The 54795-nt window shown below is 49.9% G+C and carries 58 protein-coding genes and 1 tRNA gene (2 of these 59 running past the window's edge); 34 read left to right on the top strand and 25 right to left on the bottom strand.

The features are described from left to right. The 3 genes from ACNQKP_RS17195 to ACNQKP_RS17185 all read right to left on the bottom strand — a co-directional run. Nucleotides 1-228, bottom strand: partial view of a DUF4105 domain-containing protein gene (locus ACNQKP_RS17195; protein ID WP_417866373.1) — the 5' portion only. It extends 1659 nt beyond the left edge of the window; the window shows 228 of its 1887 coding nt (coding positions 1-228); the start codon lies at nt 226-228; the stop codon falls past the left edge of the window. 29 nt (nt 229-257) lie between these two features. Further along, nucleotides 258-707, bottom strand: coding sequence for a DUF3015 family protein (locus ACNQKP_RS17190; RefSeq protein WP_417866371.1), 450 nt, complete (start codon nt 705-707; stop codon nt 258-260). 181 nt (nt 708-888) lie between these two features. Continuing rightward, nucleotides 889-1788: a LysR substrate-binding domain-containing protein gene (locus tag ACNQKP_RS17185; RefSeq protein ID WP_417866369.1), complete on the bottom strand. Its 900-nt coding sequence runs from the start codon at nt 1786-1788 to the stop codon at nt 889-891. Between the two features lie 85 nt (nt 1789-1873). On the opposite strand from ACNQKP_RS17185, the gene ACNQKP_RS17180 reads away from it, so the two are divergent. The 3 genes from ACNQKP_RS17180 to ACNQKP_RS17170 all read left to right on the top strand — a co-directional run bounded on the left by ACNQKP_RS17180 (nt 1874) and on the right by ACNQKP_RS17170 (nt 5122). Further along, nucleotides 1874-2983 (top strand): S-(hydroxymethyl)glutathione dehydrogenase/class III alcohol dehydrogenase, encoded by a 1110-nt coding sequence (locus tag ACNQKP_RS17180; protein WP_417866367.1) that lies wholly within the window; start codon nt 1874-1876, stop codon nt 2981-2983. 16 nt (nt 2984-2999) lie between these two features. Beyond that, a complete protein-coding gene (gene fghA, locus ACNQKP_RS17175) occupies nt 3000-3830 on the top strand; it encodes an S-formylglutathione hydrolase (RefSeq protein ID WP_417866365.1) in 831 nt (276 codons plus the stop codon). Between the two features lie 422 nt (nt 3831-4252). Then, nucleotides 4253-5122 carry a LysR family transcriptional regulator gene (locus tag ACNQKP_RS17170; protein ID WP_417866363.1) on the top strand — a complete coding sequence of 290 codons (870 nt, stop codon included), beginning with the start codon at nt 4253-4255 and terminating at the stop codon, nt 5120-5122. Nucleotides 5123-5126: 4 nt separating this feature from the next. Here ACNQKP_RS17170 and ACNQKP_RS17165 read toward each other — a convergent pair whose 3' ends face one another. Further along, nucleotides 5127-6185: a cytochrome-c peroxidase gene (locus tag ACNQKP_RS17165; protein ID WP_417866361.1), complete on the bottom strand. Its 1059-nt coding sequence runs from the start codon at nt 6183-6185 to the stop codon at nt 5127-5129. 10 nt (nt 6186-6195) lie between these two features. Beyond that, a complete protein-coding gene (locus tag ACNQKP_RS17160; RefSeq protein ID WP_417866359.1) occupies nt 6196-7497 on the bottom strand; it encodes an ABC1 kinase family protein in 1302 nt (433 codons plus the stop codon). Between the two features lie 70 nt (nt 7498-7567). Between ACNQKP_RS17160 and ACNQKP_RS17155 the strand changes: the two genes are divergently transcribed. Together ACNQKP_RS17155 and ACNQKP_RS17150 are read left to right on the top strand one after the other, a co-directional pair. Continuing rightward, entirely contained in the window at nt 7568-7972 is a 405-nt protein-coding gene (locus ACNQKP_RS17155; protein WP_417866357.1) for a thiol-disulfide oxidoreductase DCC family protein, read from the top strand. A 28-nt stretch (nt 7973-8000) separates the two neighbouring features. Further along, the gene (locus ACNQKP_RS17150; protein ID WP_417866355.1) at nt 8001-8306 is read left to right on the top strand and encodes a TIGR03643 family protein; all 306 of its coding nucleotides are present in this window, start codon (nt 8001-8003) and stop codon (nt 8304-8306) included. A 2-nt stretch (nt 8307-8308) separates the two neighbouring features. On the opposite strand, the gene ACNQKP_RS17145 is transcribed toward ACNQKP_RS17150, so the two are convergent. Beyond that, a complete protein-coding gene (locus ACNQKP_RS17145; protein ID WP_417866352.1) occupies nt 8309-8863 on the bottom strand; it encodes a GbsR/MarR family transcriptional regulator in 555 nt (184 codons plus the stop codon). 56 nt (nt 8864-8919) lie between these two features. On the opposite strand from ACNQKP_RS17145, the gene ACNQKP_RS17140 reads away from it, so the two are divergent. Beyond that, nucleotides 8920-9354, top strand: coding sequence for an OsmC family protein (locus ACNQKP_RS17140; RefSeq protein ID WP_417866350.1), 435 nt, complete (start codon nt 8920-8922; stop codon nt 9352-9354). 15 nt (nt 9355-9369) lie between these two features. On the opposite strand, the gene ACNQKP_RS17135 is transcribed toward ACNQKP_RS17140, so the two are convergent. Next, a complete protein-coding gene (locus ACNQKP_RS17135; protein WP_417866348.1) occupies nt 9370-10278 on the bottom strand; it encodes a LysR family transcriptional regulator in 909 nt (302 codons plus the stop codon). Between the two features lie 99 nt (nt 10279-10377). Here ACNQKP_RS17135 and ACNQKP_RS17130 point away from each other — a divergent pair, with 99 nt between their 5' ends. From ACNQKP_RS17130 to ACNQKP_RS17115, 4 genes are all read left to right on the top strand, one after another. Beyond that, nucleotides 10378-11136 carry a type 1 glutamine amidotransferase domain-containing protein gene (locus tag ACNQKP_RS17130; protein ID WP_417866346.1) on the top strand — a complete coding sequence of 253 codons (759 nt, stop codon included), beginning with the start codon at nt 10378-10380 and terminating at the stop codon, nt 11134-11136. A 34-nt stretch (nt 11137-11170) separates the two neighbouring features. Further along, entirely contained in the window at nt 11171-11872 is a 702-nt protein-coding gene (locus ACNQKP_RS17125; protein ID WP_417866344.1) for an alpha/beta fold hydrolase, read from the top strand. 3 nt (nt 11873-11875) lie between these two features. Further along, on the top strand, nt 11876-12592 hold the full coding sequence (locus ACNQKP_RS17120) for an SDR family oxidoreductase (RefSeq protein WP_417866342.1): 717 nt from the start codon (nt 11876-11878) through the stop codon (nt 12590-12592). A gap of 90 nt (nt 12593-12682) precedes the next feature. Beyond that, nucleotides 12683-13900, top strand: coding sequence for a hypothetical protein (locus ACNQKP_RS17115; protein WP_417866340.1), 1218 nt, complete (start codon nt 12683-12685; stop codon nt 13898-13900). A 15-nt stretch (nt 13901-13915) separates the two neighbouring features. On the opposite strand, the gene ACNQKP_RS17110 is transcribed toward ACNQKP_RS17115, so the two are convergent. Together ACNQKP_RS17110 and ACNQKP_RS17105 are read right to left on the bottom strand one after the other, a co-directional pair. Further along, nucleotides 13916-16420, bottom strand: coding sequence for a hypothetical protein (locus tag ACNQKP_RS17110; RefSeq protein ID WP_417866338.1), 2505 nt, complete (start codon nt 16418-16420; stop codon nt 13916-13918). An 8-nt stretch (nt 16421-16428) separates the two neighbouring features. Continuing rightward, complete coding sequence (locus tag ACNQKP_RS17105) at nt 16429-16575, bottom strand: hypothetical protein (protein WP_417866336.1); 147 nt, start codon at nt 16573-16575, stop codon at nt 16429-16431. Between the two features lie 237 nt (nt 16576-16812). Between ACNQKP_RS17105 and ACNQKP_RS17100 the strand changes: the two genes are divergently transcribed. Further along, complete coding sequence (locus ACNQKP_RS17100; RefSeq protein WP_417866334.1) at nt 16813-19371, top strand: DUF3656 domain-containing U32 family peptidase; 2559 nt, start codon at nt 16813-16815, stop codon at nt 19369-19371. Nucleotides 19372-19401: 30 nt separating this feature from the next. Here ACNQKP_RS17100 and ACNQKP_RS17095 read toward each other — a convergent pair whose 3' ends face one another. Continuing rightward, entirely contained in the window at nt 19402-19683 is a 282-nt protein-coding gene (locus ACNQKP_RS17095; RefSeq protein WP_011163468.1) for a chorismate mutase, read from the bottom strand. Between the two features lie 19 nt (nt 19684-19702). After that, nucleotides 19703-20920 (bottom strand): class I SAM-dependent rRNA methyltransferase, encoded by a 1218-nt coding sequence (locus tag ACNQKP_RS17090; protein WP_417866331.1) that lies wholly within the window; start codon nt 20918-20920, stop codon nt 19703-19705. A gap of 188 nt (nt 20921-21108) precedes the next feature. On the opposite strand from ACNQKP_RS17090, the gene ACNQKP_RS17085 reads away from it, so the two are divergent. Both ACNQKP_RS17085 and ACNQKP_RS17080 read left to right on the top strand, forming a co-directional pair. Further along, nucleotides 21109-22368: a JmjC domain-containing protein gene (locus tag ACNQKP_RS17085; protein ID WP_417866329.1), complete on the top strand. Its 1260-nt coding sequence runs from the start codon at nt 21109-21111 to the stop codon at nt 22366-22368. A 140-nt stretch (nt 22369-22508) separates the two neighbouring features. After that, nucleotides 22509-23516: a malate dehydrogenase gene (locus ACNQKP_RS17080; protein ID WP_011163471.1), complete on the top strand. Its 1008-nt coding sequence runs from the start codon at nt 22509-22511 to the stop codon at nt 23514-23516. A 51-nt stretch (nt 23517-23567) separates the two neighbouring features. Here the strand turns inward: ACNQKP_RS17080 and ACNQKP_RS17075 are convergent, their stop codons facing one another. Then, nucleotides 23568-24128, bottom strand: coding sequence for a pentapeptide repeat-containing protein (locus ACNQKP_RS17075; RefSeq protein ID WP_416480809.1), 561 nt, complete (start codon nt 24126-24128; stop codon nt 23568-23570). A 370-nt stretch (nt 24129-24498) separates the two neighbouring features. Further along, the gene (locus ACNQKP_RS17070; RefSeq protein ID WP_417866326.1) at nt 24499-25263 is read right to left on the bottom strand and encodes a type 1 glutamine amidotransferase domain-containing protein; all 765 of its coding nucleotides are present in this window, start codon (nt 25261-25263) and stop codon (nt 24499-24501) included. A gap of 179 nt (nt 25264-25442) precedes the next feature. Here ACNQKP_RS17070 and ACNQKP_RS17065 point away from each other — a divergent pair, with 179 nt between their 5' ends. Together ACNQKP_RS17065 and ACNQKP_RS17060 are read left to right on the top strand one after the other, a co-directional pair. Beyond that, nucleotides 25443-26363 (top strand): MerR family transcriptional regulator, encoded by a 921-nt coding sequence (locus tag ACNQKP_RS17065; protein WP_374028016.1) that lies wholly within the window; start codon nt 25443-25445, stop codon nt 26361-26363. 48 nt (nt 26364-26411) lie between these two features. Continuing rightward, nucleotides 26412-27947 carry a methyl-accepting chemotaxis protein gene (locus ACNQKP_RS17060; protein ID WP_417866324.1) on the top strand — a complete coding sequence of 512 codons (1536 nt, stop codon included), beginning with the start codon at nt 26412-26414 and terminating at the stop codon, nt 27945-27947. A gap of 65 nt (nt 27948-28012) precedes the next feature. Here ACNQKP_RS17060 and ACNQKP_RS17055 read toward each other — a convergent pair whose 3' ends face one another. The 5 genes from ACNQKP_RS17055 to ACNQKP_RS17035 all read right to left on the bottom strand — a co-directional run bounded on the left by ACNQKP_RS17055 (nt 28013) and on the right by ACNQKP_RS17035 (nt 31282). Next, nucleotides 28013-28756, bottom strand: a complete 744-nt coding sequence (locus tag ACNQKP_RS17055; RefSeq protein ID WP_417866322.1) for a hypothetical protein — start codon at nt 28754-28756, stop codon at nt 28013-28015. 79 nt (nt 28757-28835) lie between these two features. Beyond that, a complete protein-coding gene (locus tag ACNQKP_RS17050) occupies nt 28836-29879 on the bottom strand; it encodes a hypothetical protein (RefSeq protein WP_417866320.1) in 1044 nt (347 codons plus the stop codon). Between the two features lie 149 nt (nt 29880-30028). Then, complete coding sequence (locus ACNQKP_RS17045) at nt 30029-30751, bottom strand: endonuclease I family protein (protein ID WP_417866318.1); 723 nt, start codon at nt 30749-30751, stop codon at nt 30029-30031. 131 nt (nt 30752-30882) lie between these two features. Further along, nucleotides 30883-31074 (bottom strand): hypothetical protein, encoded by a 192-nt coding sequence (locus tag ACNQKP_RS17040; protein WP_417866316.1) that lies wholly within the window; start codon nt 31072-31074, stop codon nt 30883-30885. A 131-nt stretch (nt 31075-31205) separates the two neighbouring features. Next, nucleotides 31206-31282: transfer RNA gene (locus tag ACNQKP_RS17035), tRNA-Pro, on the bottom strand. An 82-nt stretch (nt 31283-31364) separates the two neighbouring features. Here ACNQKP_RS17035 and ACNQKP_RS17030 point away from each other — a divergent pair. Next, on the top strand, nt 31365-32027 hold the full coding sequence (locus ACNQKP_RS17030; protein WP_011163479.1) for a hypothetical protein: 663 nt from the start codon (nt 31365-31367) through the stop codon (nt 32025-32027). Here the strand turns inward: ACNQKP_RS17030 and ACNQKP_RS17025 are convergent. Beyond that, entirely contained in the window at nt 32024-32230 is a 207-nt protein-coding gene (locus tag ACNQKP_RS17025) for a hypothetical protein (protein WP_417866314.1), read from the bottom strand. The genes ACNQKP_RS17030 and ACNQKP_RS17025 overlap by 4 nt on opposite strands. Before the next feature lie 145 nt (nt 32231-32375). On the opposite strand from ACNQKP_RS17025, the gene ACNQKP_RS17020 reads away from it, so the two are divergent. Continuing rightward, the gene (locus tag ACNQKP_RS17020) at nt 32376-32768 is read left to right on the top strand and encodes a hypothetical protein (RefSeq protein WP_417866312.1); all 393 of its coding nucleotides are present in this window, start codon (nt 32376-32378) and stop codon (nt 32766-32768) included. Nucleotides 32769-32844: 76 nt separating this feature from the next. Here the strand turns inward: ACNQKP_RS17020 and rpsR are convergent, their stop codons facing one another. Then, nucleotides 32845-33114, bottom strand: coding sequence for a 30S ribosomal protein S18 (gene rpsR, locus ACNQKP_RS17015; protein ID WP_011163482.1), 270 nt, complete (start codon nt 33112-33114; stop codon nt 32845-32847). Nucleotides 33115-33308: 194 nt separating this feature from the next. Here rpsR and rpmB point away from each other — a divergent pair, with 194 nt between their 5' ends. The 9 genes from rpmB (at nt 33309) to ACNQKP_RS16970 (ending at nt 39439) form a co-directional block, all read left to right on the top strand. After that, nucleotides 33309-33596 carry a 50S ribosomal protein L28 gene (gene rpmB / locus ACNQKP_RS17010; RefSeq protein WP_374035048.1) on the top strand — a complete coding sequence of 96 codons (288 nt, stop codon included), beginning with the start codon at nt 33309-33311 and terminating at the stop codon, nt 33594-33596. A gap of 15 nt (nt 33597-33611) precedes the next feature. Beyond that, entirely contained in the window at nt 33612-33872 is a 261-nt protein-coding gene (locus ACNQKP_RS17005) for a 50S ribosomal protein L24 (protein ID WP_011163483.1), read from the top strand. 193 nt (nt 33873-34065) lie between these two features. Beyond that, nucleotides 34066-34419, top strand: coding sequence for a hypothetical protein (locus ACNQKP_RS17000; RefSeq protein ID WP_417866310.1), 354 nt, complete (start codon nt 34066-34068; stop codon nt 34417-34419). A 10-nt stretch (nt 34420-34429) separates the two neighbouring features. Further along, on the top strand, nt 34430-35260 hold the full coding sequence (locus tag ACNQKP_RS16995; protein ID WP_417866308.1) for a carbon-nitrogen hydrolase family protein: 831 nt from the start codon (nt 34430-34432) through the stop codon (nt 35258-35260). 139 nt (nt 35261-35399) lie between these two features. Beyond that, on the top strand, nt 35400-35645 hold the full coding sequence (locus ACNQKP_RS16990) for a hypothetical protein (protein WP_417866306.1): 246 nt from the start codon (nt 35400-35402) through the stop codon (nt 35643-35645). 51 nt (nt 35646-35696) lie between these two features. Next, complete coding sequence (locus ACNQKP_RS16985; protein ID WP_417866304.1) at nt 35697-37433, top strand: 4Fe-4S dicluster domain-containing protein; 1737 nt, start codon at nt 35697-35699, stop codon at nt 37431-37433. 51 nt (nt 37434-37484) lie between these two features. Beyond that, the gene (locus tag ACNQKP_RS16980; RefSeq protein WP_417866302.1) at nt 37485-38609 is read left to right on the top strand and encodes a THUMP domain-containing class I SAM-dependent RNA methyltransferase; all 1125 of its coding nucleotides are present in this window, start codon (nt 37485-37487) and stop codon (nt 38607-38609) included. An 18-nt stretch (nt 38610-38627) separates the two neighbouring features. Continuing rightward, on the top strand, nt 38628-39023 hold the full coding sequence (locus tag ACNQKP_RS16975; protein ID WP_417866300.1) for a branched-chain amino acid aminotransferase: 396 nt from the start codon (nt 38628-38630) through the stop codon (nt 39021-39023). A 41-nt stretch (nt 39024-39064) separates the two neighbouring features. Next, the gene (locus ACNQKP_RS16970; RefSeq protein ID WP_417866299.1) at nt 39065-39439 is read left to right on the top strand and encodes a polyketide synthase; all 375 of its coding nucleotides are present in this window, start codon (nt 39065-39067) and stop codon (nt 39437-39439) included. Between the two features lie 59 nt (nt 39440-39498). Here the strand turns inward: ACNQKP_RS16970 and ACNQKP_RS16965 are convergent, their stop codons facing one another. After that, nucleotides 39499-39864 (bottom strand): hypothetical protein, encoded by a 366-nt coding sequence (locus tag ACNQKP_RS16965; protein WP_417866297.1) that lies wholly within the window; start codon nt 39862-39864, stop codon nt 39499-39501. A 15-nt stretch (nt 39865-39879) separates the two neighbouring features. Then, complete coding sequence (gene lpxD / locus ACNQKP_RS16960; RefSeq protein WP_417866295.1) at nt 39880-40926, bottom strand: UDP-3-O-(3-hydroxymyristoyl)glucosamine N-acyltransferase; 1047 nt, start codon at nt 40924-40926, stop codon at nt 39880-39882. A 126-nt stretch (nt 40927-41052) separates the two neighbouring features. On the opposite strand from lpxD, the gene ACNQKP_RS16955 reads away from it, so the two are divergent. From ACNQKP_RS16955 to ACNQKP_RS16945, 3 genes are all read left to right on the top strand, one after another. Further along, entirely contained in the window at nt 41053-41679 is a 627-nt protein-coding gene (locus ACNQKP_RS16955; RefSeq protein ID WP_417866293.1) for a hypothetical protein, read from the top strand. Between the two features lie 83 nt (nt 41680-41762). Next, on the top strand, nt 41763-41981 hold the full coding sequence (infA, locus tag ACNQKP_RS16950) for a translation initiation factor IF-1 (RefSeq protein ID WP_011163494.1): 219 nt from the start codon (nt 41763-41765) through the stop codon (nt 41979-41981). 47 nt (nt 41982-42028) lie between these two features. Next, complete coding sequence (locus ACNQKP_RS16945; protein WP_417866291.1) at nt 42029-44383, top strand: helix-hairpin-helix domain-containing protein; 2355 nt, start codon at nt 42029-42031, stop codon at nt 44381-44383. A gap of 190 nt (nt 44384-44573) precedes the next feature. On the opposite strand, the gene ACNQKP_RS16940 is transcribed toward ACNQKP_RS16945, so the two are convergent. Together ACNQKP_RS16940 and ACNQKP_RS16935 are read right to left on the bottom strand one after the other, a co-directional pair. Continuing rightward, nucleotides 44574-45935 (bottom strand): hypothetical protein, encoded by a 1362-nt coding sequence (locus tag ACNQKP_RS16940; protein WP_417866289.1) that lies wholly within the window; start codon nt 45933-45935, stop codon nt 44574-44576. A gap of 3 nt (nt 45936-45938) precedes the next feature. After that, entirely contained in the window at nt 45939-47495 is a 1557-nt protein-coding gene (locus tag ACNQKP_RS16935) for a hypothetical protein (RefSeq protein ID WP_417866287.1), read from the bottom strand. 174 nt (nt 47496-47669) lie between these two features. Here ACNQKP_RS16935 and ACNQKP_RS16930 point away from each other — a divergent pair, with 174 nt between their 5' ends. The 4 genes from ACNQKP_RS16930 to ACNQKP_RS16915 are packed head-to-tail and all read left to right on the top strand — an operon-like array spanning nt 47670 to nt 51708. Beyond that, nucleotides 47670-49058 carry a TldD/PmbA family protein gene (locus tag ACNQKP_RS16930; protein WP_417866285.1) on the top strand — a complete coding sequence of 463 codons (1389 nt, stop codon included), beginning with the start codon at nt 47670-47672 and terminating at the stop codon, nt 49056-49058. Then, entirely contained in the window at nt 49058-50401 is a 1344-nt protein-coding gene (locus ACNQKP_RS16925) for a TldD/PmbA family protein (protein ID WP_417866283.1), read from the top strand. The genes ACNQKP_RS16930 and ACNQKP_RS16925 overlap by 1 nt, the downstream gene beginning before the upstream one ends. A 1-nt stretch (nt 50402) precedes the next feature. After that, nucleotides 50403-50849 (top strand): LEA type 2 family protein, encoded by a 447-nt coding sequence (locus ACNQKP_RS16920; protein WP_417866281.1) that lies wholly within the window; start codon nt 50403-50405, stop codon nt 50847-50849. A gap of 58 nt (nt 50850-50907) precedes the next feature. Further along, nucleotides 50908-51708, top strand: coding sequence for a hypothetical protein (locus ACNQKP_RS16915; RefSeq protein ID WP_417866279.1), 801 nt, complete (start codon nt 50908-50910; stop codon nt 51706-51708). Here the strand turns inward: ACNQKP_RS16915 and ACNQKP_RS16910 are convergent. Further along, the gene (locus ACNQKP_RS16910) at nt 51685-52470 is read right to left on the bottom strand and encodes an HAD family hydrolase (RefSeq protein WP_417866277.1); all 786 of its coding nucleotides are present in this window, start codon (nt 52468-52470) and stop codon (nt 51685-51687) included. The two genes, ACNQKP_RS16915 and ACNQKP_RS16910, sit on opposite strands and share 24 nt — an antisense overlap. 158 nt (nt 52471-52628) lie before the next feature. Here ACNQKP_RS16910 and topA point away from each other — a divergent pair, with 158 nt between their 5' ends. After that, nucleotides 52629-54795, top strand: partial view of a type I DNA topoisomerase gene (gene topA, locus ACNQKP_RS16905; RefSeq protein ID WP_011163504.1) — the 5' portion only. It continues 563 nt past the right edge of the window; 2167 of the gene's 2730 nt are visible here — the first part of the coding sequence; it begins with the start codon at nt 52629-52631; its stop codon lies beyond the right edge, outside the window.

The raw sequence follows: 54795 nt of genomic DNA, 5'->3' as shown, positions 1-54795 counted from the left end.
GGCCTGGAGTTCCAAAGCAGGACTGTTTTTTCCCTCAGGGTGCAGGAAAAAGGCCGGGTTCTCAGCCGGGCTGGTATAGCCGCCAAAGAGGTTCTTATCATATTGCAGAAGGCGCAACCATTGGATGTTGTCGGCCCACTTTTCTGTGGAGGCACGGGAAGTCAGATCGTTGGATGCAAGAGCCAGTGAAGAGACTGTCAGTGATAAAAGCAAAAGCCCCATTTTCATGAGGCTTTTGTTGCAGAAACTCAAAGTCATTAGCCTTGGCAAGATTCAGCCAAAGTAACGATTTTTTCAGAAGAGTTCGCGCCTGGAGCGTAGATCTCTTTGTAGTTCTGTTGAAGAGTGCTGTTGAATTTGGAATCACAGCCCAACATGTTGTTCAAAGTGGACAGAGTCTCACCTTGGCCACGAGCGATGTCGTTTTCCAAAGCTACAGAGTTGGATTCGATGAAGGAGTTAACTTCAGCTTTGGCAAAAAGACCTTTGCCGCAGTTAGAAGTACCGGAAGTGATACCGAAAGTTTGAACACCAGTACCGTTCAAAGTTGCAGCGATAACCTGCATCGCGCCTTCTTCGTTACCGAATACCAAGGAACCCAAACCACAACCTGCAACGCCATAAACGCCAGTGCCTTTAAGACCGGAAGCAGCTTGCACAGATACAGCAGAACCCAAAACAGCCAATGCTACGATGAATGATTTCACGTAATCCCCTTTATTAGTCGATCCGACTTTATTGTCGAAGTCCTGAAAATTATGAAAAACGAAGTGAGACTTGGCAAGAACTCATAGTGTGCAGCCAGATAAACTTGCCTTTATTGACCCTGAAGTCTGGATTTTCTGTCGAGCAGCAGAACCCGAGAAATCTTTTTGCTCAAAAAACAGGCTAAAACAGGACATCCGCATAGTCGTCGGACAGATGCTTTTTAACTTCCTGAATAAAAATTTTCACATTGATGTTCTGTTTGTGGCGCAGCGGGGTGACTGCCCAGATGTCTTTGCGTCCTTCGCTGAAGTTTTCAAGCAAAGAAATCAGACGGCCTTTTTTGATGTCTTCAAATGCATAGGACCCCGGAAGTCTGGCGACGCCCAGGCCCGACAGTGCCGCTTTTTGTAAAACGCGCGGGTTGTTGCATTTGAAGTTCCCTTTTACAGGAACTTGAAAAGACTTTCCCCGTTTGCGGAAGCTCCACGAGGACCTTTCGCCGATGCAGTTGTGTTTTGCAAGATCCTCGGGATCTTTCAGTGCCGGGGACGCACTAAGGTAAGCTTTGGAGGCGACAACGTATTCAACTCGTGAAGCAATTTTAGTGGCCAGCAACGAGGAGTTTTCCAGATGCCCGATGCGAATGGCCACATCGAATTTTTCCTCAATCAGATCGACCACGCGGCTTGAAAAATCCAATTCGATTTTCAGATCAGGATAGCGCTTGGCCATGTCAATCACCACCGGGGCGATGTACTCTTCCCCAAAGATCCCGGCCAGGGTGACGCGCAGGACGCCACGGGGAGTGTCTGACAGATCCAGGATTTCTTTTTTCGCCGAATCCAGATTCAGCAGTGATTGGCGACAGGTTTCCAGAAAGCGCTCACCGACGCTGGTCAGCTGAACCTTGCGGGTGGAGCGGACAAACAGAGCCACCCCTAGGTCGGACTCCAGTTGGCTGATGGTTTTGCTGATATGGGATTTGGAAACCCCCAAGGACTGAGCGGCCGCAGAAAAGCTTCCGGAGTCGGCGATTTTGACGAAAGCTATGATTCCCTGCAACGATCTTATTGTTTCCATGTGGAAACAGTATTGTTCCTTTCGTTGCCTAGTCAAGCGGGGCTTGGGAATTTATAATTCCTTCTTATTCACTAAGGAGAATTACATGAAAATCAAAGCCGCAGTTGCCTGGAAAGCCGGAGCCCCATTGTCTATCGAAGAAGTGGATCTGGAAGGGCCCAAAAAAGGTGAAGTCCTGATCAAGGTTGTTGCCACGGGAGTATGCCATACGGACGCTTTCACTTTGTCCGGAGCGGATCCTGAAGGTTTGTTCCCGGTAATTCTGGGCCACGAGGGCGGCGGTATCGTTGAGGAGGTCGGCGAGGGTGTGACCACTTTGAAAAAAGGCGATCATGTGATTCCTCTGTACACTCCAGAGTGCAAAGAGTGCAAATTCTGTCTTTCGGGAAAAACCAATCTGTGTGTTCGTATCCGTGCGACTCAAGGCAAAGGCCTGATGCCGGATGGGACATCCCGTTTCTCTAAAGATGGCAAAATGATTCATCACTATATGGGTTGCTCCACTTTCGCGGAATACACGGTTGTTCCGGAAATCGCACTGGCAAAGGTCAACCCTGCCGCAGCTTTGGATAAAGTGTGTCTGCTGGGTTGTGGAGTCACCACCGGGATCGGCGCTGTTTTGAACACGGCAAAGGTGGAAAAAGGTGCGACGGTTGCAGTCTTTGGCTTAGGCGGCATCGGTCTGTCCGTGATCCAAGGTGCAAAAATGGCCGGAGCTTCCCGTATCATCGCGATCGATATTAACGATGCTAAATGGGAGATGGCGCAAAAATTCGGCGCTACGGACTTTGTAAATCCTAAGAAGCATGACAAGCCTATTCAGCAGGTGATCGTGGAAATGACCGAGTGGGGCGTGGACTATTCTTTCGAGTGCGTGGGTAATACTCAGTTGATGCGTGCAGCTTTGGAATGTGCGCACCGCGGCTGGGGTCAGTCCATCGTGATTGGTGTGGCTGGTGCCGGGCAGGAGATTTCAACTCGTCCGTTCCAACTGGTGACGGGTCGTGTATGGAAGGGCTCTGCGTTTGGTGGCGTTAAAGGCCGTACGGAGCTTCCTGGCTATGTCGAGCAATACATGTCCGGTGAAATCAACATTGATGACATGGTGACCTTCACAATGCCACTTGAAGATATCAACAAAGCCTTTGATTATATGCATGAAGGAAAAAGCATCCGTTCTGTCATCAAGATGTAGAACGGGCGGGGGATCCATGAATCTGACACCTTTAAAAACGCATAAAACTTTCCAAGGACTGACTCAGTTCTGGGAGCACGATTCTGTTGTGACTAAAACCAAGATGAAATTTTCAACCTTCATCCCCGAGGGCAAAGTCAAAGGCTGCGTGATCTGGCTTTCAGGGCTGACCTGCACGGATGAAAACTTCATCACCAAAGCAGGAGCGCAAAAATATCTGGCAGAGCATCAGCTGATGGTGATCTGTCCGGATACTTCGCCGCGGGGCTTGCAGCTTCCCGGCGAACATGACAGCTATGACTTTGGTTCTGGCGCGGGCTTTTACGTGGATGCGACAGTGGATGGCTATAAAGACCACTACAAGATGTTCAGCTACGTGAATGAAGAACTTTATTCCCTGATTCAGAGGCAATTTGAAGTTTCTGCTGAGCACATTTCCATCATGGGGCATTCCATGGGAGGGCATGGCGCTTTGGTTTTGGGACTGCGCAATCCAGGCAAGTATCGCTCTGTTTCTGCGTTTTCACCGATTGTGAATCCGGTACAGTGTCCTTGGGGGGAAAAAGCCTTTGCAGGATATCTGGGGAACGACGCCAGTGTGTGGTCCCAGTACGATGCCACAGAATTAGTAAATAGTGGTGCCCGCCATCCGGCGAAAATCCTGATTGATCAGGGAACGCAGGATGAATTCCTGCAAAAAGGCCAGCTGCTGACTCAGAACTTTGAAGGTGCCTGCAAAACTGCGGGGCAGCCTTACGAAGTGAACTACCGGGAGCAGTACGACCACAGCTATTACTTCATTGCAACTTTCATTGAAAGTCACATCAAGTTCCACGCAAGTGTGTAAAGCAAAGAGGCCGGTTTCCCGGCCTCTTTTTTTTGCTGAAGCTGCTTACCAGCATCGATGGTGGCAGGTTGACGGAGCGCCTCCCGCATTAACACATTCTTCAATGCACTCTTTGATGAAGTCTCTGCCTCTGAAGCTTCGGGGAGTCTGCTTTGAGCTGACATCCTTTGGGGAGCAGAAAATGTAGTCTCCGGCCCATCCGTCACCGGTGGAACAGATATAGTGATTATCGTATTCGTCGCACGCGCTTTCTGTGTAACTACATACATATTTTGCAGCCTGGGCGGGCAGGGCTGACATTAATAACAGTCCAAATACTAAGACATATTTCATGGTTATTTCCTTTACTGACGGGTTCTGCCGCTAAATTAGTCATATTTATTGTTGAATAAAAGTTCATTAAAGTTATATACAGTTAACTTATGGATATAGGACGAGTTCGTTACTTTCAGGTGTTTGCAGAGACTGGCTCATTAGTAAAGGCGTCAGAGGTGTTGCACGTGTCGCAACCGGCCCTGTCCAAAGCTTTACGTCTGTTGGAGCAGGAAGTAGGCGCAAAGCTGCTGGAGCCGGAAGGACGAGGATTGCGCCTGACCCCAGCGGGCCAACGCTTTAAAAATGAAACAGCAGGTCTGCTGGATCAATGGTTGAAAATCCCGGAAAATCTGCTTCGCTCTGACGCGGAAAAAGCTTCTTATCGCCTGGGTTCTTTCGAGGTTTTCACGACCTATTTCCTGGGTCACTTGATGAAGTCTGTCGATTTAGGCCCTTTGGAGCTGCATGAGTATCGTCCCGGTCGCCTGGAGCAGGCGATCGCGGATGGCGTCGTGGATATTGGTATTACCTATGCTCCCATTCCGAAAGCCGGAGTTGACTTTACCGAGGTCACAAAAATTAAAATGGGAATCTTTGGTCTGAAGAAGTTCAAAGGCCTGAATTGGAGTGAGCTTCCGTTTGTTGTGCCATTGCTACCGACACAAGGGACGCCATCCAAGGTGCAGGGTTTGGATGGCTGGCCCGATCATGAACACACTCGCCAAATTCTTTACCGCGTCACCATGATGGAGTCGGCCATGGAGCTATGCCGTCAAGGCCTGTGCGTGGCCTATTTGCCGGAGTTCGTGGTCAACCTGCACAATAAAACAATGCTTCCGGATTATCGTTTGATCGAGCTGGAGTCTCCGCTTTCCCAGAAAGAGCGAAAGCAGAGTGTGTTTTTAATTCAGCGGAAAAACAATCCGGAAAGCGCATTGTACCGGCATATTGCCAAGAGCCTGCGTAACTTGGGATAAGGGATCACAGTGGCTCTGGTCCTGCATAGGGCTGTGGCGAAAGCGTCGGAGCAATCCGGAAATCTTTTGGCAGTTCACCGGTCAGACTTTGCAGGAAGGCTTTGATCAGGCTGACTTGGTCATCCGTCAGGTCTTTATTGAGCTGAAGCTTGCCCATCCAGCGAATTGCAGTTTCCAGATCCTGTGCCGAGGCATCGTGGAAGTAGGGGGCTGTTTCGTTGATGTTACGAAGTGACGGCACTTTGAAGACATAAAGGTCTTCATCTTTCTTGCTGATCTCCTGGCGTCCCTTGTCCGGAGTTTTTGATTTGGTCACATTCCAGTAGTTCTGAAAGACTCCGAACTTTTGCATGGTTCGGCCACCTATGGCTGTGCCATTGTGGCAGGAGGCGCACCCTACAGTTATAAACTCCCGTAGGCCTTTTTTGGCCTCAGCGGAGATGGCCATGATGTCGCCCTCCAGGAACTGATCAAAAGGCGCCCGGGTGGTCAGTGACCGCTGATAGATTCCCAGCGCCGCGGCGGCATTCTCAAGCGTCAACGGGGACTTGGAATCCGGGAAGGCCTCTTTAAACAGAGGTTGGTAGCCGGCCAGCTCGAATCTTTTTAAAGCCTCCTCGACAGAGGAGTTTCCATAGCTTAAGTGAGTGGTGAAAGAACGCAGGGCCTGATCTTCGATGCTTGTTCTGTCATTGCGCCAATGAACAATCTCCTGGTACTTAAGGTTCAGGATGGATTGAGCGTTGCGTGCGCCTTTGTTGTTATTGAAACCCGCAGACTGCGGCAGTCGGTCCGTGCTGTAGTACTGAGGTTGATGGCAGCGAACGCAGGTGGTGCTGCCGTCCTTGGAAAGTCTGTAGTCAAAAAAGATCTTTCTGCCCAGTTCGATCTGGGCACTGGAGACTTTGTCAGGCGCTGCCGTTTTTGCCGGAATGATTCCAAACAGTGCTTTTGCTGTCTTTGCGAGGTCTTTGTCCGTGCCGAAAGCCACTGTAGGCACCGTCAGGAAGAAGCCACAGGCGGCCACTGACAAGGTTAAGAAACGTATACGAGCTGTTTTCAAGAGGCCTCCATTACCGATTGATATTTGCTGTTTCTATCTGCTCCCAATATTCGCGCAAATCCAGCTCTACTTCGAGCTTTCTAAGTGCGGCAAACATTCCGCCAAGCTTGCGGTGCAGGAAGATCAGCTTGTGTGGCGGCGGAGAATACTTGAGGCTTTGCACAAGCTGTCGGGAGAGTCGGGCATTTTCTTTCGCGAATTTATCATTTTTAAAGTCGAACTTTCTGCCATTGGCATTTTGGAAGAACGGGCTCATGCCAAGTTTCAAAAGTTCGACGAACACCATTTTCGCATCTTCAGATTCGCGTGAATCCAGCAGTCCGAATTCAATGGCCGTTTGCACGATCTTTGCCGGTGAGGTGCTGCGAATAGAATGAAGAAGCTCGATATAATTTTTTCTGAATTCCGGAGGATAGCGTCGGGAGGCTCCAAAGTCGAGGGCCACGACTTCCAACTCGGGGGCTTGGCGGATCAGGAAGTTTCCGGGGTTGGGGTCGGTTTGCACGAAACCCCAAACAAAAAATTCCATGACATAAAGCTCTAACAGGGCTTTGGCAATGATTTCTCGCTTTTCGACCGTGGGGCGAGTGTCGATCCACTCTTTAAGTGTCAGCCCCTGTTCGTAGGTCAAACACAGGATTTTGTTCGTGCTGAGGTGATGCAGGGGCTTCGGTGTTCTGATTCTGGCGGACTTCCAGGCGTGAGAATCAAAGAGCTCCGTAAAGTCTGAAAGAGCTTTGGCTTCGTTCAGATAGTTTACTTCCTGTCGCAGAACTTCTTCAATTTCCACAAATAGATGTTCAAGATTCATACTTCTGCCAGTCAACAGGCAGAGAGCGGACATCAGTCTTTTCAGGGCTTTTATATCATTTTCAATCGATTGTTCAAGATGCGGATACTGAGCTTTGATAACGACTGGATTGCCTGAGACGCTGGCCTTATACACCTGCCCCATGCTGGCCGCTGCAAACGGCTTGTAGTTTATGTTTTGCAGTTGCTGAAGCTGGTCTGGTTTCAGTTCCGCTTTAAGCACCTGGGCAAGGTCCAGTTCGGGACTGTCAAAAGCTTGGTTTTGCAGTTGCGATAAAATTTGAATCGCTTCGGGAGGGAAGTAGTCATCTAAATCAAGGCTTAAAAGCTGACCGGCCTTCATGGCGGCACCCCGCAGGCTTCCCAGAGTCTCAGTAAGAATTTTCGCCTGCTCGATCCTGGACTGAATGTCCCCGGAGGAGAGCTCCTTCAAGCCGATCTTTGTTGCCATTTTAGCCAGTTCAAACGTCCGTTTGAATTGACTGTTAAAGATGGATCCCATGCCGGGCTCTCCTGGTGAATATTGACTTTCAATTTAGTTCATACTACTATGAACTAAATTGGAGTTCAAGATGGAAAAGCAAAAAAGCACGTCTCAATCTGGAATCACCGTTTATTACGATGGCCTTTGCCAGCTGTGCTCGCGCGAAATAGCTCATTATAGGAAACTGAAGGGGGCCGATCGCATTGCATTTATTGACATCACCTCTTCGGACTTTGACGCAATTTCAGAAGGCCTGGATCCCCACAAAATTCATAAGAGTCTTCATGTTCGGGATTCTGAGGGTAAAATCGTTACGGGGGTTGAGGCCTTTATTGTGATTTGGTCTCAGTTGGAAAGTTTGAAGCAGATTGTCCCTTTGGCTTCATTTGCCCCGGTGAAAAAGACACTGGAGGCAGGCTACCTCCTGTTTGCAAAAGTCCGGCCTTTGCTTCCGCGGAAGAAATGTTCTGACAGTCCCTATTGCCAATTATAGGTGACTTTCGAAAACTGGAGAGGGCCGTATGGGAATTTCAAAAGATCTTAAAAAGAAGTTTGCCGGTTTTTCAGAAGAAGATCGTGCAAGACTTGTTCGCATGGGCTGGGAGGATCGGACCACTTTTGATGTGATTGCCGTGCAGTTTGGGCTTTCTCCAAATGAATTCGTTCATTTTATGAGAACCGTGCTGTCAGGGAATGCCTTCGGTCGCTGGCGCCGGCGTGTGTTTGAACAGGGGCGCCTGAAGAACGAAAAAAAACGGGGATTCAAGGTCACCCGTTTTAAGTGTTCAAGACAGTCTGTGGATGGAGTCACGAAAGGCTGGAAGTAGTTCTATGTGTCGGCCTTCATCGCCTCTTCAGTCCAGCAGGCCAGGGATTCTTCGTCACTTTGCCCTATGATAAAATTCAGGGCAAATTGCGCTAAGGTGATCATCTGTCCAAGTTCTTCGACACGCTCGTGTTGAAGCAAGGATTCCTGCTCGCCTCTTTTTTCGTGGATCTTGTGAAGTGTCCCGAATTTTTCTTGTGCGGTCGCGATGATTTTTGCTTCCCGCTCTTTAAGAATGTCTTTGATCACCGGGATGACATTCGGTGCTGCGGAGTACCGTTTTGTCTTCTTTCCATCTTCTGTCATCAGGATGAGGCCATAAGCTTCCAGCTCGGAAAGGGCCGGGCTGATAAGAGCTTTAGATACGCCCAGTCTTTGAGTCAGTTCAGCGCCGCTAAGGCTGGTCTTCGACAAAAAGACCTGAGTCCAAATTTGGCCGTGAATTCTGCGAAAGCCCCAATAGCGGATAAAATCACCAACAGACTCTGACAAGTCGCGGAGTTTGTTAATTTCGGCAGTGCTGGTGGGGATGCTGTTTTTTTGGTCTGCTTTTTTCATTTAGTTCATGCTACCATGAACCATATAAGCCAGCAAGATGTTGAGGAGAGTTTGTTATGAGCAAGTATCCGATGTTCTTTAAAGCAAAGGCCGAAAGCTTGGCGGGAATTCAGACACCGTGGGATTCCAAAGCGATGTCAGTAGATGCCGGTCTTCAGATGGCAATACCCGCAGAATTTGAAGGGCCCGGGGGCGGATTCAGCCCTGAGGATCTGTATGTCATGGCGCTGCAGAATTGTTTTGTGGCGACTTTTAAAGTGTTCGCTGAAAAATCAAAGCTTGCCTATGAAAGTCTTCGGGTGGAATCAGAACTGACTGTGGATCGGGATGAGGCGGGCCGACCGTGGATGGCACGTTGTGTTTTCGCTGTGTATCTTGAGGGCTGTGTGCAGATTGAAAATGCCAAAAGAATCCTGGCGAAGACATCCGAAAGCTGCATGATTCTGAATTCAGTCAAAACTGAAAAGGTGTTTGAATTTCATGTGTCTTAGAGAGGTCCACCCCAGTCAGGCCAGCTTTTGGAATTCTTGCCTTAAGACCTCGCGGAACCAGGCCTTCAGGGGGTCTTTATGAGTCAAAGAATGCCAGATCATGCGAATCTCAATCTTGGGTATGTCGACGGGGCACTTTTGAACCTGAACCGGAAAGTGTTCAGCATACTTCTTGAGTAACTGTGAAGGGGCTGTCAGCACCAAATCCGTTGAAGCCACTGTCCACGCCAGTCCGGTAAAACTGTAAGATCCAAATGTAATATGACGTTCCAGAGTTTTTCCATTCACGCGTTTACGAAGGCCATCTTTGAAATCCCCTTGCAGCGTGATCAGGGCATGATCGCATTCATAAAACTGTGCGGCTTTCAGTGTTCCCTGAATGATGGGATGATTTTTTCTGTAGGCTGTTGAAAAACCGTCCTCGTAAACCTTCACCTGATAAAAGCCTTCAGGAAGATTTTTGTAAAACCCGGCGATGGCAAGATCAAACACACCGCTTTCCAGCTCTGATTTTGGCAGGTCTCCGCCCGTGGGGCGGAAAGAAATTTGCAAACCCGGCGCTTCCCTTTTCAATCTTTTTAACAAGGCCGGAGCCAGAATCACCTCCACCATGTCTGTGGTGGCGATACTGATGCGTCCCTGGGCTTTCTTGGGGTCAAACTTTTCAGACTGCTGCGCCAGTGTGCGGGCTTGCTGAGTAAAGGCCTCGACAGACGCACGCATGTTCTTGGCTGTCTGGGTGGCGGACATTCCCTTGGGAACGCGAACAAATAAAGGATCATTGAAGTGATCACGCAGTTTGGAAAGGGCGTGGCTGGCGGCGGATTGACTCATGTTCAGCTCTTCGGCTGTTTTTGAGATATTCGACGTCCGGTACAAGCTTTCAATGATAAATAACAGGTTTAAATCCAGGCCAGGTTTCATATTGATTATGATTATTTCAGATAGCCATTATGAAAGCTATGAAATTGATAGATTGGGCTGAAACGGGCATCCTTGAGGCTGTAACAAAGGAGATTACTTATGAAAGCTCTGGCAACTATTCTGGCTGTATTGGGACTGTCGGTCGGCGCCCAGGCCAAGGAAGAGGGTAAAACCATGAAGAAGGCATTGATTGTTGTGACAAACCATAACGTAAAAGGAAGCACGGGCCAGCAAACGGGCTGGTATCTGTCGGAAGTGACGCATGTTTATTATCCGTTGATTAAAGCCGGATATAAAGTGGAATTCGCCAGCCCCAAAGGAGGAGTGGCAACGATGGACGAATCCAGCCTTGATTTGAAGGATCCTGATAATAAGAAGTTCGTAGAAGACAAGAAGTTGATGGCGCAAATGCAGAACACTCTGGCGGTGAGCAAGGTCAATGCAAAAGACTATCAGTTGATTCACTTTGCCGGGGGGCACGGGGCCATGTGGGACTTTGCAAACTCGCCTGATATGGACAAGCTGACGGCGGCAATCTATGAAAGCGGTGGTATTGTTTCTGCGGTCTGCCACGGTCCTGCGGCGCTGGTGAATGTGAAGCTTTCCAATGGTGAGTATTTGGTGAAAGGCAAAGATGTCAGCGCCTTCACGGATGCAGAAGAAAATGAGGTGGGCCTTAGTAAAGTGGTGCCATTCATGCTGGAATCCACTTTGCGTGAGCGAGGCGCGACAATGCATCCGGTAAAAAACTGGAATTCGCAGGCGATTGTGTCTGAAAGACTGGTGACGGGTCAGAATCCTCAGTCGGGACACGCAGTCGCGAAGAAGCTTGTAGAACTGTCCAAGACGTTAAAATAGTGTTTTTGTCATGCCCTGGTGTTAAGATCGGGGCATGAAGCCACTTGAAACTATTGTATTGCTGCCGGGATTTTTGTGTGATGAGCGCCTGTGGGCCCCTCTGGTCCCGGTATTTTCCGAACGCTACAATGTTCGCGTGGTGGATCTGAAGCATCCTCAGAATCTGGATGCGATGATTGAAGAGGTGGGAAAGACTTCTGACCAAGCTTTTCATCTGGTGGGTTTTTCTATGGGTGGGTATATCGCCGAAACTTTTGCCACCCGTTTTCCTGAACGAGTTCTGTCTTTGTCCTTGGTGGCTGCCAGCGTTGGTGCCTTGTCTGAAAAAACACGGGCGGCACGCCTGAAGATGGTGGGCCTTTTAAGACGTGGAAAGTACAACGGCATCTCGGAAAAAGAGATGGATCGCTATATCCACCCCGATTTTCTAAAGGACCCGCGTGTGGTCGGCCCCATCATGCAGATGAGTGCCGACTTTTCCTCTGAACAGTATATCAACCAAACCTTGGCCACTGTGGACCGAATCGACAAAGGCGCAGCCTTGCAAGAACTGTCGTTCCCGGTTCTGATCGTGGCGGCGGCCAATGACCGGGTGGTTCCGTTGGAGTCTTTGAAGAATCGTCATGCCCAGATATCACGCTCCAAGTTCCGGGTGATTGATCATTGCGGGCACTATGTGCCTTTGGAACAGCCAGCCGAACTGGGTCAAGCCGTTCTTGATTTTGTCGGGCGGTGAGTGGTGAAACAAACGTGGGGCATCATTGGCTTGGGTTGGCTGGGGCAGAAGCTTTCTGAACACTTAAGTCAAAAAGGCATCGAAAACTGGGGCACCCGCAGTCAGGATTTTGACTGGGGTTGTGATGATTTTCCGAACAAACCCTGTGATGTGCTTTTTCTGAATACACCTCCGCTGGTGCAAATCAGTCCTGAAAACTTTGTTGCCAAAATTCCGACAGGGGACTATCGCCGGATTATTTTTATCAGCTCGATTTCCGTGTATGGCAGTCAAGCCGGTAGCATCACTGAACAAACAACGACTGAGCCCACGACAGACAGTGCGCGTTGGTTGGTGGCTGTGGAAAATCTTTTAAGTGAGAAGTTCACCGGCAAACTGACGGTGATTCGTCCCGGGGGTTTGGTTGGTGGTGACCGGCACCCTGCCAAAAGTTTGTCGCAGAGTCAGCGGCCTTGCGCTGGGAATTCAGCCGTGAATCTGATTCACCGTGACGATCTGGTGCAGATCATCTGGGCGGCGGCTCAGGCAGAATCAGCCTGGCCTGTCATTAATGCTGTGACGCCATTTCATCCTGCAAAAAAGGAATACTATGGTGAGTGGACGAAAACGCGGGGAATGGCTTCAGTTTTATTTACTGACACTCAAGAGCCTTCCAAGATTGTGCGCTCGGATGTTCTTCCCAAGATTTATTCAAGCTGGCTTCGTCCGCGTTTGGACTGATTGGTTTTTCAGCAGCACTGCCGATAGATTTGGCAGTTCCGTGTTTTTATTAGCGATGACATCGGAGGCGTGGTAAAGGGATTGCCTCTTATGCATCATGATGTTTCTCTGACGGATGACCAAAATATACGCAAAGATCTGTTCTTTGCCTCGTCGAACCTGCTTAAGAAAATCCGTCAGCTTGAAAAAGACCACACGGACTTTCTGCTCTGGGATCAAATCCTGTATCAAGACTGGTACAATCTGACGTTCCGAGACGAGCTTCAAGCCGGTGAACTGCTTGAAAAACGTCATAAGGTGCTGACCACCTTCCAAGTGCATTTGAAATACGTCGCCAACACCTCGAACGTTCCTTTGGAGCGTGCCTACTGCATGCTGAAAGAGGAAGAAAGCCAGTACCAGGCGGGTGATGATGTGTGGAAGTTTGTTATCGACAAACTGAGAAAGAACCGCTTCGACACCGCGACCAGAAGTTCCGCTGTCGCCGGGGAGCCACTGCCGATCCCTGAAGATGGACCGGCCATCAACTTTGCTGAAATTTTCTTTAAGGACGATTCGGCGCTGAGCGGTCTTAGACGTCGTGCGCGCTCAGTGTATCACTATCTGAATGATATTGACGATGGCATGATGGCCCGTCACTTGTCCGTTCCAATGGCGGGATATCAGTTGTTTAAAGAGACGTTCCAGATTGCCATGAAGTGCGGGGATTGGAAGCTATTGGGTCGTTTGTGGAAAGCAGCCGATCCCGCCTATCAGCAAAGATACCTGCGCAATATGCCGGTGCATTTAAAAGACTTCCTTCAGCAGATCATTGCCGAAAATGCCAGTGAAGAAGCCCTGGAAAAAGAGCAGGCCGAGGCTGAAAGTCTGCTTCGCACCACCTATCGTAAACTGGCGCGCCTGCTTCATCCGGATAAGCAGATCGGTGTTTCGAAAGAACATCAGGATTGGGCTTCCATCAAATGGCAGCGTGTGCAGGCGGCATACAAAGCCCAGGACCACGATGCGTTGAAACGCATCGAGCTGTTATGCATGGCCGAGCTGGGACAGCTTAATGATTTGACCACCGATGAAATCTATCAAAGCTCGCTGGTGTTGAATGAAGAGTACGAAGCGCTTAAGAAGAATCTGAAGGCCTGTCGCAAGCACCCGGCGTGGAAGTTTTCCAGCCGTCGCAGCTATGAGACACTTAAAAAACAAGCCCGTCTGGAGCTGGAAAAGCGCTTTGGCCCTTTGGAGGCCGAAGTGCACATGCTGGAAAGCCTGCTGAAAATGCTTTCGGCGGCAGAGAAGCAGGCCGTTCATTAGTCCGCTGTGGCGGGCCTACTTCGTTTTACCCAAAGTCATGAATAAAACCATATTTCTGCGGTTGAAGTCGCGGAACGCGCAGATGCGGCTGGAGCGATTCAATGAAGCCTGCATCTGCTTGCTGACTTCGGCAGCGTTCAGGTTGCGATGAAGCTCTTTGGCATACGAGACATTGTACTTTTCAACGTCGGCTCCAGGAATCGGACTTTTTAAAACCGCGTCCTGGCAAAGGCTTTGCAAACCTGTTTGATTCACAAAGGCCAGGCCCTGAATGCACATCTGCGAGCGAACATAGCGGGCGTCATCGAACTCGCTTTGTGGGCCGCTGGTATTGCCGATCGCCGCGTAGCGATCCGAGTTCTTAAACCAGTAGTACAGGGACTTCGGAAGCACCGAGAAAATATTGTGGGCCGGAGAGACCTCTTTGTCGTCGACCATATCCTGCAGAATTCTTCCGTAGCGGCTGAAGAAACCATCAGGTTTTCCGTTTTCAACCTGTTTAAGATCCGAGACGGCAGAAATGACACTGTTTTTCAGAAGGGCTTCCAACGCCTCGATATTCCCCAAATTGATCCGCAGGCCCATGTTCAGGTCATTCTGAATCTGCGCCGGATTGCCATTGTAGGTCTGAAGCATTTTATCAAAGGCCGCCATGCCCGAAGAGACAAACAGCTCTTGTTGGTACTCGGTGAAGTTCACCTTGTTTTTCACCAGCAGAATATAGTCCTGATAGACGAAGTTCACCATGCGGTTGGCAAGGAACCCGGAACGGGACAGCATGACGTTGAACTCGGCATAAACCGTATTCACCAGGGCCTCGTAATTCGCAGACATCGCATCAATTTGTTCCGGAGTCATGTGGGACAGGTCCTGCTTTTGTGCCAGGAGGCGACCTTGATTTTCAACCCGCTGATAGGCATCCAGAATCTTTTTGATACGCACTTGGGTGTCGACCACCGCAGGCAGAATGGAGGCGTCGCCATCGTATTTGGCGGAGCGTTCTTTGAAGTGTTCCAAATACTGATTGATCGCTGTCAGGCTGTCTTTCACCGTGTAGTTGATATCAATCATGGATTCATTCACCAAGGCTGATTTGTCCACGATGTACCATTTGTTGAAGTATTCAATGGCCGAGATGTTGGCCTCCTGAACAATTTGTTTCATGTTGTTGCCGATGGTTTCGGCCAAGACAACGGGGTCTTGAAACATCGGTAAAGAAGTCATATTCGCTTGCAGCCATTCATCATAGGCCAGTTTGGGGAATGTCTTTCCCAGAACCTGGTCCGGGGTGGGCATGCCGATCAGATCAAAAGGGATCGTGATGGGTGTTCGGCTCATGGTAAAGAAGTTGGTTTTTGATTCACCAAAGCGGGACCCGCCGTTCATGCTGGATTCGATCTGGCCAATCAGCTTCAGTACGGCGTTTTGCTTTGCCAGTAAAGTGGGCATGGATTTGATTGTGATGACGGCGGTGTTATAGTCACCCAGCAGGACTTTCACGCCTTTATAAAATTCAGTCACCTCTTGCAGAATCTTGTTTTGAAACTCGGCATCGGTCGGCAGTTTTGGATCCACCCCGATTTGAATTTTTTGAAGCCACTTGGTCACGTTGGGAACATGCGTGTTCAGGACATAATATCCTGCAAAGGGATTTGACGGGGTCACTTTGTTGTTGTCTTCAGTGCGAACACGAACATCCTCCATGCCTTTTTGAAACAGCGACATGCCATCGCGGTTGTGGCAGTAGGATTCGGTGGTGACTTCCATCAGGCAGGCCATGGAAGCTGTGAACTCCTGTTGGTTTAATTTTTTAAGAACGGAAGCATACTTTCCATTTCTCATAACGCCCGTGATTTTCGAGATCGTCGTCGCCAGATTGCTTCCCGAACCACCTTCGCCGGAGGACGCAAAAGAGGACACCACCTTCACCGCGGCCGCGATGTAATTGCCGAAGGCCGTGGAAGAGGAATCTGTCAGACATTCTTCCAGCAAGGGGATGCTGTCGATCACTTGATTGGTCAGTTGCAGTCCGGTATTAGCCCCGCGCTGCAAGCGTGTGTTAAAGTCTGTCATTCCGGTGGCCATGGAAGTGGCGTCCTGCTGGACTTGCGCGCCCAACGTGGCGCTTTCGATTGAACGGTTCATCATCAATTGCAGAACCTGGCTTTTCATATCAGGCGAACTTACGAGAAAGTTTCTTAATGCGCTGATTTCATTTGGAAGTTGAGACAGACGGCTGGCGCGCTGGGGTGTATCGGAAATCATTTTCACTTGTTCCTCAAGGCTGGCCACCGCATTTTGAACAGAAGCACCTAAAGCCTTGCAGTTCGGATCGTCACGCAATTGCAGGGTGATCCGGCGCAGTTCCTGAGTGTTGGCCAAGGCGGTCTGAGTCCATACACCTTGAGAGGCGCAAGCTCCGCCAAAGGAGTAGGCTGACGACATGCCGGATTCGCCGGCATAACTGTTTAAAGTTATCAACAGTACCGATGTTGCCATCAGAATTTTGTTTCGCGCCATTTTTCACCTCACTGATAGTGAATCAAAGCAAGAGATGGGCCAAGCGACGGCGGAGCCTCTTTATTCGGATTGAAATTCAAACGGCAGATTTGTGTATCACGCTGAGCTGTGGCTTGAGCAGGTGCCACATGTGAGAAATCCAGAACAGTAGACACACCGGACAATTTTGGCGTTGGTTTTTCCTGCCAGGTCACGATTTCATTCCGGTCTCGAAGAGGAGCCCAAACGACGAGTTTCCCCCCTTGGAAAATATTCCACTAATTCGAGTGGCGGGTCATAAATAGCCCGTTTCTATGGTTCCCAAGCCCCTGTAATCAATAAAAATTTCGCATTTTGGGGGTGTAAGGGGTTTCTGCTTGCGGAATTCCTTGGGTACTGGCTTATTACCGTCCATGCAAACACAAAGCTTCAAACGTCCTGAACTGTTACTTCCCGTGGGTACCAAAGAGATGGCTATGGCCGCCATCCACAACGGGGCTGATGCCATTTTCATGGGTGTACCGGGCTTCAATGCCCGCGGGCGAAGCTATGATTTCCAAATCGAGGAAGTCAAAGAGATCATCGACACTTGTCACCTGTACGGCGTAAAGGTGAATCTGGCCTTCAATATTCTGATCTTTCAAAACGAACTGCACAAGGCTGCCGAGACTCTGGAAAAAATCCTTCCACTAAAACCGGATGCGTTCATCGTTCAGGATCTGGGCTTGGTCCGTCTGATCCGTCAGATGGCTCCGAATCAGCGTGTGCACGGTTCCACGCAGATGAGCATCAGCAATGCCGAAGCCATCACCTGGCTTGATGATCTGGGCATTCAGCGCTTCGTGTTGGCGCGTGAAAACTCGATCAAAGAAATTCACTCGATCAAACAAAATACCGACAAAGAAATCGAAGTCTTTGTGCATGGCGCACTTTGTGTGAGCTATTCCGGTCAGTGTTTCACATCCGAAGGCATCGGTGGCCGTTCCGCCAACCGCGGTCAGTGCGCGCAAAGCTGCCGCTTCAACTACGAGATGTATGTCGATGAAGAAAAGCGTGACCTGGGTGGGAAGTCCTTCCTGGTGTCCCCGCAGGACCTTTGCGGCATCAACGAAGTGCCAAGCCTGCTGGAGGCCGGTGTGGACTGCTTCAAGGTCGAAGGCCGTTTGAAAACGCCTGAATACGTAGCCACCGCGGCTCGCAGTTTTGATCAGGCGATTGAGTCGGCACAAAATCATCAGGCCTTGATGAATCCGGTGCTTTTGAAAAAACAAATGGCGACCGCGTTTTCCCGGGGCTTCTTCAGCGGCTGGTTCCATGGCGTCGATCACCAGAGACTTGTGGAAGGCACGTTCAGTGCCCACCGTGGTTTTGAGTTCGGTAAAGTTGTTCGCGTCAAGGACAGCTCTTTAGAAGTCGAACTGACCGAAGATAACATCCAGCAAGGTTTGAAAGCCGACTTCATCCAGGCCGGTGACGGTGTGTTGTGGGTTTATCAGGACCGCAACGGACAAAGCGCTGAAAAAGGCGGATTCGTTTTCGCCGTCAAATCCCTGAATACCCGCCGTTTTGAATTGGAATTTTCTCGCGATATCAACATGAGTGAGCACTTCATGGGTGCTCGTGTGTTCTACAATCACGACAAGGACCTGAAGCGTGACGTGGCTTTGAGTGTGGAAGACAAGGAAAGAAAGAAGCGTCTTCCGGTGTCTATTCATGCAGAGGCGTCTTTGGGACAGCCTTTGAAGGTCACTTACACCGATGGTCGTTACACCGTTTCTGCAACGTCAGCAAACGTCTGTGAACCTGCGAAATCCAAGGGTTTGAACTCTTTGGACTTGCGTGAAGAGCTGTTTGCTTTGATGGGTAGCCCGTTCCGCGGGCATGAGTTCACTTGTGAACTGGATGCTTCGACGCCGTTGTTCCTGCCGGCTCGTCAGGTGAAGGAATTGCGTCAGCAGTTGGTAAAAGAACTGACTGAGCTGCGCATTCAAAATGGCGCAGCACCAGAAATACTGACCGCCTTGTCTGTCGGGGAATGGATTGAAGGCAACAAGACGGCTGAAAAAGCTGTACCGGGTGCCAAGCTGAATCTGCTTCTGCGTGAAAAAGGGCAGGTGGAAGACTTCGTGAACGCCATCAAATCCGGCGATCTGACGACAGCGGGATTGAATCTGGTGATCCTGGATTTCGAATTCGGTTTGGATTTTGAGCCCAGCTTGAAGCTGCTGAAAGAAAACGGCATCAAGGTGGGTATTGCCACCACCCGTATTTTGAAACCGAATGAACACCGCAACGTGAAGCATCTGTTCAATTTGAATCCGGACGCGATCCTTGCCAGAAACCTGGGGGCTGTTCAATGGCTGCAGGCCAATAACTATCAGGGCCAGATCCTGGGTGACTTCAGCTTGAACGTGACGAACCACCTGACGGCGCAATACCTGCTGAACAAAGGCCTTCACAGCCTTTGCCTGGGCTATGACTTAAACAACGTGCAAGTCAGTGAGCTGATCCAAGCCGGTCAAGCCGCGCAATTTGAAGTGACGGCATATCAGTACATGCCAAGCTTCCACATGGAGCACTGTGTGTTTGCGGCGTTTCTAAGCAAAGGCTCCAGCTTCAAGGATTGTGGAAAGCCCTGTGAAAAGCATCAGGTAAAACTGAAAGACCAATTCGGCAACTGGCACCAGATCAAACCCGATCAGGAATGCCGTAATACCATGTACAACGGAACGTCCCAGTCGGCGGCCCGCTATGTGAAGGAATGGGAATCTTTGGGCTTGGGTTATATCCGCTATGAAGCCTTGAAAGAGCGTCACTCCGAGCTGATTACAAAAATTCAGGGCCACTTGGATTTCATCAGCGGCAAAAAGGATCTGGAGTCTTTGATCAAGGATCTGGGGAACGTGGAAAGTTATGGTTTGTCAGAGAGCCACTTCCAAAGAGAAAAAGAATACCAAAGTCGTAAGAAGTAATAAAAAAGGGAGTCCGAAGACTCCCTTTTTTTATTCAAATTTTGAGCGAAGATATTTTTCGTATTCCCGAAGGACCGAGTTCATGACCCCTTTCAGGAGTTCATCCATCGCCGGATCCTGGCCTTGTTTCCCATCCATATTGACGAAGTCTTTTAAAATCTGTTCTTCACGTTCGGCATTGAAGAAGGGCTGGCCTTCCTGCTGTTTGATCTTCCACACGGCCATAGTCAAATCACGGCGGCGCAGTAAAAGCGCATGCATTTCTTTGTGAACCTGATCAATTTCCTGACGAAGACTTTGGATTGTTTCCATAGATAAAAGACCTTCTAAATTAGTCCAAGCGGAACAGGGCAAACTTCAGATAACGAAGCTCTTCCATCGCCAAAGGATAAGGGTGATCCACCGGCTGACCGCCGATGTAAACCAGCGTGGCTTTCTTGCGTGCGCGGGAAAAGGCTTCCTGGCAGATATCCATGAACTCTTTGGTCGAGATATGGCTGGAACAAGAACTCGCCGCAAACAGGCCTTCAGGGTTCACCAGTTTGATGGAGTTGGAGAACACCTTGGTGTAAGCGGCCTTGGCTTGCTCAACCGATTTTTCATTCGGGGCAAAGCTAGGCGGGTCGGTGATGACGATATCGTATTTTTTCTTTTCCGTGTTCAATTGCTCAAGATAGGCAAAGGCATCGGTCGCCACATCATGGTGAACTGTCTTAAGGTCGTTGATTTCGAAATTGCGGGCCACGGCCTGAATAGCGACTTTGGCGATATCCACGCTGGTGACTTCTTTGGCGCCACCTTTGGCGGCAAAGATGGAAAAGCCCCCGGTATAGCTGAACAGGTTCAGCACCGTTTTGTCTTTGGCAAAGTGTTGAATCATCTTGCGGTTGTCACGTTGATCCAGGAAGAAACCGGTCTTGGCGGCATCACGGATGTTGGAGGCGAACAAGACTCCGTTTTCAAGGAACTGAACTTCCGGTGCCAAGGTCCCCACGATGTTAACACCTTTTTCTTCAGCATCGTTACGGCGCTTCAGGTACACGCATTTCACCTGGGGGAAGGCTTCCTGGATTTTTTCGGCAATGGCCGGGGCATTCCAGGTCTTTTCCATGATCGGGTGATCGTGTTTGATCACGGCCGTGTCGTTGTAAACGTCCACGATCAGGCCCGGAAGGCCGTCGCCTTCACCGTTGATCAGACGGAAGGAATTGGTCACAGACAGATCGAAGGTTTTGCGAATCTCAACAGCCTTGCGCCACTGGCTTTCAAAGTAAAGTTCCAGGGTGCGCTTCATGTTGTTGCGGCGGAAGATGGGCTCTTCGGCCAAAACCAGAACTCTGAAACGCAATTGGGTGTCTCCCTGCCAGATACCCAACGCCAGGGCTTCGCCCTTATAATTTAGCATATGGATACCGGACTTCAGGTTGCGGCTGGGATCAAAACAGTTGGCGAAAAGCCAGCGATGACCTTGCTTTAAGTGTTTGGTCACGTCACGTTTTAGCTCGATGGTTTCAATGGTGTTTTCAAATGTGACGGCAGCAGAAGTCATAGTTCGGGGTCTCCAAAGCGAGGGCTCTTTTTATGCTAAATCGTCCGTCTTCGCAAGGTGTTAGCAGGGGCTTAGCCGGGGGTACTTAAGGGGGTGGCAAATTTACAGGCCGGACCTTCTATTTGACTCCCAGATCAATCTCAACGACTCTGGCGCCTTCAAATTTCGCTCTTAAAACGGAGTATTCCATGGCGCAAAAAAAGGGCTCCCCCAAGGCTGCATCCACCGTGCTTGATCAGAAGTTCTGGCAGAACTTCGCCAAGAACTATTGGGAGAAAAAGCCCCTGGTCGCCCGCAATGTGAAATCCGGCCTGCTTGAGATGACGGATGCCGAGATCTTTGAGCTGTTGGTGGCCTACAGTGAGCGTTGCCGCGAAATGAATGATCCTGAAGGATTGAAGTTTTTTATCGAGGGCGTGAAAGCCGACCCCGAAGAGGTCTTAGAGCTGCTGCCGGAAAAGTCCGACAAATCCTTGGTGGGATATCACAAACGCATGAACGCCCAGTTCCCGGATTACTGCCTGGTCTGCGATGAGCTTTTGCAAGTGAATCTAAAAAAGCAGCATCTGTTGCAGGACTTTACCGACGATCTTTTCCGCCATGTGGGTTTTCCGAATCGTTTTTCTGAAATCGGACTTTATCTGGGGAACTATCTCAAGACTCCGTTCGGAGTTCATGTGGATTCCTGTGGGGTGTTCAGCTTCCCGGTCGCCGGGGTGAAAAGATTCCGTCTGTGGCCTGCGGCTTACGGCGACAAACATCCGGAGCTGGATCGCACGTTCAACTATGAAAAGCACAAGAAGCATTCCCAGTTGGTCGAAGTCGGTCCGGGGGACATGACCTACTGGCCGTCGTCAGAGTGGCACATCGCCGAGTCTGACGGTTCTTTCAGTGCGACCTGGAGCTTGGGCGTGTGGGTGGATCAGACTCACGGGGATATATTTGGGACGGCATTGAAGAATCTGGTTGATGCGAAGCTGGGCTCAACGGGATTGAAAGTCACAACACCGTTTAAGACGTTGCATGACAAGTCCGGTGAAGTCGGGGAGCTGCCCAAGATTTATCAGGACTCTTTGAAAGCGTTGAAGTCCCTGAGTGCCGCCGAACTGGAAGACGCGTTCTTGAAATCCTGGATGAAGCACATCTCGCTTCAAGGATTTAAGACCGTGCCTGTGTCCGCAGTGAAGGTCACAGCAAAATCGCGTTTGCAGCTTCGCAGTGTTCGTTCGCCCGTGTTGTGGCAGCAGAGTACCGTGAACAAAAAAGCTTTCAGTTTGAGTTATGGCGGGATTTTGGTTCAGAGCTCTTCTGCGGGACTTTTGAAGATGGTGAAGGACTTGAATGCCGGGAAGGTGTGTGTGCCGGTTCAGTACCTGAAGATTCAGGGGGCGAAGCGGGACCTTGGCATGTTGCAAGAGCTGGCGGATGCTGGGGCGTTTCATACCTGACGCTGCGGGGGCAGGACACAAAAGTGGTCCTGTTGCCCATAAAACAGGCAGATTTTCCCGATTTTCCCATGACAGAGGCTTTCAGCGGGTTTAAATTCTTCGGGATAGCTAAATCGACAATCTTTGAAAGGAACCAGCTTATGAAAGCTCCTGTTCGTGTAGCAGTTACCGGCGCTGCCGGCCAAATCGGTTATGCACTTCTTTTCCGTATCGCCAGCGGTGCGATGTTGGGTGCAGATCAACCAGTGATCCTTCAACTTCTAGAGATCCCAGACGAAAAAGCTCAAAAAGCGCTTAAGGGCGTGATGATGGAGCTTGAGGACTGCGCGTTCCCTCTATTGCACTCTATGATCGCTACGGGTGATCCTGCAGTTGCATTCAAAGACGCTGATGTGGCCCTTCTAGTTGGTGCACGTCCTCGTGGCCCAGGTATGGAGCGTAAAGATCTTCTGACTGCAAACGGTCAGATCTTCACTGTACAAGGTGAAGCGATCGGTAAATACGCTAATCCAAATGTAAAAGTTTTGGTTGTTGGTAACCCAGCAAACACAAACGCCTACATCGCGATGAAATCTGCGATGAAACACGGCCGCGTAAAAGCGAAAAACTTCACAGCAATGCTTCGTTTGGACCACAACCGTGCATTGTCTCAGTTGGCGACTAAAACCGGCAAACCAGTTGCTTCTTTCAAAAAAGTGGCAGTATGGGGTAACCACAGCCCAACGATGTACCCGGATGTTCGTTTCGCAACAGCTGATGGCGCAAAAGTTCCTGAGTTGTTGAAACTGGGCACGGCTGAAGGTGATGCTTGGAACAAAGACACGTTCATCCCGACAGTGGGTAAACGTGGTGCTGCGATCATCGAAGCTCGTGGTTTGTCTTCTGCAGCTTCTGCGGCTTCCGCAGCTGTGGATCACATCCGTGACTGGTGGTTGGGCACAAATGGTGAGTGGGTTACTATGGGTATCCCTTCTGATGGTTCTTATGACATCCCAGAAGGCATCATGTACGGCTTCCCAGTGACTTGCAAAAACGGCGAATACGAGATCGTAAAAGGTCTTGAGATCGACGCGTTCTCTCGCGAGAAAATGAACAACACGCTGAAAGAATTGAACGAAGAAAAAGACGCTGTTGCTTCAATGCTTTAATTCTAAATTCAAATATTGAATTGGAAAAGGCCGGTGAAAACCGGCCTTTTTTTATATTTCCACTTTGGCGCCCAGGGCTTCAATCAGAACCAGAGCTTCCGGAAATGAAAAATGAGCATCTTTGATTTTAGTAAATTTGGGATCGATGAAGTAGTCACGGGCCCCTCTGAAGTCGGCTTTTTCAATGTTGGCATTGGTGAACGATGTCCCGGCCAGAGAGGATCCGGCAAGGCTGACCTTGGAAAGGTTGGCACCGGCAAAATCAGATTCACGAATCATGCAATTGACGAAGCCTGATCCGCGCAGGTCCACGCCTTGAAAACTTGTGTAATCCAGTTTGCATCCGCTGAATGTATAACCACCATTCTTGCGCACTTCGGTCCAATTGGTGCCCATCAGGTTGCAGTCTTCAAATACGACCCCGCGAAATGCGACGTTCATCAAAGAGCAGTTGGCAAAGTTACAGCTGACAAACTTGCAGTCCAGGAAAAGGGAACTTTTCAGATTAAGCTCTGTGAAGTCCATCTTGGTGAACTCAAATCCGGAAATTTCTGTGTCCGGGTTGCTCAACATTTGCAGCATCTGATTTTCGGTGACCTGGATGTATTTCATTTCGTCTCCCTTTTTTTAGGAAGCTAGCATTGTTGGCGGTGTGAATTGAAATGTTTTTGTTGGGGGCAAATGACGGTCTTGAAAGCGCGTCGATGTCTTGAAAGAGTCAAATTGCAGCCACTTTAGAATAGATAAAAAAGGGTCCAAGACGGGAGATTTTGCCCCGGGTGTTTATGCCGTAATCCAGAACTGAAAATAGCTGAAGGGCGGCCCCTTGGCGTGCGTGTAAAGAGCTAAAAAATAGTTTTCCCAGAGGGGGATTTAACGCCTAGCGGTTGAAGTTCAATTACTCTGGCTCGCCGATTTCAGTCGTGGGCCATGGGGCGAACCAATCCATTCGGAAAGTTTCTTGTTGTCGGCGCTTAAAAATTTACAAGTCCGGCTGGTATTTGATCATCTTCAGGAAAGCAGTTGCAAATTGATGTGCATCTCCAGGCCAGCGGGCGGAAAGATAGTTTCCATCCTGGACAACAAACCCACGACCGAGGTTTGACGAACTGTCTCTGAAAAGAGGTGTCGGGCCTTTTAAGAAGTGTTCCCGAGTTTCCAGGGCGGCCGTCACTTCACTTTCGACTGTTTGGGGATAGGTTCGATAGTAGTTCCCCATCCAAGTGCAAGTCAGAACCCAGGCCGCCATTTCCTGAGAGGCCAGAAGGGCGGTGGTTTTTCGACCATAAAGGACACTTCGCCCATCTGGGCGTTGGCTTCTGGCGGCCAGGACAACTCCGTGGCAAATGGCGCCGACGGGTTTGTTCATTTCAAAAAAATGGCTGACTGTTTTTTGCAGCAGCGATGATTCAAGATACTCTTTCATTCCCTGTGCATGGCCACCGGGCAGCAGCAGCCCCTGGAACTGATCTGGAGATATTTCGTCCCATTTTATGGGGTGATGAAACTCGTCGGCTTGGGTCAGTTCTTGATATGCTTTCAGGGCATTTTTATCGGCGGCAAGAAGCGGTGCCAGCGGGCCAAGGCGGGAGCCAGTCAACATGTGTTGATCGCAAACGGCTTCACTTCCGGTGGGGGTTGCAAAGACAACTTTCACTTGGCTGTCATTCAGGATTTTCCAGGGAATGGCCACCTCGGTCGGGTCGAAGTCTTTGCTGGGCAGAGGGATCAATACTTTCTTTTGCATATCGTAGCCTAAGGGCTCCATTTGCAGCAGTCACGAAGCAAGTGACTCAGTCACCCGGTCCTTTGTCTAGTATTGAGAATCTTATGGCAACAAAGCGATTAGATTTCATAATTTTTGATTAAAAAAAATCTATCCGAAGCTATCATGAATTAATCAAAACATCCGATAAGGTGATTAACATGGTAATCTCTGATGCGCTTCTAGACATTGATCAGGTCAACCAACTGACGGGGCTTTCCCAGGCGACTCTTCGTAACTGGGAAAAACGTTATGGGTTTCCCAAGCCTCAGCGCTCGGAGGGGGGACATCGCCTTTACCATGTGGAAGAGGTCCAAAAGATACGTGAAGTGGTGAGCCTGTGCAAGAACGGGATCAAGATACTAGAGGCCATCGAGAGGGTTTTAAAAGGAACTTCACCCGTATCAGATACGGCCGTTGCCATATCGCAGCCGACTTCACCCGTTTTTGTGGAGCCTCTGAATGAGGGGATTAGTCAGGTCTTAAAGGCTCTTTACAAATACGATATGGAACTGGCTGAGCAGTATCTTTCCCGTCTTGGTATGCGCTTAAGCGAGACGGATCTGTTGGAGATGGTCTATCCAAAACTTCTTATGAAGGTTGGAGAAGATTGGGAAAACTCGCGTATTAATATCGCGCAGGAGCATTTCAGCTGGAACTTCCTGCGCACTCGTTTGTTGAACTATTTTAAATCCAACAGAGTTGGTGTGAATCAACCCAAAGTACTATTGACGACTCCGCCGGGCGAGTTGCACGAGGGTGGGTTGATTGTTCTCGCGGCTTACCTAATGCTGAAGGGCTGGCAGGTTTATTACCTCGGGGTGAATTTGCCTATGGATGACTTGCTTCATGCGTATGAAGGCATTGAGCCTGACATTGTCTGTTTGTCAGCTATTGAGTCGGAAAACATTGAAAAAAACTGGAATGAACTTGAAAAAATGAAGTGCGTCGTGGTGGGTGGTCCATGCCTGGCCGAGCTGAGGGTGCAGGAACTTCCTGAATCAAAGCATATTTCTTTGGTTGGTGGCAATCTGCATTCGGCGGTCGCGCAAATGGAGCTGTTGTTACATTCAGCCACGTAGTTTTTAATTCGAATTGTTTTTATTTGTACTTTTCAAAGGAGCGTCAAAATGGGGTCGAATTTTAGTTTAAAAGGCAGACTTTTACTTCTTGGTGCTTTCATGTCCGCTATTCCGGTGCTGGTTGGAGGTTTTGCATTCTACGGGATGCGAGAAGTTGCTGACAGTTATGAGAAAGTCACCGACGGCGTTCTTCCCAATATTGAGTCCGCGGATCAGATGTACATGAATTTTCGCGGTGTCAGAATCAGTTTGCGAAGCTTGGGTTTGCCGGGGCTGACGACAGAACAAGAAGCTGACTTTATCAAAGATGTCGAAGCCAATATTGCCGAGTATGAAGTGCACAAACAGCAATATCTGCGTGTGAACTTTAAGAAAGGCGAGCGGGAGCTATATGAAAAGGTCGATGCTGCGTGGTTGGCATTTAAAGATCTTGGCGGGAAAGTCATCGAGTACTCCCGCACTGGTAAGCCAGAAGACCGTGCAAAGATGCTGGAAATATTCCTATATGACTGTCCCAAAGCGGCTAAAGTCTATGACGACGCCATGACAAAACTTGTGGCTTTCCAAAGAGCCAGCGGCGTTCAGTATGTGAAAGAGGCCCGATCGACAACGAGAACCACAGATGGAAGCATGGCGATAATTATCGCCCTGGGAATGATCGCAGGAGTCACTATCAGTGTGATGTTTGCTCTGTCTCTTTCAAAATCAATTTCAGCCGTATCAGGGGATCTTGCTGAGGGGGCAAGTAATGTGACGGACGCTGCTGGACATATTGCACATTCCTCTCAATCCTTGTCTCAGGCAGCTTTGCAACAGGCGTCCTCGTTGGAAGAGACCGTGGCGACGATGGAGGAGCTGACGGCCATGGTTCGCGTTAATTCGGAAAACGCCAAGCAGGCAGCTTCTCTGGCATCATCAACCCGAGAGACGGCCATTAAAGGCGAAAAAGAGATCATAACGCTGATTCAGTCCATCCAGAGCATCTCATCGGATTCTAAAAAGATCGCGGAGATCACTTCAGTAATTGACGATATTGCCTTTCAAACCAATCTGTTGGCTTTGAATGCGGCTGTGGAGGCCGCTCGGGCTGGCGAACAGGGAAAAGGCTTTGCAGTTGTGGCAGAGGCTGTGCGCAGTCTGGCGCATCGAAGTGCTGAGTCTGCAAAGAGCATCGCATCCCTGATTGATGACAGTGTTAAGAAGATCGATGCGGGCAGCCGACAAGCCAATCAGGGCGGTGAGGTTCTGGCGGAAATCGTAAATGCAGTAAAAAAAGTTGCGGATCTTAACACGGAAATTGCGACGGCCAGTGAAGAGCAATCCCATGGCATTGCCCAAATCGGTAAAGCAATGAATCAGCTGGATCAGATCACCCAGCAGAATGCTGCGGCCTCAGAGGAAGCGGCAGCCGCAGCGGAGCAGCTGTCTGCGGAGGCTGAATCTTTGCTGGGGAATGTGCGTGTTCTTAAAAAGGTTGTATCCGGCAAATCCGATCAGGCAGAGTCCGCGGCCGCGTCAGAGGGAACTGATGAGGTCCTGAAGGCCCAAGCGCTGCCGAAAAAACGCACTTTGCGTGCCGCCTGATATGGTTTGAATTTTCATCGCACCCCTGTCTGTTCCGGCAGAGTCCCGGAATAGACAGGGAGCCGTTACAGACTGCGTTCTGGTGGGGCGTCGTCACTGATAAAATATTTTCCTAAAATCGGCTCGAGTTTTTCTGCGACTTTCTTGTGATTGTCGTTGAGGTAGATGTACAGATTGGCAATTGTGTAAGGCTGATTCGCGCGAATTAAAGCTTCGTTGTATTGTTTCAGTGCCGGATCTTGCACCTCAATGATGGGACCAAAAAAGACATCAATTCTTCCGGTGGCCAGCATTCTTAGACATTGCACTGTGTTCGAGGCTTCAAGCACCTCCAGCTGAAGTTCTTTGGCGACCTGACTTCGCAGCCTGTTGCCCAGGGTAAGGCAGGTTTTGCGGCCACGCAGAGTCTTTGGTTGCTCCAGGTTCAGGCGGCTGCCTGCATTTTTGTAGAAATAGTATTTTAGGCGGGCCATTGGCGTTTGAACGCGCAGGAGATGAGGGATTTCATTTTCAAAACCTGCGATCCGGAACGTGTCGCCATCGAGTTCATGTTTGGACACCAGTAAGAGTGATCGTGACAGGGGAACTTTTTTAAAGATCACTTCGCAGCCTATATCTTTGAAAGGCTGTTTAAAGCCGTCCAATATTCTAAGGACTTGAGGTGGCCAGCTTTCGGCAACGGAAATCCTAAGGGCTTTGGAGCATTTTCCGTAGCTTTGAACTCCAGAAAATATGATGAGGCAAAGAATGGCGAGGTGAGCAAGAGAGCACTTCATTGTGGCGATTGTATCGCAAAACAGGTTTTGCATGAGCAAATATGATTTTGGAGAACCTGTTTTTGCGAAGTTGTAATTTTGCAAACTTGGGGTGCCAGGGCGCAAACCCGGCTTACCACACCCATGTCAGCCTTTTATTTTGGTGGGCGATCAGCAGGTTCAGCATATAGATGCAATCCCAACCATTGGCGCGCTTCCAAGTTTGTTCGGAAGAGTCCCGCTGCCATTGCCAGTCCGTGTGATCGTTGGGGCCTGTTGGAGCCTGCACCGGACATCGTTGCAGAACTTTCGCGATAACCTCCGGGGACGATCCTTTATCCAGGAATTCAAACAAAGGATTGCCGGGGTCTTTTCTTTCCAGTGCTTTCACTGTGTGACGAATACGGGATTTGGCCGTGGCAGAGTGCTGATAGTAACCTAGCAGCCGGTGAAAAAGGACACTTGATGCTTTCAAGTGAAGAGGATAGCCCTTTTCGGCAAACAGAATTTCCAGTTCGTTGAGAAGGCTTTTGTGATCAGCGCGCGCACCGTAGATCTTTTTCCACAGGCGGGAGTCTTCACCCAGAGTGCGTTTGGCATCGCTTTCCATGCCCAGTGCGCTGAGCACCAAATAGGTCAGATTCAAAGTTGAGCCACGCATATGGCAGGAGGAAAACATTCCTTTGCCGTCGTCGCACATATTGTTGCCTTTTTCCTGCTCCAGGTATTTAAGCCAGGACATCATGGCGCGCCGGGCTTTTTCGTTTTTTTCCGGCTCGCGTGTCAGAAGTCCGTAAGAGATCATATAGGCTACGATTCCTCGGAACTGATCGCGACTGAAGCTGCTGCCTTCAAAGTCCGTGTCCACATGCATGGGGCCGCGCCACCAGCGGCCATCGTGCCCCTGGGAAAGTTCGATATCGCGGCAGCGGGCCTCGCTGGTGATAGAGTCTCCGGCCAGTGTGGCAGCCATGCAGCTGAGCCCGGCAAAAATCATCAGATCCCCATGGTCACAGTGAGTTTTGGTGGATGAAAACGTTCCCTGCCAAGGATTCTCGCGACAGAGGGACACCCAAGAACGGATCTGCTCGCGGCGTTCGGTCAGCTGGTTGATGACTGGATTGGCGACAGCTGTTGAACTTACAAGGATCAATAAGGCAGACAGGACAGACTTCATAGAGGCCTCCGACACTTCGATATGAAGCCAGAGTCATGCCATGCTGAAAGTCGATCGTTTGTTGTATGGGGTGTGGCTACTGCATAAGCCCTGCACAGAGGGGCAATATGGGGCGATCGCGTATTCCGCGATCGCTGGCGAGTCTAGGACTAAAATTTAGAGATTTGATCAACGTATTCTGGGTGATCAATGAATGGATTGCGATTGCCTTGAATTCTTTCAATGGCATTGTTGCGCTCCACTTCCGCCTGATCCACGGGATCAAGTTTGTTCCAGCGGCGCAGGGTTGCTTCCTGTGCAGCTGGGATTGGGAAGTCATAGCGAACCGCGAAGTAGAAGATCGCTCTGGCAACATTGCCTTTGTGTTTTACAGGTGGTTCAAACACCAGCTCACGGTCGCCGCCGCTGCCCAGTTTGGATTCTGTGTCGATGTCATGTCTTTCTTCATCAAAACACTTTGGCATGTTTTTAATTGTGCCCACGTCCCCAAATGCGAAATTGCCGCGCATGGAATTGGCTCTGGAATCAGACGGGTAAAGGTGGTGCAGGTCTGCTTTGCCGACATTGAAATAGTGTCGTCCTTTGAACCAGGATTGAGCGACTGTGTGTTCAACGTTGATGATCGTGGAAGCAGGTTCTTTTCCTGGGCCGACGCCGTTTCCTAGATGGGTTTTGCCATAAGGTGTTGAGCAATAGACTTCATCGATTGCATAAGAGCCGTCGGTCATTCGGATCAGAGCGACGTTGCCAAGCAGTTCTACCTGGGCTTTGTCGTAAGAAATTGGATCGTGCTTGGAAGTGACTTCTTTTTTAAGATCGCCGCGAAGATCGGCTTTGGCTGCGATTGAAGTTAAAAGAAGTACAGATGACAAAAATAATAATGAACGGCCCACAGTTCCCCCCTTGTAGACATTTCACGAGTATCAAAGGGGTTTTAGTGTTTCAATCATGAAAGGTGGGATGTCTAGGTGCGGCTGATTTTAAAAACGAATTCCTGACAAAACTATTTGTTCTTAAAAATCTCATCAATATTGGCGTGAAGTTTCGCGGTCAGGCTTTCCATCAGTGCGCTTGTGAAATCCTCAAGGGTGTCAGCGGATTCAAAGTTTTCTTCAAGCAGTTCCGCTTCGGCAGTCAGTTGTTCAGAAGTATTGGCGGGCAGGGGCTGGTTTTTTGGATCTTGAGGCTGAGACATAATCGCTCCTGAAACGAAAAAAGCCTTTTGAAGTGATTCAAAAGGCTTTATAAAATTAAACTTTAGGTCTTACTTCGGCGAAGCCGAAGTGCAGACAACCATTTTTCCCAGCCAAAGGCTGGAGAGAAAAATGGTCGGGGAGATAGGATTCGAACCTACGACCCTCTGGTCCCAAACCAGATGCGCTACCAGACTGCGCTACTCCCCGACAGAGTCAGAAAACTACATAATCCCTAGGCCTCTTGTCAAACTACTAGATTCTAACGCGTAATATTAGTACCCTTTTTTTCATGGAAAACTTTCTGAACTCTTTGCCGAAGCCTGTTCTTGCCATTTTGGTCCTGGTGGTTGCCATCATTGCCTTCATGATCATGAGCCCGCCTCATTCAGTTTGTGACACCCAGGCTGAAGCTTTCAAAGAGTTGCAAAAAGGCAACATCTTCCCCACTGACTACAAGAAATCGAAAATTCCGCCGACCATCGTGCGCGCCAAAGAGGCCTGTCAGCTGGGGAACAGTGCGGGGTCCTGCTATGAGTACTTCACGATCCTGCGCGAGGTGGCCGACGCCGTCGGCAAGTCCTCGGCCGAATGTACCTCCCAGTTGTATGGGATTAATGAAGTTCGTTCCAACTTGAATGATGGGATTGAATTGATGGCGCGTTTGGCCTGGGGAACCAAGCCTCCGGAAATGGGGCTTGAGCGTTTTGGATGGATGCAAGATGCCGAGATCGCGATCTTCTGTCGTTTGAAGAACATCTATACTCGGGCTAACGGGGAAGAGGCGTGGACGAACTTCCGTAAAAAAGTTTATGAAAAATTCCCGGGCGAAGAACTGCCGCCTTCCGCGGATCCGGCTCTGGTGGCTGTCGAGCCTCGTAAGGCCACGCAGGTTCTTTCAGAGCAGGATATCTGGAATCGCAGTTTGTTCTCGGTCCGTTGCGAGGTCTATTAAAGCGACAGCACCTCCAGGGATTTCCAGCGAGGTTTTTTGTCGCGGTATTCAAGTCGTCCATACATAGCGAACTTTTCGTCCTGGGTGTTCTGAAGCAGATATCCCAGGGCTTGGATCTTTTGCAGGCTCCATTCAGCCGGGTTCAGGCCAAAAGATTTCAGTTCGGTTTGCAGTTTCAAAAGTTTCAATTCGTTGGTTTCCATTAAAGCCCCCTTAAAAGGTTTCGTTGTTCGGATAACCCCTATTGCAAGGCGGTTGCCGGACAGTTCGGCCTTCAAATCAAAATAAACGGGTGCTGGGCAAGCTTCCCCCTTGAGTTGTCTGCGGGGGTGGACTAGCTTCTTGGATATGAGACGAAATGCTTTTCTAGGATATTTGATAGCGGAAGTGATTGTGATCTTGGCGGTGATGGCCTTGTTCAGGGGCATCCCGGATCGTCAGATCGCGGCCACCCTGGCGGGGGTTCTATTTGTGGCGCTTCCTGTCATTATGATGGTTGTGGAGTACCGCCGGGCGGAGCTCAGCCAGTTTGTCTGGTTCGTGGTTGTTATGCAGTTCTGGACCCTGTTTGCGTTACCTATATTAGGTATCAGGCTTGCGAACTGGGGCGTCCCGTTTGAACAACTGTCTTTTATTGGAATTCCCGGGCCGGTGCTGCATCAGTGGTCGAGTAAAAGTTACATGCTGATGATGGCGGCGACGGTCTGGAGCTGGTGGAAAGTCAGCCGGGAGAAGGCTTAGAACGCAAAAAAGCCGGTTTTCACACCGGCTTTTTTGTCTTTCCAATCAGGAAATCAGTACTCTTATTCGTTTCGGATTAGATCTCGAAAGGAACTGGAGAGATTGCTTCTGCTCTGTGGAATGTATCGTAAGAGTCAGAACCAGATGGCAATAGAGCCAAGTTACGGGATTTCTTAACTGCTGCTGCTACTCTTTTTTGTTGAGCAACGGACAATTTAGAGATTCTGGATGGAGTGATTTTACCACCGTCACCGATAAAACGAGTCAAAGATGCTGGATCTTTGTAATCGAATACGTGGTCACCAGAGAATTCCTGACGGTATTTGCTACGTGTTGTCTTTTTCATTACTATCCTACTTTCGATTTCCTGTTGGTTAGCGAGTTCTTGTGTATACGAGAAAAAACAGTTGCCATCAAGTGTCTTTTTACTTTATATGGTTGTTTCTTGTTTTTCGCGCCAATAGGCGCCAACCCAGACTTGTAGCTAGTTTTAAGGCATCCGAAGGGGTGCCCTATGTAAGAGAGCCAGAGGAGCTTAGAATGAGCAAATGTGAAGTAACCGGAAAAGGCCCAGTTGTTAAAAACTTGGTATCCCACTCCAACATTAAAACAAAATCGACTGCTCTACCAAATGTTCAGAAAAAACGCATCTTTAGCCGCGTTTTGAACCAAATGGTAAGACTTCAAATCGCAGCTAGTGCTATCCGTGATATGGAGCACGTAGGTGGTTTTGATAACTACATCCTTAATCAAGACGATTCCAAGCTTTCTAAAAGAGCTATGGCCGTTAAGATGAGAATCAAAAAGAAAATTTCTTCTAAGAACTAATTAAGGTTGGCCACAATGAAATTGAAAATCAAAAAAGGCGCGACAGTACAAGTTATCACAGGCTCTGACAAAGGTAAGAAGGGCACTGTTATCGCTGTAGACGCTAACGCTATGAAAATCCAAGTTCAAGGTGTGAAAGTACAAACACACTACGACAAAAAAGACGGTCTTTTGAAAAAAGAAGGCTTCATCGACTACTCCAATGTGAAGTTGGTAGAAGCTGCTTCTAAAGAGAAGAAGACTTCCAAAAAGGCTACTAAGTCTAAGTCCGCTTAGTCTTAAAGTCCGGTTCCGCCCACACTCCGGCTTTGCCGGAGTAAAGGTCAACCGGGCAAAGTTTGCCTAAGACAAAGTCTAAATTTGGTCCTTAAGGCGATCTCTTCGTTTTAGTCTCTTACATAGCTGCGTAAAATCTAAGTTGGGTTTAGAAACATTAATTTCGCCCGACTTGTTAAAAGAGGAGAGCAGCTTGAAACAGGACCAAATCTCTAAAGCAAAAAACATAAAAGCACTGTTGTCGGCGACGATCACGGTGCTTTTTTTTTCGTCCTTCGGTCACGCGGCTGAGCTCGGTGAGTCTCTTGTTCTTTGCAAAAGCAACAAGACGGTTCGCACTCTGCGTGTAGAAATTGGTTCTGATCAAATCTGCCGCGCGATCTACACGAAACAAGGTGTGGATGAAACCATCGGCTCTGGACAAAATCATCAGTCCTGCCATGACTTCGTAACAAATGTCCGAAAAAATCTGGAAGAAGCCAAATGGAACTGCCGCGAAGTCAAAGAGGCGCGCACTTCCAATGTTTTGTTAAACGCTGAAGAGTAAGAGGTCCTTGATGAGTTCAGAGTTGGTTGTCGCAGCAGTGCAAATGACTTCGGTCGATGATGTAACAACCAACGTGGCTCAGATGGAAGAGCTCTTAAAAGAAGCCTTCAAAACCGCGCAACCGCGCTTTGTTTCTTTCCCTGAAAACTGCCTGTATCTGCGCCTGAAAGAAGGCGAAAAGATCGAGGGGCTTACTCTCAGTCACCCGGCCTTTGCGCGTCTTTCCGAGCTGGCAAAGCAATACAATACTTATCTGCACCTGGGCTCGATCCCTCTGTATCTTGAGGGGCATCTTTACAATTCCTCGACGCTGATCACTCCGGAAGGGGAAGTTCAGCCCACGTACCAGAAAATGCACTTGTTTGACATCCAATTGGAAGGTCAGGAGCCGATCCGTGAATCCGATGTGTTTCGCCATGGGCAGACTCCGAATGTGATCGACATCGACGGCTGGAAGGTCGGCGAGGCGATCTGCTATGACGTGCGTTTTGCCGAATTGTTTTCGCAGTACGCCCGTCGTGAGGTGGATGTGATTCTGCTGCCAGCAGCGTTCCTGGTGAAAACCGGTGAGGCGCACTGGGAAATTCTGCTCAGAGCCCGTGCGATTGAGAATCAGTCTTATGTGATTGCTGCCGCTCAAGGGGGCACTCATAAGGGGCTTCGTGGTGGTACCCGGGAAACCTATGGCCACAGCCTGATTATCGACCCTTGGGGGGCCGTTGTAGGCCAGGTTGAAAAGCGCGAGCCTGGGGTGACGATCTCTAAATTCACACGCGAGCGGATCGATTCTGTTCGACGCCAAATACCGATGAAGTTCCACCGCCGCCTTCCCGTAGGTTAGGTGTTTACCCCTCGAAAAACATGGGCTGGGCCGCGCCAGAGTTCTGGACTGAAAACCAGAATTCCTGCACTATTTCTAATGACAACTTTCTCAGTTAGCTTTTAATATGCGCGCGAAGCGCGGAAGACAGGAGCGGGTTATGATCCGAGTTTTCTTATGTTTGTTTCTGCTATCCTCAGTAGGTGTTCCATTTGCGCACGCGCAGGACGCCGCTGAACCTCAGTACGATGAGGCCCGTGAAGCAGAGATTGCAATGAAGGCCAAGAAGCGTCTTTATCCCGGTGGACGGGATGAAGAGGAGCTGAAGGTTCAGTCCCAACTGGCCACTCCGGCGCGCAAGCTGGCTCCGCAGGCGGAAGTCAAAGACGAGCCGATGGAAGAATAGGGCCGCCAGCCCCGGGTTTCGAGTTTTTGTATTGAATTGAATGGAGAGAATATGTCTGTATACGATCAACTGCCAGAAGGTGTAACACGCGAAACGATGGACGTGGATGTCCTGATCGTCGGTGGTGGTTCCGCGGGTATGTCCTGCGCTTTGCATCTGCAAAATCAAATTCAAAAACACAACGAAGATGTTGCTGCCGGTAAAAAGCAGGGTGAGCAAATCCCGGAACAGATGATCGTTGTTCTGGAGAAGGCTTCGGAAGTGGGCGCGCACAGTTTCTCGGGCGCGGTTTTGAATCCGAAGGCTTTGGCTGAACTTATTCCCAACTTCAAAGAAGAAGGCTGCCCGATTGACTCCGAAGTCAAAAAAGATGCGGTTTACTATCTGGGTTCTGATTTCTCTTTCAAACTGCCAATCACTCCTCCGCCGTTCCACAATGAAGGCAATTACATTATCTCTTTGAGCAAGTTCAACCGCTGGTTGGGCACAAAGTGTGAAGAAAAAGGCATCAACATCTTCCCGGGCTTTGCGGCGGTGGAAGCGTTGTATGAAGGCGACAAGATCGTCGGCGTTCGCACCGGCGACAAAGGCCGCGACAAACACGGCAATCCAAAAGCAAACTTCGAGCCGGGTCTGATTTTGAAATCCAAGGTCGTGATCTTTGCCGAAGGGACTCGTGGTTCCCTGTTCCGTCAGGTTGAAAAGAAATTGGACCTGCGCGCCGGTAAAAACAAAGAAGTCTTCGAAGAAGGCGTGAAGGAAATCATCCAGATGCCTCCGGGCACGGTGGAAGCCGGCCAGGTCATCCATACCATGGGCTTCCCTCTGTCCAAATCCATCGGTGGTACTTTCATCTATACCATCCCAGGGGACAAGATCATCGTGGGCCTTGTGGCGTACCTTGATACTCAGGATCCATTGCTGGATCCACATCGTGAACTGCAAAAACTGAAAACTCATCCGTTCCTGCAAAGCATGCTTAAGGGCGGTAAAGTGATCGCTTACGGTGGTAAGACCCTGCCTGCAGGTGGCTGGTATTCCATGCCGAAACTGTACGGTAACGGCTTTATGGTCTGCGGTGACTCTGCCAGCATGGTGGACGTGCAGAAGCTTAAGGGTATCCACTTGGCGATGAAATCTGGCATGCAGGCGGCGGAAGCCGTTATTGACGGTTTGATCAAAGGTGGCGATTTCTCTGAGGAAGTGACCAAGGGTTATTCCGACCGTATCGAAGCCGGCTTCGTAAAAGAAGAGCTTTACCGCGTTCGTAACTTCCACCAGGCACTCAGCAAGGGCATCGTGGAAAGCATGCCTCTGTTGGCCCTGCAAGAGCTGACGGGCGGCCGTGGCCTGCAGGACCCAATGCCGATTGACCATATCGACGCTGAAACCACTGAAAAAGTCCTGGATATCTGGGGCCCTTATGGCCTGGATCACGAGGACAACAAGCTGCCTAAAGCCGACGGTGAGTTGTTCTTTGATAAGCTATCCAGTGTTTACCTGACCGGGACCATGCACGACGAGGACTCTCCAAACCACCTTATTTTGAAGGATGGGGATATCTGCCGTACCGTATGTGAGCCTCAGTACAAATCACCATGTAATCATTTCTGCCCGGCGGCGGTTTATGAGATGGTGCCGTCTACAAAAGAGGCAGGTAAGAAGGATCTACAAATCAATTATACCAACTGTATTCACTGCAAAACTTGTGATATTAAGTGCCCATTCGAAAACATCGAGTGGACCGTTCCTGAAGGGGGCGGTGGACCACAATACCGCGAAACATAGGAAGCCTGGCGTTCGGACTGGGCTTTCTTAACAAAGGAAAGGCTCAGTCCCATGCCTCAGTTTTTTGCCTCCACAGCCCGTGGACTTGTTGAACCCCTGGAACTTGAATTGAAAGAGCTTGGCCTGAAGGTCACTGATCGCTACATCGGCGGTGTGTTCTTCGAAAGCAACTGGGAAGGCTGCTATAAAGCGAACCTTCATTCCCGTTTGGCCAGCCGTATTCTGAAGCCAGTATTGGATTTCACGGCTTATCAGCCGGAAGAACTGTACAGCCAGATTCTTCGTCACGATTTCACCAAATACATCAAACCGAATCAGACGATCTCCATCGACGCCAGCGTCAATGAATCCAAAATGCGTGACCAGCGTTTTGTTGCGATGAAAGTCAAAGACGCTATCGTGGATCAATTCCGCGAAAAGTTCGGTGTGCGCCCGGATGTGGATAACACCAACCCGGACCTGCGTATTCACGTTCGCGCGATCAAAAATCAGTTTAATATCGCGATCGACACTTCCGGTGACAGCTTGTTCAAGCGTGGTTACCGCAAAGAAGTCGGCGAAGCTCCGTTGAAAGAAAACCTGGCAGCGGGTCTGCTGCGTTTGTCCGAGTGGGACCGTCAAAGCCCGCTGGTGGATTTCATGTGCGGTTCCGGGACATTCCTGATTGAAGCCGCAATGATGTCCTTGAACATTGCTCCGGGTATCAACCGCAAAGGTTTTGGTTTCCAGAACTGGTTGAACTATGAAGAAGAAACCTGGGAAAAAGTGATCCAGGAAGCCATGGATGCAGAAAAAGAGGAACTTGATTTCAAGTTCTATGGCTTTGATATCGACAAACGTGTTTTGATGAACGCGAAAGACAACGCCAAGCGTGCCGGTGTTGATGAAGTTATCGAATTCAAAAAAGAATCCGTGGCGACAGTGGAGCCACCGGTTGAAAAAGGTCTGATCATCGTGAATCCGCCGTATGGCGCGCGTATCGGCGATGAAGACAACCTGCGTGACGTGTACCGTGACCTGAGCTTCACCATGAAGCACAGATTCAAGGGCTGGGACGCATGGATCCTTTCCGGCAACAAAGAGCTGATCGCGGATTTGAAACTGAAATCCACGCGCAAGCACTTCGTGTTCAACGGAAACATTGAGTGCCGTTTCCTTAAATATTCCATGTTCTAAGGAATAAGGGGAGGGGATATGAAACTGCTTTTGGCTGTGATGATGCTTTTGCCGGTTTCGGCGATGGCGGGACTGACTTCCAAGGATGTCTATCAGAAAATCGACTGCCGTCTGTTGAATGACGGCGTGGTTCTGAAAGGGCATTCCGAATATATGATGAACGTTAAAACCGATATTGGTTATGCGAAGTTTTCGCAGATCCAGTTCGGGGATGCTGAGCTGAAAATTCAATATCAGCTTTTCATTGAGGACGACATCAGCGGTGCGATTCCGGAGTCTTTGATCTTTTTGCAGAACCTGATGATTGGCGAAACAGAGTCTTCTGTGGAAATATCCGGTCAGAAGGTTTCCTGGGTGAAGTCGACGCTGAAGGGTTTCACTGTTCAGTGCGAGCTGGCTGAACCGATTCAGTAAGTTGTTTGATTTTGTTGCAGTACGGTTAATTGGAGTAAAAGATGAAAAAGTTGATGTTGGCGATGGCAGCACCCTTGTTGTTCTCTGTTCCTTCCCTGGCGGCTAAGAAGTTTTCCTGTCAGGGCCTGACGGAAGAGCAGGTTCCGGTGGCTATCACTGTTTCTGTTGATGTGAATGACTATGCTGAAGTGAAGTTCTCAAGCGCAGACTTTGAAAACAGCTGGGTGGGCGAGCACACACGATTGTACCGCACCATCGGTGGTATGACGAAGCTGACAACAGCTCTGGGCAGCAGAACGGAGTACTTTGTGAAACTGGAAGTGGCTGACAACGGTCAGGGCACTTTGGAATATGAAGAGAACGATTCCGGCTGGGAATACTTCGCTTCAGCCCGCGTTCAGTGCACCCGTCAGTAGACAATAAAAAAACCGAGGTTCATCACCTCGGTTTTTTGTTTTTAAGGCATGTGATTTAGTTAGAACGGTTTGTTGATCGCAAAGATCGCCGCCGTGGTTCCCAGAACCAAAAGCAGGATGGTGATTGGCCAGCCGATATAGCCTTTTCTTTTGATCAAAGAAACCGCCAGACCCAAAAGCATCCAGATGATCAATTTGCCGTACAGCCAGCTTGGCATGGCGGCCATGATGCCCAATTTAGCCATCATCCCGAAGCCACCAATCAAAAGCAGCATCAAACCCACCCCGTGAGTCACGAACGTCATGATGCGGGCTTGTTTGGTCAAAGTCACTTTGGCATAGTTCGCCACCAGCAGACCGCCCAAACCGAAGAACAGGGTCATCAAACCCAGGAAGTGCATGATTTTATAAAACTGATATGTCATTGAGGGATCTCCTTGTTATTCGTCTTTCAGGCCCAGGTGTTTCACGACGCGCGCCACGTCTTTGCGCAGGCGGGTGAGGTGGGTTTTGTTGGTCAGGGTTTTCAGGGCATCACGCAGTGGCTCCAGCGGGTAGCCACCGTATTGACCCGGTTCAGTCAGGTTATAAGTCACGGCACCGCGACCTGCGATTACAATACGGTCGCCGACAGTGATGTGGTCCGAAATCGCCACTTCGCCGCCGAACATGCAGTTGTTACCGATTTTGCTGGATCCTGCGATGCTGAACTTGGCAGCCATCACATTGTTTTCTCCGATAATCACGTTATGGGCAATGTGACAGAAGTTATCCATTTTGGTCCCATTGCCGATGCGGGTTTCAGTCAAAGCGGCGCGGTCAATGGCGCAGTTCGCACCCAACTCCACATTGTTGCCGATAACCACGCGGCCGATCTGCGGGATCTTTTTCTGAGTGCCGTCTTTTTGCATCGCAAAGGCGAATCCGTCCGAACCAATGGTGGTGTGCGGATGGATTTCACAATGAGACCCCAGAACGCAGTGGGACCCGACAAAGACATGGGGATGCAAAAGAGTGTGATCGCCGATTTCAGCGTGGGATTCCACCACGGTGTGAGCGCCGATGGTTGCGCCGTCGCCAATCTTGGCATGTTCTCCGATGACCACATAAGGGCCCAAGCCGACGTTTTTACCCAGATGAGCGGTCTCGTGAACGATCGCCGTTGGGTGGATTTTCGTCGTCTGATTGAAGCGGTTCATCTTGCCGTCAAACAGCGGAAGAATTGCGGCCATACCCAGTTGAACGGAACCCGCAGTGAAGAACGCAGCCTTGCTGTCCGTCGGAACGGTCAGGGATTTGTGAGCCACGATAATCGGGGCCTGGGCTTTCAGCGCCAGCGCCAGTTGATCCGGCTTGGACACAAATACCAGGCTTTCAGAATCGCACTGTTCAGGGGGAAGAACCTTCGATGCTACGGCGGAAAGTGGGCCGGAGACGAAGTTCAAATCGGAAGAATTTAACTCTTTAATGACTTCTGCTGTGATCATAGTGATGCCTCGCGCTAACACTTTACTATTATTTTTTTGATGTCAAGACACTGGGTGATAGTATAAAGCTGCTTATATAGACACTTTTTGATTCTTTCTCACCTTTAATTTTGGAGAGGAAACGCGATGGCAAAAAAAGCAGCGAAAAAGGAAGCACCTGCGGCAAAGAAAACGGCAAAGCCTGTGGCGAAAAAAGCCCCGGCTAAGGCAGCCCCTGCGAAGGCGGCAAAACCTGCCAAGCCGGCTGCGAAACCTGCTGCGAAGCCTGTGGCAAAAGCTGCTCCCAAGGCCGCTGAAAAAGCAGCCGCAAAACCGGCGAAAGAAGTGAAAGCGGCCAAAGCTCCAGTAAAAAAAGAGGCTCCGGCTCCGGCAAAACCAGTCAAAGCAGAAAAAGCAGCGCCTGCTCCGAAAGCGGCGAAAGCGGAAAAAGCTCCGAAGGCAGAAAAGTCAGAGAGAAAGCTGAAGCTGGTTGAAGATGCTCCGGCAGAAGTCGAAGCTCCGAAAAAAGAAAAAAAGGTCAAAATCGACAAAACTGGAATGTCTGATGATCAGGTGAAATGGCACGAACTTCACGAGAAGTACAAAGCCATGAAAGCCCCGAACTACAGTATTTCCGGCCAATTCGAGGCGAAAACTCCACTGCAGCACAAAATTTTCGGCTGGGGCTTTATCCTTTCCAATGAATACGATCGTTTGGAAGTCCTTTTTGAGGACGGAAAACGCATGCTGATCAGCAATAGAAAGCTGTCTTAAGTAAGTCCAAAACTCATGTTTCGGGGTGCGATGGGCAGAAAACTATTGCAAGGCCCCGGAAACTGACCTAGAAATTTATCTGCATGGCAAAAGACGATTTGGTACAAATTGACGGAAAAGTGATCGACGCCCTGGCGGGTGGTCTATACAAAATTGAACTTGATAATAAAGTTATCATTAACGCAAAGCTTTGCGGAAAAATGAGACGCTTTAATATCCGTGTGGTTGTTGGTGACCGTGTGAGCGTAGGGGTATCTCCTTACGACCCATCTCACGGCTTGATCCAATTCCGTCATAAATAATACCGATTTAATATCTTCTAACATTTCCAATTAAATCTAGAGGTTCTATGGATCAGGCTCTTCAGAGTTATTTGGCTCGTATTGCTCCCACCGTTACCGCAAAGTCAGCACAGGCTGTGATCGAACTTGCGGCTGAAGGGGCAACCGTTCCGTTCATCGCACGTTACCGTAAAGAGAAAACCGGCAATTTGGACGAGGTCCAAATCCGCGCGGTTATCGAAGGTCACGAAACTTACAACGAAATCGTCAAACGTAAGGCGTTCCTGATTAAAGAAATCGGCGAACAAAACAACCTGACGGCAGAAATCCAGAAGCGTATCGAGCTTTCCTGGGATCTGGGCGAGTTGGAAGAAATCTACAAACCATTCAAGAAGAAAAAGAAAACCAAGGCGACCATCGCACGCGAAGCGGGCTTGGAACCTTTGGCAAACTGGATCTGGGATATGGGTCATGGCACGATCAAAGACGATCAGACCATGGAGATGAAGGCGAAGAACTTCCTCAATCCAACTGCGAAAATCGCAACCTACGAAGAAGCGCTTAAAGGCGCACAGGACATCATCGTCGAGAAAATCGCCAATGATGCGGAACTTCGTGCGATGGTGGCGAAAAACTACAACGACAGCGGTCGTGTGGTGGCTAAAGCGGCGAAAGGCTACAAAGCAAACTCCAAGTATGAAATGTACAAGGAATTTGAAGAGCCGGTTAAGAACCTTCTGGACGCGAAAAACAATCACCGCTATCTGGCGATGAGACGTGGCTGGCAGGAAGAAGAGCTGACCGTTGACGTTAAAGGCGACGACGAAGCTATTTTGAAATCCTATGAAAACTTCGCAACATCCACTCCGGACAATGCGATCGGCGACTACCTGAAACAGTGTGCTCGTCTGGCATTGAACGTTTACGTTCTTCCATCTGTTGTGAACGAAGTTCACCGTCAGTTGAAAGAAAAAGCGGATCAGGATGCGATCACAGTCTTTGCTGAAAACGTGCGTAAGCTTTTGCTGGCGTCCCCGTACGGACCAAAATGTGTATTGGGCGTGGATCCTGGTTTGAGAACAGGCTGTAAAGTGGCTCTGATCGACAAATCCGGTGCTTTCATTTCTCACACCGTTCTTTACACTTTGGGTGACGATGCTGACAGAAAAGCAAAAGTTCTGTTCGGCGACGTGATGAAGCAGATCCAGATCGAGGCGATTGCCGTCGGTAACGGAACTGCCGGTCGTGAGACCGAAGCCTTCCTGAAGAAAGTCCTGAAAGACCTGGGTAAAAACATCCCGGTTGTGATGGTTTCTGAGTCCGGAGCTTCCGTTTACTCGGCTTCTGAAGTGGCTCGTGAAGAGTTCCCGGATCTGGACGTGACTGTAAAAGGGGCGATCTCTATCGCGCGTCGTTTGCAGGATCCGTTGGCAGAGCTGGTTAAAGTTGATCCTAAATCCATCGGCGTTGGTCAGTACCAGCACGATGTGAATCAGTCCCAGTTGAAAAAGTCCCTGGAAGCAGTGGTTGAGTCCTGCGTGAATAACGTGGGTGTTGATGTGAATACGGCTTCAGCAGCGCTTCTTTCCCACGTGGCGGGTATCGGCCCGGCATTGGCGAAAGGTATCGTTGAGGCACGTAAGAAGTCCCTGTTCAACGACCGTACTGAGCTTTTGAAAGTTCCTAAATTCTCTGCCAAGGTTTTCGAACAGGCAGCAGGTTTCTTGAGAATTCCACAAAGCAAACAGGTTCTTGATTCCACGGGTATTCACCCTGAGCGTTACCAGGCGGTGACGGACATGGCGAAGGACCTGGGTGTGTCTTTGTCTGATGTTATCGGTGAAGGCGCGAAAAAACTGGTTTCCCAAAGAACCAAATGGGCTCAATTGGTGGGTGAATTCACCTTTGATGACATCGTCAAAGAGCTTGAAAAACCAGGCCGTGATCCGCGTGATCCGTTCAAGGTGTTCCAGTTCCGTGATGACATCATGGAAGTGAAGGATCTGACTGAAGGTATGATCTGCCCGGGAATCGTGACTAACGTGACTAACTTTGGTGCGTTCGTTGATATCGGTGTTCACCAGGATGGTCTGGTGCATATCTCTGCATTGTCTCACAAGTTCGTGGATGATCCTCGTAAAGTGGTGAACCCAGGTGACCATGTGACAGTAAAAGTTTTGAAAGTGGATGTGGTTAAAAACCAGATCTCTTTGACGATGAAGATGGACGATGCTCCAGAAGCTTCTGCGAACCGTGGTGAGGGTCGTGGTGAAAGACGTCCGGAAAACCGTGGTGCTTCCCGCCCAATGGGTCAGGGTCAGCGTCCGCCGGCTGGTAAACCAGCTCAGGCTCCAATGAAACCTGCAAACCCGTTCAACAACCCGTTTGCAGCTTTGATGAATGTTCCGACAAATAAGAAATAATAAGGAGAACTAAAATGGCAGCTAAAGGTAAATCCAAAAAAGGTATCCGCCACAGAAAAAAACGCATCTTGACCAAGAAGCGTATGTACAGAGCGAAAATCCGCAAGTAATTCGCTTTCCAGTTTGAAAATAAAAAACCCACAACTTTAACCGGTTGTGGGTTTTGTTTTTTAAGGGGTGTCTTGGCCTCTTAAGGCTTCGTGGTCTGCGCCGCTTCCTGAAGCAGCAGCAGATCCTTGTACGTAAAGATACGGTCTTCACGGGTTGTCTTTAAATCGTGATCGGTGACGTTCGCATAGGAAGCCGCAAAGATGCTGGCACCCAGATCCTTGCCTTTCATTTCAATCGTGCGGGAAGCAAAGCGGATGCTGCCTTCGCGAAGAGCGGTCAGGCTGGTGAAACGGGCTGCCGCCACCGTGGGAAGGTTCGACAGCGTGGCCACCAGACTTGTTTCAATCGCAAGCAATGTGTTACCCACGCTCTGTCCAGCAAAGAACAAAGCCAAAGTCGAATACATCACGCGGGCCTCGGACGTCTTCAAAGCCGTGTGGCTTTGTGCTCCGGTCAGCCATAGGGCAAAGTTGTCGCGCATGCGGTGATAGTCATCATACAGCTGTTTGCCAGTGATGGCGGCGGCCGTGCCTCCGCAAGCCAAAGACACCGGCCATGCCTGCAGGACTGCGGCTACCAGAGAACAAGTGGAAAGGGCGGCCAATTTAATGCTTGGAGAGTTTCTTTCAATCCACGCTTTCAGGCCCACAGCGTGTTTTTGCTGGCGCAGCAGGTTTTCGATGATGGCTTTGTTCTGCGGACTTTCTTCCACAATACTTTTTACGATCGGCTCATACACCAGGAAGCTTTCCAGAGGGTTTTTCTGTGTGTCGTAAAGCTCGCCCAGGGCCTTGTTCACGCGCTCGATGTATTTACCCAGGGCCACGGCGATTTCCTGATCCGGAGCCCTGTCCGTTTTCATGTAAATCACAAAGGGCACCTGATGAATGATCAGCAGGGCTTGCATGTTATAAAACTGCCTCGCGGTGGAAAGTTCGTTTTGGATGATATAGCCTTCCATGTTCACGTAAGGACTTTTTGGTTTGTCCTTGAACATCTCAGCGGCTTTATCGGCCATCGCGCGGTAGTCCTCCTGATACAGACGACGGATCAGTTTCATTTCCGTCTGATCCTTGTCGAATCTTGTTTCATACTGCACAAATGGCAGGGTCATGCCGATGCGGGCCGAGGACGCTGAAGTCATCAGGCTTTGTGCGTTGGCCAGGCCCACCAGCAGGCGGTACTCCTCGGACTTTTGTTTGATGGCGTTGCGGATCAGCGGCAGTTTTTCTTTCACGTCCGGATCACACAAGGTGATGAAGGCAAAGCATCGGCGCAGTTTTTCGGCCTCCAGCTTTTGTCTTTCGACCAGCTCGATGGTTTTGGTTTTAATGTTTGTCAAGACGGCCTCTTCCGCCGCCGTGAAGGACGGGGAGGTGGCGGCATGGGCCGAGGCCGAGGTGACCAGTAGCAGGCTTAACAGTACAGCAGAAACGTTCATGACTTAAATTTCCTCAAAGAAAGGAAGCGGAAGGCCGTCTTTGCCTTCCGTGGTTCCCATCAGTTTTAGTTTTGGTATTTTAATTTTATTGCGATCCTTGATAGTGACCTTCAGGAAGGTCCATTCGCCACCGGTCCAGTGGTAGCCACCCCGGAACAAGCTGGTGTTCACGCCCGGAATCTGGCGCAACCACTGGCGCAGAGGCATCTGTATTCCATCTTTGCGCATGACCATGCTGTCAGAGCCAAAGCCACCGTACTCTTTTCCTGTGTACAGGTAGATCTCACCTTTGTTGGACAAGGATTCCAGGTAACGACCCAGCACCACGTCCGGCGCAAATGAGGACATAAAGTCACCGTGATAGTCGGTGATCAGTTTCACGTCGCGCACGTCTTTCAGCAGAGCTGAATCTGAAACGGGTGTGTAATTGATTTTATCGGTGTTGATGCGCGAAGCTCTCCAACGGATGAACTTTTGCGCAAGGCCCACGAACACTGATGTGTCGCTATAATCATAGTCTTTGTTTTTCATTCCGCTGAACACCTGTGCGCCGACTTCGGATGAATTCACCCAGCGGTCTTCGCGCTTAAGGCCTTTGATGCTGGCGATCAGCGGGTGGCGAAGTTCGCCGCCGCGGAAGGCGTCCAGGAATTCCGTGGCTGTGATACTTTTGCTTCTTTCCCGGAAGGTGGCGCGGGCTTTTTCCTGCAGTGAAGCGTGGTTGGTGAGGCCCTGATTGGCGACCTCTTTAAAAGACATCACCGGTGGGGCGCCTTCTTTGAAGTGAACCATTTCCACCGCTGGAACGGTTGCGTTGACGTCGGTTTTGGTGATTTTGATGGTCCACATTTCGTAGTGAGTGCCATCGTCCTCTTTCGGGGTTTTTACCAGCTCGGCGCGAATACCGGGAATGGTTTCCAGCCACTGGCCCAGGTTCAGGACTTCGCCCTTGGCGGTGATGACCTTATTGAACTCACCGTAAAGTTCATGGCGCGCGCCCAGGAAGATGAAGATTTCACCGTCGGGCTTCAGGTTGTTCAGGTACTTTTGCATCACCTGATGGGGCTGGCCGGAATAGGCCAGGGGGCCGAAGACATCAGTGATCAGATCGCTTTTGGCGATCTCTTTGTCGGCAATGGTCTCAAGGAAACGGCCGGAAATCACATTCAGGCGTTCCGCAGATTTGGCGGATGTTTCATAGGCGACAACGGTGGACTTCAGATTTTGGCCTTCCGGAGACTGCAGTGCCTGCCGTACCGCGAAGGCATGGCCCGCACCAGAATCAAACCAGTGGCCATCCTGCTTTTGCAGAACGCGGGAAAGGGATTGGGCAAAGTCCTTGCCCAGAACAATCTTGTAAGTTTCAAGACCACGACCTTTGGTGAAAAGCTGCTCGTATTTAGTCAGGTTTTCAAAGGCGCGGGGATCGTTTTTCTCGGCCTTGGCAAAAGTGAATATGCCTTCACAACGGGCCGCAACAGACGCCTGTGCCGCAAAAGGCAGCGCCATTGTCAAAAGGCTCGACAAGCTCAAGACGGCTAGCGTTGTTTTAATGCTCATAATCACTCCTGCGTCAGAGGTGTTTCAAGCATCGTTCCATTTGGCCCCATAATATCGAAGGGATCAAAAGGTGATACCGGATCAGTTCTTCGGGGCTCTGACGCGACCTCCGGGGATTTCCCCTTGGGAGGGGGGAGGACTTGAGCTATCCTTTGAAGATCTTAAGGAGGCCCTATGATTATTCAACCTCACATTCTGTCCAAGGCTCTGGATGCGGCTCTGAGCACGGGTGCTGATTTTGCCGATATCTTTGTTGAAGACACTTATTCTTCCCAACTGACAGTTCTAAATTCCAAAGCGGACCAGGCCATTGTGGGCCAGTTGTACGGCGCAGGAATTCGTTTGTTCTTCGGCCATGAGATTGTCTATGTGACGACGAATGATCTTTCTGAAGCAGGCCTGGTGAAGGCAGCGTTGAACGCGGCTCAAAGCCGTGGCACCGGGGCCGCCTCCAAGTCCATGCCGCTGATGCAGGTGCCTTTTGATTCTGTTCACACCTTTGGTGAAAAACCGTGGGAGATGAATCGCGACCGCAAGTTCAAATGGCTGAATGGCATTGATCAACACGCCCGTGCCCGCAACTCGGCGGTGACTCAGGTGGAAGCGGGTTTGAATGAAAAGTTCCAGCGTGTGCAAATCGCCAACTCTCGCGGTCTGATGGCGTATGATGAACGTGCTTATTCCCGTATCCGCATGCAGACCTTCGTTGAAAGCAACGGCGTGAAAGAAAGCTCTGCCGATGACGAAGGCCACATGGGGACTTCGGAAGTTTATGATCAGATTGATTTGAAATCTTTGGCAGAAGGTGCAGTGGACCGCGCGATGTTGTTGACCACGGCCGCCTATGCACCAGCGGGTGACATGCCGGTATTGATCGACAATGCCTTTGGCGGTGTCTTGTTCCACGAAGCCTGCGGTCACGGTCTGGAAACGACCGGTGTTGCCAAGGATTCCTCCGTGTTCTGCGGTAAGATGAATCAGAAAATCGCGCACGAATGTGTGACGGCGATTGATGATGGCACCATCGAAAACGGATGGGGCTCTTTGAATATGGATGACGAAGGCAACAAGACCAAGAAAACAACATTGATCGAAAACGGTGTCCTGAAATCCTACATCGTGGATGAAATGGGTTCCCGTCAGACCGGTTATGAAATCACCGGCAGCGGTCGCCGTCAGTCTTACAAATATGCTCCGGCTTCCCGCATGAGAAACACATTCATCGCGGCTGGTAAAGACAAGTTCGAAGACATGGTTCGTGATGTGGACTACGGCCTTTATGCAAAACGCATGGGGGGCGGTTCAGTGAATCCGGGCACTGGGGATTACAACTTCCAGGTGGCTGAAGGTTACATCATCCGCAATGGCCGTATCGAAGAAGCGGTGAAGGGTGCCTGCCTGATCGGCCGTGGTATCGATACACTGGGTAAGATCACCCGAGTTTCTGATGATCTGAAACTGGCGCGCGGCATGTGCGGATCTGTCAGCGGCACAATTCCTGCGGCCGTGGGTCAGCCTCAAGTTCTGGTTTCCAGCCTGATGGTTGGTGGGAGAGCAAAATAATGGACACTATTAAATCAAACTTCCAAAAGCTTGCTGAGCAGGCCCGTAAAGACGGTGCCAAAATTGAAATGCTGGTGACCGGGGGCGAAGCCCTGAGCATCGGTTATTCCAAACGTAAACTGGAGTCCTTCGAGTCCACGCAGACTCAGATGGCGGGCTTGCGTGTGATTCTTGGCGCGAATCAGGGTTATGCTTACACCGAAAATCTTTCTGAAGAATCCCTGCTGCGCACTTACGGTGAGGCTTTGAACAATGCCAAGACCGTGCAGACGGGCGAAACAAAACCCGTTGAGCTTGTAAAGCCCCAGGCCGTGAAGGCGATGCCGGAACTGTTCAAGCCGGAAGAAATCGCCATGGACAAGAAGCTGGAAGTGGCAAGACTTCTGGAAGAGCTGTGCCTGGCGAAAGATTCCCGCGTGACGAATGTGCCTTATTCCGGATTCAATGAGTCTGTGGTGTTTAAGCGCATTTTGAATTCGGAAGGTCTGGATCAGGAATTCAAACAGAACTATTACAGTGGTTACACTTATCCTCTGGCTAAAGACGGTGAAAATTCAAAAATGGACGGCGAAGGTTTCTTTGCCCGCAAGTTTGATGACATCAACACCGAAGAAGTGACGGGCGAAGGTGTGCGCAAGGCCCTGGCTCGTTTGGGCGCGACTCAGCTTCCGACTGGCAACTATGCCGTTGTGATCGACCGCGAGCAGTTCCCAACGGTCTTGCAGATGATCCATGATTATTTCTCTGCGAAAGAAGTCCACGAAGGAAAGTCCCTGTTCAAAGGCAAGCTGGGTCAGAAGATCGCCAGTGACAAGTTTGAACTGATCGATGATCCGTTTGAAACTCGTGGGACCTCCGTGCGCCCGTTTGATGACGAAGGCGCGCCTTCTCAGAAAACCGTGTTGTTTGATAAAGGTGTATTGAAAAACTATCTGTCCAATCTGGAGTATGCGAACAAGATGAATCTGCCGCACACGGCTCACGCGAGTCGTGGCCCTGCTTCCCAGCAGGCGATTGCGCCGACAAATCTGGTTGTGGCAACCGGAGATAAGTCTTTGCAGGATCTGTTGACCTCTTATGACAAGGTCATCCACTTGGCAGGATTCGAGGGCGGTTTGCACGCGGGCTTTAAACAGTCCACGGGGGACTTCTCGATGCCGGCTTCTGGCTTCTTGTATGAAAAAGGCCAGAACAAAGGGCCGATTGAACAGTTTGTGATGTCGGGTAACGTGCTGGAACTGCTTCGTGATATCGAGGCGGTGGGCCGTGACTATAACAAACCAGGCAATTCCTATATTTGTCCGGATGTATTGATCAAATCTTTGAGTTTTGCAGGAGCATAAGATGAAAAAGTTCGCACTTATTACGACGTTGTTGTTTCAGTTGGTGATAAGTGCGGGCTGCTCCAGCTTGTTTGGTTATGCAGAAGAACCGAAAGTTCAGTTGAATCAGGTGTATGTGCGTGATGCTGATTTCACCGGGGCGACGTTCATCTTTGTGGTTAATGTGCAGAATCCAAATAAGAGCGATATCAAAGTCAAAGAAATCGCTTACAAGGTCTTTATCTCGGGTAAAGAGCTGACGGAAGCCAAAACCGAAAAGCCGATTCTGGTTCCAGCCAATGCTGCCACCGACATTGAAGTTCCATTGCCAGTAAAATACACAGCGATCCTGGGTAATCTCGGGGACATCCTGACGGCGCGCGAAGTGGCTTATCGAATTGATGGCAGCGCAAAGACGGGTTTCTTTAGCATTCCATTTTCCAAAGAAGGCAAGGTCGAGCTTCGTTAAGATTTCTTGCTGTATATCGTTCTGAGTCCTATGCTTTTTCACAAAGTAAGAGGGGCTTATGAAGTTCATTTCGGTTCTGATTTTTCTGTTTTCATCCGTTTCATTCGCACAAACGGTGTCTCGTATCCAAGGGACCGAGGCCACCATCAATCTTGAAGGCCATGAAGGTCTGATTGTGGGCGATCGTGTGTACTTCCTGAATTCTCAACTGAGCACTGCGGGCGAAGGTGAAGTCCTGCGCCTGTCCGCTGGTGGTAAAAAAGCCTTGGTGAAAATCGTTTCCGGGAAAGTGAAGACGGGAATGACGCTTGAGAAAATCTCGTCCTCTGTAAGTGCACCTAAAGAAACTGCGGCGCAAAGCTCTGCCGGAACGGCCATGCGTGCAGATGGTATTTCTTATGCTTCTTTAAGTGAAAGCGACCGTACGATCCTTGAGCGTGGTGAGATCTCTCAGGCTCGTTATGTGATTGGCGGTATCTTGGCGACATATCCGTTGGGTCTTGGGATCGGTCATGCGGTTCAGGGACGTTATATGGAAAAAGGCTGGATCTTTACAGTGGGGGAACTTGCTTCCATCGCCGTATTTGCGGCGGGCATGGGGGACTGTGTGGCGAGCACTTGGAGTTCTAACAAAGACAACTGTAATGGCAGTGGTGGGTTGTTGTTTGCCGGAGCGTTTGGGTATGTTGGCTTCCGTATCTGGGAAGCGGTGGATGCTTGGGCGACTCCGCCGGAACAAAACCGCCGCTATCGTGAATTGAAATCCCGTTTGCCAGCCAGCGAAGACACGATCACCTTTGAACCAGGGTTCATGCCTTTGGCTGGCGGGGGCGCATTAGGCCTTCGCGTGACTTTCTAAAATCGCTTTTGCTATTTCAGTGAAACCCAACCCACCTCGGTCTTTAGAGACATAGGTGGGTTTGTTTTTTATCTGATCGATAAAGTTCTGGATGTTCGCCACCGCAAAGCTGTGCGGGAAGTAAGCAAACATCGGCTCGTCATTCGGGGAGTCCCCACTGAAGCCGCAGACTTTTTTCGCCTCTTCGGCACTGACGCCGAATTCTTTTTCCAAAAATCTTAAAGACATGGTCAGTTTGTCATAGCTTCCGAACCAGCCATTGACGTGGATCGAGCTGACTTTGGCTTGCGCACCCACGGTATGGAACAGGTCCACAATCTTTTGCACTTCGGATTTTGGCAGGGGTGGAACATCCTCGCAGAAATCAATGGCCAGATCCATCAGACGGCAGAACTGGTCGCTGGCCAGATCGCAGCCAGGAACCTTTTGCAGAATTTCTTTTTCAAGTTGCTGAAGTTTTGTGCGATTTTCTTTTTGGATCTTTTCATCAAAGAAAAAATGACGGTGCATTTTCTTTCCGTGATAGCGGAAATAGAAGCCGCCGTTTTCACCCACGATGCCGCTGACCGGCCAGACGCGGGCGATCATTTCGCACCACCCGGCAGGGCGGCCCGTGACTGGAATCACATGAATTCCGGCATTGTGCAGATTCCACAAGGCTTGATAAGCCTCCGGACCCAGATGTCCTTCATCAGTCAAAGTGTCGTCGATATCAGTCAGCAGAAAGCGCAAAGGGCTGGAGAATTCAGAGGCGTTTTTCATTTCCGCAGTATATCTGGTGATCTTGCGAAGGTCTAAGTTGATATGGCTCGTCAAAATTTAGACTTGCACGGGCGGGCATTCGCCTTCATGTTTTGTCTATTATATAGGGGTCGCTACAGATCTTTTCTGGAAGGTGACACCTAGACGAAGGACTTAGCATGGCCAAAAAAAGTGACGCAACAGATGGTATCAAGCTTGTCATCGTGGAGTCTCCCACGAAGGCAAAGACCATTCGCAAGTTCCTGGGAAGAGATTATGTGGTGGAGTCCTGCATGGGCCACATCCGTGACCTTCCTCAGTCCGCAAAAGACATCCCGGAAAAGGTGAAAAAAGAAAAGTGGGCGCAACTCGGCGTGAACGTCGATAAAAACTTCGAGCCCCTTTACTGTGTTCCCAAGGACAAAACCAAGGTCGTCAAAAACCTGAAAGACAAACTTGAAGAAGCCTCAGAGCTGTACCTCGCGACGGATGAAGACCGCGAAGGGGAGTCCATCAGCTGGCATTTGTTGGAAGTGCTAAAACCAAAAGTTCCAACCAAGCGCATGGTGTTCCATGAGATCACCAAAGACGCGATTCAAAAAGCTCTGAAAGACACCCGTGAGATCGACTTCAACCTGGTGCGCGCCCAAGAGGCCCGCCGTGTTCTGGATCGTCTGGTGGGTTACACGATTTCTCCGCTACTCTGGAAAAAAGTAGCTTACGGTCTTTCTGCGGGCCGTGTTCAGTCCGTGGCGGTGCGCCTGATCGTGGAAAGAGAACTTGAGCGCGTGCGCTTTAAAAAGTCCTCTTACTGGGGCGTGCTTGCGGAGCTGAGCAAAGACGGTGTCAGCTTTGAATCCCGTCTGCAACAATACAAAAATCAACGTGTGGCCACCGGCAAGGACTTTGATGGTCTGACTGGTCAGCTGACGGCAGGTAAAGACGTTCTGGTTCTGGATGAAAAGACTGCGGGCAAGTTGTCCATGGATTTGAAATCCGGCAACTGGCAGGTGACGGATGTCGAGGAAAAACCGACCTTCCGTAAACCAGCGCCTCCGTTCATCACGTCCACTTTGCAGCAGGAATCCAATAGAAAATTGGGTTTAAGCTCGCGTGAAACGATGCAAGTGGCGCAGAAGCTGTACGAGCAGGGTTTCATCACCTATATGCGTACGGATTCCACATTCCTTTCCAACGAAGCTATCACGGCTTCCCGTGATTGCATCGAAAGCAAGTACGGGAAAGAGTATCTGACTCCGCAGCCGCGCAATTACGCCGCGAAAAAAGTCAAAGGCGCTCAAGAGGCCCACGAAGCGATCCGTCCTGCCGGGAACCAGTTTATGGATCCGGATGAAACAGGTCTGACGGGGACTCAGTTCCGTCTGTATGACCTGATCTGGAAACGTACGATTGCGTCCCAGATGGTGGATGCCCGTCAGAAACAAGTCAGCGCAAAAATCACCGTGGGTGATGCGTTGTTTGGTGCTTCCGGTATGACCATTGAATTCCCGGGCTTCTTGCGAGCATACGTGGAAGGCAGTGATGACCCAGAAGCGGATCTGGCTGAGCGTGAAGTGCGTCTGCCGGCTTTGAAAGTCAAAGACGGTGTGAAGTGCGCGAAACTGGATCCAACATCCCACGAAACCAAACCACCGGCTCGTTATACAGAGGCAAGCCTTGTTCAAACGATGGAAAAAGAGGGCATCGGCCGTCCTTCCACGTACGCTTCTGTTATCGGAACTATCATTGACCGTGGTTATGTTCGTAAGAACGGCACGGCGTTGGTGCCGACGTTCACGGCGATGATCGTTTCTAAATTATTAAGTCAGTATTTGTCCCAGTATGTGGATTTGGGCTTCACTTCCGAAATGGAACAGAGCCTGGATAATATCGCAGACGGGGAGCTGGATTGGGAAAGTTACCTTGCGTCTGTGTACAAAGGCCCTAAGGGCTTGCGTGCCATGGTCGACAATCAAGGTGACAAGATTGATCCAAACGAAGCCCGTACAATGACCTTGGAAGGCATGGATAAATACAAATTCCACGTCGGCCGTTACGGTGCTTATGTGACCACTCAGCGTGATGGTGAAGATGTCAGTGCATCCTTGCCGGACAATGAATCTCCAGCGGATATCACGCCCGAGATCGCTGAAAAACTGATCGATCAAAAAATCAATGGTGCTGATTCTTTGGGTAATGACCCGGAAACAGATCTGCCGGTGTATGTTCTGAACGGCCGCTATGGTCCGTATGTTCAGTTGGGTGATGTGACCCCGGAAGACGACAAGCCGAAACGTGCGTCGTTGCCGCCGGGTACTCAGCCGGAACAGGTGGATCTGGCAATGG

The organism is Bdellovibrio bacteriovorus (assembly GCF_048286975.1).
GTDB lineage: Bacteria > Bdellovibrionota > Bdellovibrionia > Bdellovibrionales > Bdellovibrionaceae > Bdellovibrio > Bdellovibrio bacteriovorus_H.
The sequence above is the reverse complement of the archived record's forward strand: the minus strand, read 5'-3'. Positions and strand labels throughout refer to the sequence as shown.

What these genes read in the sequence shown, in the direction of transcription:
- ACNQKP_RS17075 (WP_416480809.1), bottom strand. Translation starts at nt 24,128, where the DNA reads ATGAAATACATCCAGGTCACCGAAAATCAGATGCTGCAAATGTTGAGC.
- ACNQKP_RS16995 (WP_417866308.1), top strand. Translation starts at nt 34,430, where the DNA reads ATGAGTTCAGAGTTGGTTGTCGCAGCAGTGCAAATGACTTCGGTCGAT.
- ACNQKP_RS17110 (WP_417866338.1), bottom strand. Translation starts at nt 16,420, where the DNA reads ATGGCGCGAAACAAAATTCTGATGGCAACATCGGTACTGTTGATAACT.
- ACNQKP_RS17125 (WP_417866344.1), top strand. Translation starts at nt 11,171, where the DNA reads ATGAAGCCACTTGAAACTATTGTATTGCTGCCGGGATTTTTGTGTGAT.
- ACNQKP_RS17065 (WP_374028016.1), top strand. Translation starts at nt 25,443, where the DNA reads ATGGTAATCTCTGATGCGCTTCTAGACATTGATCAGGTCAACCAACTG.
- ACNQKP_RS16910 (WP_417866277.1), bottom strand. Translation starts at nt 52,470, where the DNA reads ATGAAAAACGCCTCTGAATTCTCCAGCCCTTTGCGCTTTCTGCTGACT.
- ACNQKP_RS17090 (WP_417866331.1), bottom strand. Translation starts at nt 20,920, where the DNA reads ATGACTTCTGCTGCCGTCACATTTGAAAACACCATTGAAACCATCGAG.
- ACNQKP_RS17030 (WP_011163479.1), top strand. Translation starts at nt 31,365, where the DNA reads ATGGAAAACTTTCTGAACTCTTTGCCGAAGCCTGTTCTTGCCATTTTG.
- ACNQKP_RS16980 (WP_417866302.1), top strand. Translation starts at nt 37,485, where the DNA reads ATGCCTCAGTTTTTTGCCTCCACAGCCCGTGGACTTGTTGAACCCCTG.
- ACNQKP_RS17020 (WP_417866312.1), top strand. Translation starts at nt 32,376, where the DNA reads ATGAGACGAAATGCTTTTCTAGGATATTTGATAGCGGAAGTGATTGTG.
- ACNQKP_RS17100 (WP_417866334.1), top strand. Translation starts at nt 16,813, where the DNA reads ATGCAAACACAAAGCTTCAAACGTCCTGAACTGTTACTTCCCGTGGGT.
- ACNQKP_RS17115 (WP_417866340.1), top strand. Translation starts at nt 12,683, where the DNA reads ATGCATCATGATGTTTCTCTGACGGATGACCAAAATATACGCAAAGAT.
- ACNQKP_RS16990 (WP_417866306.1), top strand. Translation starts at nt 35,400, where the DNA reads ATGATCCGAGTTTTCTTATGTTTGTTTCTGCTATCCTCAGTAGGTGTT.
- ACNQKP_RS17150 (WP_417866355.1), top strand. Translation starts at nt 8,001, where the DNA reads ATGGGAATTTCAAAAGATCTTAAAAAGAAGTTTGCCGGTTTTTCAGAA.
- ACNQKP_RS16985 (WP_417866304.1), top strand. Translation starts at nt 35,697, where the DNA reads ATGTCTGTATACGATCAACTGCCAGAAGGTGTAACACGCGAAACGATG.
- ACNQKP_RS17145 (WP_417866352.1), bottom strand. Translation starts at nt 8,863, where the DNA reads ATGAAAAAAGCAGACCAAAAAAACAGCATCCCCACCAGCACTGCCGAA.
- ACNQKP_RS17160 (WP_417866359.1), bottom strand. Translation starts at nt 7,497, where the DNA reads ATGGGATCCATCTTTAACAGTCAATTCAAACGGACGTTTGAACTGGCT.
- ACNQKP_RS17060 (WP_417866324.1), top strand. Translation starts at nt 26,412, where the DNA reads ATGGGGTCGAATTTTAGTTTAAAAGGCAGACTTTTACTTCTTGGTGCT.
- ACNQKP_RS16970 (WP_417866299.1), top strand. Translation starts at nt 39,065, where the DNA reads ATGAAAAAGTTGATGTTGGCGATGGCAGCACCCTTGTTGTTCTCTGTT.
- ACNQKP_RS17055 (WP_417866322.1), bottom strand. Translation starts at nt 28,756, where the DNA reads ATGCAAAACCTGTTTTGCGATACAATCGCCACAATGAAGTGCTCTCTT.
- ACNQKP_RS17180 (WP_417866367.1), top strand. Translation starts at nt 1,874, where the DNA reads ATGAAAATCAAAGCCGCAGTTGCCTGGAAAGCCGGAGCCCCATTGTCT.
- ACNQKP_RS17040 (WP_417866316.1), bottom strand. Translation starts at nt 31,074, where the DNA reads ATGTCTCAGCCTCAAGATCCAAAAAACCAGCCCCTGCCCGCCAATACT.
- ACNQKP_RS16945 (WP_417866291.1), top strand. Translation starts at nt 42,029, where the DNA reads ATGGATCAGGCTCTTCAGAGTTATTTGGCTCGTATTGCTCCCACCGTT.
- ACNQKP_RS17185 (WP_417866369.1), bottom strand. Translation starts at nt 1,788, where the DNA reads ATGGAAACAATAAGATCGTTGCAGGGAATCATAGCTTTCGTCAAAATC.
- ACNQKP_RS16930 (WP_417866285.1), top strand. Translation starts at nt 47,670, where the DNA reads ATGATTATTCAACCTCACATTCTGTCCAAGGCTCTGGATGCGGCTCTG.
- ACNQKP_RS17170 (WP_417866363.1), top strand. Translation starts at nt 4,253, where the DNA reads ATGGATATAGGACGAGTTCGTTACTTTCAGGTGTTTGCAGAGACTGGC.
- rpsR (WP_011163482.1), bottom strand. Translation starts at nt 33,114, where the DNA reads ATGAAAAAGACAACACGTAGCAAATACCGTCAGGAATTCTCTGGTGAC.
- ACNQKP_RS17025 (WP_417866314.1), bottom strand. Translation starts at nt 32,230, where the DNA reads ATGGAAACCAACGAATTGAAACTTTTGAAACTGCAAACCGAACTGAAA.
- ACNQKP_RS16965 (WP_417866297.1), bottom strand. Translation starts at nt 39,864, where the DNA reads ATGACATATCAGTTTTATAAAATCATGCACTTCCTGGGTTTGATGACC.
- infA (WP_011163494.1), top strand. Translation starts at nt 41,763, where the DNA reads ATGGCAAAAGACGATTTGGTACAAATTGACGGAAAAGTGATCGACGCC.
- ACNQKP_RS16925 (WP_417866283.1), top strand. Translation starts at nt 49,058, where the DNA reads ATGGACACTATTAAATCAAACTTCCAAAAGCTTGCTGAGCAGGCCCGT.
- ACNQKP_RS17005 (WP_011163483.1), top strand. Translation starts at nt 33,612, where the DNA reads ATGAAATTGAAAATCAAAAAAGGCGCGACAGTACAAGTTATCACAGGC.
- fghA (WP_417866365.1), top strand. Translation starts at nt 3,000, where the DNA reads ATGAATCTGACACCTTTAAAAACGCATAAAACTTTCCAAGGACTGACT.
- ACNQKP_RS17080 (WP_011163471.1), top strand. Translation starts at nt 22,509, where the DNA reads ATGAAAGCTCCTGTTCGTGTAGCAGTTACCGGCGCTGCCGGCCAAATC.
- lpxD (WP_417866295.1), bottom strand. Translation starts at nt 40,926, where the DNA reads ATGATCACAGCAGAAGTCATTAAAGAGTTAAATTCTTCCGATTTGAAC.
- ACNQKP_RS17130 (WP_417866346.1), top strand. Translation starts at nt 10,378, where the DNA reads ATGAAAGCTCTGGCAACTATTCTGGCTGTATTGGGACTGTCGGTCGGC.
- ACNQKP_RS17155 (WP_417866357.1), top strand. Translation starts at nt 7,568, where the DNA reads ATGGAAAAGCAAAAAAGCACGTCTCAATCTGGAATCACCGTTTATTAC.
- ACNQKP_RS16935 (WP_417866287.1), bottom strand. Translation starts at nt 47,495, where the DNA reads ATGAGCATTAAAACAACGCTAGCCGTCTTGAGCTTGTCGAGCCTTTTG.
- ACNQKP_RS17095 (WP_011163468.1), bottom strand. Translation starts at nt 19,683, where the DNA reads ATGGAAACAATCCAAAGTCTTCGTCAGGAAATTGATCAGGTTCACAAA.
- ACNQKP_RS16920 (WP_417866281.1), top strand. Translation starts at nt 50,403, where the DNA reads ATGAAAAAGTTCGCACTTATTACGACGTTGTTGTTTCAGTTGGTGATA.
- ACNQKP_RS17140 (WP_417866350.1), top strand. Translation starts at nt 8,920, where the DNA reads ATGAGCAAGTATCCGATGTTCTTTAAAGCAAAGGCCGAAAGCTTGGCG.
- ACNQKP_RS16940 (WP_417866289.1), bottom strand. Translation starts at nt 45,935, where the DNA reads ATGAACGTTTCTGCTGTACTGTTAAGCCTGCTACTGGTCACCTCGGCC.
- ACNQKP_RS17050 (WP_417866320.1), bottom strand. Translation starts at nt 29,879, where the DNA reads ATGAAGTCTGTCCTGTCTGCCTTATTGATCCTTGTAAGTTCAACAGCT.
- rpmB (WP_374035048.1), top strand. Translation starts at nt 33,309, where the DNA reads ATGAGCAAATGTGAAGTAACCGGAAAAGGCCCAGTTGTTAAAAACTTG.
- ACNQKP_RS16975 (WP_417866300.1), top strand. Translation starts at nt 38,628, where the DNA reads ATGAAACTGCTTTTGGCTGTGATGATGCTTTTGCCGGTTTCGGCGATG.
- ACNQKP_RS17135 (WP_417866348.1), bottom strand. Translation starts at nt 10,278, where the DNA reads ATGAAACCTGGCCTGGATTTAAACCTGTTATTTATCATTGAAAGCTTG.
- ACNQKP_RS16915 (WP_417866279.1), top strand. Translation starts at nt 50,908, where the DNA reads ATGAAGTTCATTTCGGTTCTGATTTTTCTGTTTTCATCCGTTTCATTC.
- ACNQKP_RS17070 (WP_417866326.1), bottom strand. Translation starts at nt 25,263, where the DNA reads ATGCAAAAGAAAGTATTGATCCCTCTGCCCAGCAAAGACTTCGACCCG.
- ACNQKP_RS17085 (WP_417866329.1), top strand. Translation starts at nt 21,109, where the DNA reads ATGGCGCAAAAAAAGGGCTCCCCCAAGGCTGCATCCACCGTGCTTGAT.
- ACNQKP_RS16955 (WP_417866293.1), top strand. Translation starts at nt 41,053, where the DNA reads ATGGCAAAAAAAGCAGCGAAAAAGGAAGCACCTGCGGCAAAGAAAACG.